Here is a 57671-nt window from a genome sequence, read left to right on the forward strand (position 1 = left end):
CACACCTACAATCACCACCGCGGACACACCGCGCTCGCAGGCAAACCACCCGCCAGCCGCGTCCCCAACCTCACCGGGCAATACAGCTAGGCCGTGTTCCTCGGACCAGGCCGGATCAGCCGCGCCGGATGGTGATGGTGGTCCAGGCGCCCAGGTGGACCCGGTCGCCGTCGGCGAGGGGGACCGGGACGTAGGGCTGGATCGGCTCCTCGCCCATGTTGACGGTGGTGCCGTTGGTCGAGTTCTGGTCCACCACGGCCCAGCTGAGGTCCGGCTGCTGCACGAGCACCGCGTGGCTGTGCGAGACGCCCGGGTCCTCCGGCGGCACCGAGAGGTCGATGTCCGGGGACTCGCCCGTCGAGGCGCGGCGCCGGCCGATGGTGATCTGGCCGCCGGAGAGCGGAAGGTGCAGCTCCGGGGAGTAGGCGGGCAGGTTGAGCCCGGCCGCCTCGGGGCCGCTGCGCCGCATCATCGCCATGAAGTACGAGCGGTCGGGGCCGATCGTCGCCGTCCAGGAGGCGGTGCCCTGCTGCTCGGGAACGGCGTGCGGCGGGTGGTCGGGCCGGGCTGCGGCCTCCGACGGGGCGTACTCGGGCAGGACGGGCGGCGGAGCCGGTGCCGCCACCGGCGGGGCGGGCGGCTCCGGGGCGGCGGGCGGCGGCAGCAGCCAGTCGTCCTCGGCCTGGAGCGGCTCGGCCGGGCGGTTGACCCGGGAGGGCCGGGAGCCCTGGTACTCGAAGTGGTCCTGGGAGTACACCGGCTGCGGGGGGAGCGGCGGCGGGGGCGGCGGGGTTCCGCCGCCGGCCGGGCCCGCGAGGGGCTGCGCACCCGGGCCGGCCGGGCCCGCGTCCGGGACGGGCGGCGGGGTGTACGGGGTCGCCGCCCGCGTCAGGAAGTTGTACCGGCACTCCTCGCAGAACGGGGCCATGGCCTCGCGCGGGGTCCGGCACTGCGGGCACAGCTCCGCCTGGGCGGTCGGCTCACCGGTGGTGGGAGGGAAGCCGTAGCCGTAGGAGGGCGCCGGAGGGGGGCTCGTCGGGGCGGCCATACGGTGGCCGCAGACCTCGCACCAGTCGTCGGAGGCGGACTGGTGCCCGTTCGGGCAGGTCGGCATCGCGGCGCTTCCCCCTTCTCCCTGCGGCATCGCGGCAGGCTTCTTCTCAGGTCTTCTTCACTCGGACGGTCTGTGTCGAACGCGTTTCAAGGGTCATCTCGTCGGCATCGGCGACCTTGGCTTTCAGGCGCACAGTACCCGCCGCCGCGTCCACCACATCCACCACCTTGGCCAGCAGCCTGGCGGTGTCGGCGTTCCCGGAGACGCTCGCCAACTGCACGGCACGCCCGAGTTTGGCCGTGGCGCCGTCGACATCGCCCATTTTGCGGGCTTCCAGGCCCTGTTGGATAGCCTGCGCGAGCTCCGCCTGTCCCGTGTAGTGCGCCACCTGCGGACTGATCGCGGTCGACGCGGCGAGGTCGTTCGTCCACACCGCCCGGACCAGCCCCTGGGCGAGCGGGGGCCGCGGCCCGCCGTCCGGGCCCGGCAGGACGAGCGAGGCGCGGGCGGCCAGCATCTCCTGGCCCACCGAGGCGCCCGGCACCCGTACGCACACGTGGTAGTCGCGGGACTCGTCGCCCCAGGAGCCCGTCGGGTAGTCCCCGGCGCGGGGGCCCGCCTCGGTACGGCGGCCCGTGAGGTCCTGGACGGACGGCGAGACCTGCTTGACGTACCGGATCTCCGCCCCGACCGGGGTCCACACGCGCAGCGCGACGTCCGCGACCTCCTTGCCCATGACCTTCTCCATCATGAGCGTGAAGTCCTCGGCGAGGTGGGCCGGGTCGGCGACGATGTCGGCGGAGCCGAGCAGGGCGCTCGCGATCCCCGTCACCTCCTTGACCTCCCAGTCGGTGCCCACCCCGCGCGCGTCGCAGGTGAAGCGGCCCGCGCAGGCGTCGAGGACGGCGCGCAGCGCGACCGGGTCCTCGTGCTCGTTGCGGCCGTCGGTGAGCAGGATGCCGTGCCGGATGGCGGCCCGGGACCGGCGCAGCAGGCCGTCGGCCAGCCTCAGCCAGGTGCCGATGGCGGTGCCGCCGCCGGCGCTCAGGCCGCGCAGGGCCTCCTTGGCCCCGGCGCGGGTGGCCGGGCCGGCGGTGGCGAGGAGGCCCTGGCCGGGGTAGACCTCGCGGGCCTCGTGGGTCCCGGCGATCACGGCGAAGGCCGTGCCGTCGCGCAGGGTGTCGATCGCGGCGGCGGTGGCCTCGCGGGCCCCGCGCATCTTGTCCGGCGGGTACTCCATCGAGCCGGAGCAGTCGACCATGATCACGACGGCCGCGTCCTGGCCGGGCGTCCGCGCGGAGGTGGCGGTGGCGCCGCCGGTGGAGGTGACCGTCACGATGGCGTGGACGTCCCGCCCGCCCTCGGGGAGGAACTCGTTCTGGTACACCTCCACGCTGAAGCGCGGGGCGCGCGGCTTGGCGAAGTTCGCCATCGGGGTGACTCCTCGGGGGCTGTCGGGGCGGACGGACCGGGCGCCCGTGGCGCGGCTCGGTGGGTGGCGCGGGCTCAGGCCGGCGGCCGCGGCCGCTCGGCCCCGGCCCCCGGCCCCGCTTCCCCAGCGGCTTCCGGTTCCGGTCTGCGTTCGGGTTCCGCTTCGTGCTCCGCCTCCTGTTCCGCCGCGGGGGGCGCGAACGGCACGACGGCGACGGTGACGTTGTCGTGCCCGCCCCCGTCGAGGGCGTGTCCGACCAGCACCTGTGCGCAGTGCAGGGGGCGTTCGGCGGCGTCCGGCGGAAGGATCCGGGCCATGTCGGCCGCGGACTCGGCGTAGTTCCACAGGCCGTCGGTGCAGACGACGACCACACCGGGGTGGTCGGGTCTGAAGCTGGCGGTGTGAGGGTCGAGCTCGTACGCGTCGGCGCCGAGCCAGCCGGTGATGGCGTGGGCCCGGACGTCGGCGTAGGCCTCGGCCTCGCCCATCAGGCCCGCCGCGACCATCTGGGCGGCCCAGGAGTCGTCCTCGGTCAGCCGGCGGGGGAGGGTGGTGCGGTCGTCGGGGATCCAGTAGGCGCGGCTGTCGCCCACCCAGCCGATGGTCAGCAGGCCGCCGCAGACGACGGCGCCGACCAGGGTGCAGGCCGGCGCGTTCTGCGCGCCGGGCGGCTGCGGGGCGAGGGCGCTCACGGCGGCGCCCGCCGTGAGGATCGCCTCGCGCATGGCCTCCGTCGGGTGCGCGCCCCGGGGCAGCGCGTCGAGCAGCGCCTCGCTGGCGGCGCCGGCGGCGGCCGCCGACGCGTCGTCGGGGCGGCTGGCGGAGGAGACGCCGTCGCAGACGATGGCGACGGTGGCGGCCGATCCGTCGGGCAGGGCCGTGGCCGCCACCGCGAAGGAGTCCTCGTTGCGGTGGTGGCGCAGGCCCCGGTCGCTGACGGCGGCGACGCTGCAGAGCTCCTCCTCCAGGTGGTCCCGCTCGCGAGGCTGGGCGTGGCCGCAGTGCTCGCAGTACCCGTCGGTGTCCACGTAGCCCGAGCGGCAGGCCACGCAGGTCCGGCCGCCGCCGCTCCCCTGCGGGGTGCCGGTGCGGGGGCCTTCGTGCGGGGTCTCCTGCGGGGCGCCGCCGTACGGGTCCTCGTACGGGTCCTCGTGCGGGTCTCCCTGCGCGGTGGCGCCGCCGGGGTCCGGTTGCGGGGTGTCGTGGGCGTCCGGATGGGCCTCCGGGCGGGGGGTGCCGCCGTACGGGGTCGCGCGCCGGTCGCCCTGGACGCCGTCGTACGGGCCCTCCTGCGGGGCGGCGCCGTACGGCGCCCCGGGTGCGGTGCCGCCGGCCGGGCCGCGGGCGCCGGCCGGGGCCCGGAACCCGGTTGCCGGGGCGCCCCAGGAGGCGTCGGCGGACGCGGAGGCCGGGGGGACGGCGGATCCCGGGGTCACGGGCGTGCCCTCCCAGCCGGGCGCGGGGACCCCGACGGCCGCGCCGGAGCCCGGTCCGCCCTGCTGTGCGGCGGCGCCGGAGTATCCGACCGCCGGTGCGCCGTGGCCGCCGTGGGCCGGGGTGCCGGGGCGGGCGCCGGCGTTCCCGGCGGCCGCCGCGCCGGGGCCCGGCACACCGTTCGCCGGAGCCGGAGCCGGAGCCGGAGCCGGAGCCGGAGCGGGGACGTGGGCCGCGTACGCGGACCCGGCCGGGCTGCCGAAGCCCGGGGTGGGATCGGGACCGCCCCCGGGACCGGGACCGAAGGGGCCCGTCGGTTTCCCGCCCACCGGGCCGCCGGAGCGGCCGGGCAGGCCGCCGGACGCGCGCCCGGCGGCATGGACGCCTGCCGTCCCGACGGCGGCCCCCGGTGCCCCGCCCGCCGCCCGGCCGGCCGCGAAGCCCTCGCCCGGCGCCCGGTCGGGCAGGGTCGGCGCATGGTCCGGGGGCGGGGGCGGGGCGGAGAGGGCGTAACCGCACACCCCGCAGAAACGGTCACCCTCCTCCAGGGGCTCCGCACAGCTGGGGCAGCCCGACGGCCGATGCATCGACATCACTCACACCCACGTCCGGGGACGGAAACGGTTGGCCCGCTCCACCAGTTCGATCCTCTCCTCGCCCCGCTGTGCCAGCCGGGCGAGGACGCGGTAGGAGCGCTCCAGGCCGAAGCGCAGCCCCCGCTCGTCCAGTTGACTGCCGAGCAACGAGCTCCGGCCGGGGTCGGCACCCCGGCTGCCCGACAGTACCCAGTCCAGGGCCGCGCCCAGAACCTCCGTCGCCAGCCGCTCCTGCCGCTCCGGGTCCAGCCCGAACCGCCGCAACGCCTCGACCTGGTCGGAAGCCGCTCCGAGGTCGGCCAGCAGCTCCTCCTGCGGGGACCGGTCGCGCAGGCGTGCCCGTACGGCCGCCACCCGTGCGGCCGTGTAGTGGATCGAGGACTCCGGCACGGACTCCAGCGTACGGACCGCCGCCGCCCGGTCCCCGCAGGCCAGTTGGACCCGGGCCAGCCCGAACGCCGCGCTCACGAAACCCGGATCGGTGATCCAGACGAGCCGGTAGTACTCGGCCGCGTTGTCCAGCTGGCCCAGGATCTCCGCGCACAGCGCGAGCGCCAGCTTCGGCGCGGGCTCCCCCGGGAAGGCGTCGTAGACGGCGTCGAAGGACAGGGCCGCTATCTCGTCGTCCCCGGTGGCCAGCGAGGCGATGCCGCGCGCCCACACCACCCGCCAGTCGTCGGGGTACTTGGCCTCCAGCTCGGCCAGGGCCCGTGCGGCCGGGACCAGTTCGCCCAGCTCCAGCCGGGCGCGCAGCTCCCGCAGCCGCAGTTCGGCGGAGTCGGCGGGGGCCGAGCCGAGGGCGCCGAGCAGGTCGGCGGGGGCGGAGGCCAGCAGGCCCGCCAGGAACCCGGCGTTCGGGTCGGCCGGGTCCACCAGCGGTACGGGCAGGGCCAGGGCGGTGTCGGCGGCGTCGAGCGGAGCCAGCCCGCCCGCCGCCACCGGTGCCGGTCCCGCAGCCGCCGTGAAGGGAGCGGAGACGGCCGCGGCCGCGGGTGCCGCCGGCGCCTGCCGGGGTCCGGGCACGCCGGCGCCCCCCACGTGCGTGGCGGTGGTCCCGAGCACGGAGACCCCGCCCCCGGCCACGGCCCCGCCGGTCGCCGGCACGCCGCCCCCGGCCCCGCCGGATACCGGCGCGCCGCCGCCCGACACGGGGCCTCCGGTCGCCGGCATGCCGCCTCCGGTCGTCGGCACGTCGCCGCCCGGCACGGCCCCGCCGGATACCGGCACGCCGCCGCCCGGCACGGGGCCCGGTCCGGCGAGCCCGAACGCCACGGGCGCCGCCCCGGCCATGCCCACCGCACCCGTCCCGGAAGCCCGGGAGCCGGGAGCCCCGGTCCCTGCCGGACCACCCGCTCCGGATGCCGGTGCGCCGGGCCCGAAGCCCGCCGCCTCCGGCGTCCCGGACCCGGCCGCTCCGGTCCCGGGGCCCGCGGGGCCCGGGACGCCGGAGGCGGGGCGCTCCGCCCCGGCCGCCCCGGCCGTACCGGCCGCGGAGCCGGGCGGTGCGGCCCCGGCGGCTGCGGGCCCCGGGTTCGCGGCCTCCGCGTCCGGGGCGTCCTCGTACAGCTGGGTGTCCGGGACGCGCAGCTCCGGGCCGAACAGGGTCGACAGCTGCGGCCGCGGCCGGCCCGTCTGGAGCGCGACCACCTCCCGCAGCACGCCCGTCAGCTGGTCCGCCATCTCCTGCGCGGACGCGAACCGCCGTCCCGGATCGGGGTCGGTGGCCCGCACCAGCAGCCGGTAGAAGGACTCGTACCGCTGGAACACCTCGATGTGCTCCGGATTCGGCAGGGAGTCCACGAACACGTTCGTATAGCCCTGGAAGTCGAACGTCAGCACCGCCAGCGTCCGCGCCACCGTGTACAGGTCCGAGGCCACCGACGGCCCCAGCTCCGCGACCTCCGGCGCCTGGTAGCCCACCGTGCCGTAGATGGCCGACTCCTCGTCGTCCATCCGCCGCACCGCGCCCATGTCGATCAGCTTCAGCTGGTCCTGCTGCTGGATCGCGTTGTCCACCTTGAAGTCGCAGTAGAGCAGGTTGCGGCTGTGCAGGTGGCCGAGGGCCTCCAGGGCCTCGATGCCGTACGCGCACGCCTGCTCCACCGGCAGCGGATCGCGCCGCCCGTCCGGCCGGCGCCGCTCGTTCGCGATCTCCTTCAGCGACTTGCCGCCGACGTACTCCATGACGATGTACCCGTCCAGCGAACCCGTCCGCTGGTCGAGGTGCTCCACGAAGTTGTAGATGCGCACGATGTTGGAGTGCTCGATCTCCGCGAGGAAGCGCCGCTCGGAGATCGCCGCCTCCATCGCGTCCTGGTCCCCGGTGTCCAGGAGGCCCTTGAGCACCACCCACCGGTGCGAGACCGCCCGGTCCACCGCCAGGTAGACCCAGCCCAGCCCGCCGTGCGCGAGGCAGCCCGCCACCTCGTACTGGCCGTGCACCACGTCCCCGGCACGCAGCTTGGGGACGAACGAGTACGGGTGCCCGCACTTGGTGCAGAACCCCTCGGTCCGCCCCGGCCGGTCCCCCCGTGCACGGCCGACCGGAGCCCCGCAGTCCGAGCGCGAGCAGAACCGCTTGCGCTCCGGGACCTCCGGGTTCTCCAGCACCGCCGACGAAGGATCCGGCCGCGGCACCTCCGGCACGCTGACCAGGCCCGCGCCCAGCCGGCTGCGCCCCGACGAGCCGGGCGCCGAGCCCGAACTGCGCACCGAGACCGACCTGCTGGACCCCGAGCCCGGCAGGGAGCGCGACAGCCGCCCGGACACCGAGCGGCGCGAGGACGACGACCGGGAGGACGCCGAGCGCGCCGACGCCGAGGACCGGCCCGAGCCGCGCGAGCCCGCCGACCCCCGGGAGTCCCCGTGCCGGGCGGCGCTCGTCATCCCCGTCGGCGGGGACAACAGCTCCTCCGCGCCCGCCGCGACCGCACCCGCCGGGGCCAGCCCGCAGGTGTCGCAGTACACCTCGCCGCCGCCCATGTCCTCGTACGCGCCCGGGCAGCCGGAGCGCAGGCAGGGCGTTCCGATCAGGCTCATGCCTCCTCCTCCCCGGGCCCGTCGGGCCGTCGGTCCTCCGGCGGGGCCAGTGCCTCGGCCGCCGCCTGCTGGTAGCGCAGCACCGCCCCCTCCGCCGCCCGCAGGTCGCACGGCGCGCTCCACAGCATCCGCCGGGCCGTGTCGTAGCGCTCGATCAGCAGCGGATCCTCCGCCAGGCCGTGCCGGGCCACCTTCGCCCGGTAGGCGTCGAGCCGCCCGCGCAGCTCGGCCCGCACCGCCAGGGGCGCCGTCACCGCGGTCAACGATTCGCGGGCCCGCCGCAGTTCCTCGTCGGCCCGGTCCTCCAGGGCGTCCAGCAGCGGCGACAGCCGGTGCCACTGGGACTGCCGCCGGTACTCGGCCGCCGCCGCCAGATGCTCCTGGAGGGCCGTCGGCGGGCCGCTGACCGCCGGGACCTCCGACGCCGCGATCTTCGCCAGCACCTCGCCCCGCGCCGTGCGCGCCTCCGCCAGGGTCCGGTCGGCCCGCGAGAGCACGTCCCGCAGCGCGATCAGCCGGGCCTCCGCGTCCTGCCGTACGGTCAGGACCGCCTCGACCTCACGGCGTACGTCGTCCAGGGCACGGGCCGCCCGGTCGTAGCGGGCGGTGTCGGGACGGCCGCCGCCCGGGGCGGAACTCCCCGCCGCCGGCACCCAGAAGGCCAGCGGGTCCGCGATCACCGCCTCCCGCAGCTGCGCCAGCTCGGCGGTGATCTCCTCCAGGTCGTCCCCCGAGGGGTGCTCGCCCGGCCGGACCCCCACCGAGTGCGCCAGCGAGCGCGTCCGGTGCAGTTCGGCGGCGAGCAGGTCGATCCGCGCGGGCAGCGCCGACCACACGGCGTCGGCGGCGACCACCACGTCCAGCGAGGCGGCGTACAGCTCGTTCATCCGGGCCACCAGCTCGGCGAGCGAGAAGCGCTCCGCCAGCGCGGCGCCCTCCGCCCCGGCCCCGGCGATCGTCACACCCGGCCCGCGCAGCCGCTCCGTCAGCTCGGCCAGGTCCTCGCGGCTCGGCCAGCGCCGCCGCTCACGGATCTCCCGCGCGGCCGCCAGCGCCCCGCTGTAGGCGTCGAAGTACGTCCACAGCCGGGTGACGGCCGCGTCGGCGGCGGCCCAGCGCTCCTTGGTGACCCCGCCGAGCGCCGCGCCCTCCAGCAGCCGGCGCCCGGCGTGGTCCTGGAGCGCGAGCAGCGAGGTCTCGACGGCCTCGTGCTCGGCGCCCAGCCGCGTCAGCGCGCGGTCGACGTCGTCCCGGTCCATCAGCCCCGTCTGGCTCACGTACGGCTCCGATCCTGCCCCGTGAGCGGGCGGTACCCCCACCACCGGCCTCAGCCCTCCCGGTACTTGGGCGCGGGCGGCACCGCGGCCTTCGGCAGCACGTCCTCGAAGTGCTTGCGGTAGGACGTCGCCCACGGACTCCGGTCACCGCCCGCGCGGTAGTTCTCCAGCACCTTGTTGACCCGGCGCACCAGGTCCGAGGCGTCCTTGTTCATCGCCACACCGTAGAACTCGCGGGTGAACGGCGCGCCGACCAGCTGCACCGACGGGTCCTGAGCCGCCTGGCCGGCGGCCAGCGCGTTGTCGGTGATGATCCCGTCGACCTCGCCCAGCTGGAGCCGCACCAGGCAGTCCAGCTGGTTCGGCACCGAGACCGGCACCGCACCGTACCCCTGGGACTTGAGGGCCGCCTCCGCGGTGGAGCCGGCGGCCGTGCAGATCCGCCGGCCCTTCAGCGAGGCGTCGTACCCGGTGATCGGGGAGCCCTTGGGCGCCAGGACCTGCTGGCCCGCCTCGAAGTAGGCCGTGGAGAAGGCCACGTCCTCCAGCCGCTTGCAGTTGATCGTCATCGTCCGTACGACGACGTCGACGCGGCCCTCCTGGAGCGCCGGGATGCGCTGGCTGGTCGGGATGGCCCGGTAGATGACCGCCTCCTCGTTGCCCAGGATGTCCTTGGCTATGGCCTTGACCAGGTCGATGTCGAAGCCGTCGAGGTGCCCGTCCGGATTGCGGTAGCCCCACTTGAAGCTGTTCTGGTCCACGCCCGCGACCAGCTTGCCCGCCTTGCGGATCCGCTCGATCGTCGGCCCGTCCAGCGCGGACGGACGCAGGCTGGCCTCCGGGTCCGGGCAGGTGTCGGCGGGCACGAAGGGGGCCGCCGCCATGGAGGCGGGCTCGTGCACCACGCCCGGGTGGTGCACGGTGCCCGGCGACGACTGCGCCAGCGGCAGCAGCACGGCGGCGGCCGTCATCGCGCAGGCGGCGGCCATCGCGCTCACCCCGCCCCAGCCGCGCAGCCGCCCCGCCGCACGCCGCAGCCGGCCGGCCCGCTCCACCCGTGTCCGCCGTATCCGCACCGCACTCACCTGTACTCCGAAAGCCTGCGACCGATGCCGAGGAGGGCCGCGCCCGCGCCGACCACCGCCAGCGCCGCCGAGCCCGTCACCAGCCCGCCCAGCGCGCCGAGCCCGCCCCGGGCGGCCAGGGTGAACTGCTTCTGCTCATGGGCCACGGCCTGCTCCAGGGAGGCGTCCACCGTGTCGAACGAGGCACCGCTGCTGTCCTTGCGCCCCTTGCCCCCGATCACCTGGGTCAGGGCGAGCTCGTAGTCGCCCCGCATGTCCGCCTCCCGGGCCGCCGCGTGCCGCTGCCTCCACTGCGCCGCACCCGCGAGCGCCTTCGACACCGGGTCCCGGCCGCTCGCGTCGTCGGCCAGTTCCAGCGCCCGCGCCAGCCCCGCGTCGAGCTGCTTCATGTTCTTCTCGTAGTCCACGTCGTACTTGTCGGACTTCTTGTCCGCGGCCAGTACGGCACCCCGCGCGATCAGCGTCAGGTTCTCGTTCGCCCGCGCCTGGAGGGAGGCGATCCGGGCGTCGTTCAGCACCTTCAGCGACTCCTGCCCGCCCGCCCGGGCCTCGCCCAGCCCCGACCGGGCCACCGCCTGCCCCACCGTCAGCCACAGCAGCACCACGGCCGCCGCCGCCGTCGCCGCCAGCAGACCGTGGTTGAAGACCCGGTTGGTGAGCAGGTGGTCCCGCCGCTGCGCCCACACCAGCGCGGCGAGCGCCAGCAGCCCGGCGCCCGTCGCGGCCAGCGGCCAGCCCCGGGCCTCGTCGTAGTCCGTGTACAGCCGCCCGGTCTCCGCCTCGTACAGCCGCTGGGCGGCCGGCAGCAGCACCGTGCTCATCTGCTCGTTGGCGTAGCGCAGGTACGCGCCGCCCAGCGGCAGGCCCTGCCGGTTGTTCGCACGGGCCTGCTCGATCAGGCCCGTGTACCGGGGCAGCTGCTCGCCCAGCAGGGCTATCTCCTTGCGGGACTCCCCGCCCGCCCCGGTGTTCGCCGCGGCGCTCACCAGCAGCCGGGAGGCGTTCGCCATGTCCTTCTCGTAGCGCTGGCGGACCTCGCGGGGCTCCTGCGCGCCCGCGAGGAACCCGCTGGAGGAGGCCGTGTCGGCATCGGCCAGGGAGCGGTAGATGCTCGCCGCGTCCGCGCTCAGCGGCTGGCTGCGGCCGACCACGTCCTGCGCGGCGGTGACCCGGTCGGAGACCTCCCAGACCGCCACCGCGCCGAACAGCAGTACCAGCGCCGCCATGACCGCGCCGATGATCCGCAGCCGGCCCGGCTCGGTCGTCGCCGCCGCCCGCAGCCGCTCCACGCCCTCGGCCCAGGCGGTACCCCGACCGGCCGGCCCGGCGGGTGCCCCGGAGGCATCGCCCCCGGGCGCGGACGGGCGTGTCGTGATGGCCACCCTGCCTCCCCCTCGGTCCCTCTGCTCCGCAGCAGTATGGCCGTAGTGGCGCCGGACCACAGCACCCGGTGCTCGATCTTGGGCGATCCCCTCCCCGGACCGCCCCGGTCACCCTCCCCCCGGCATCCCCACCGCCCCTTCCCCGTGAATACGCCCCGCCCGCCCCCGCGGTTCCGCCCGGACCCCTCCCCGGCGCGGGTTCAGCCGAATTGGGTACGGAGCCTGCCGTGCGCCCCCGCCGCCGCACCCAGGGCGTCCAGGCCGAGCAGCGCCGCGCCCAGCACCGGCGGGGCCGTGACCACCGAGACCCGGGCGCGCGGGGCCCGGCCGGACAGGAGCTCCCCGATCCGGCCGTTGAGCTGCGGATGCCGGGCCGCGAGCACGCTGCCGCCCAGCAGCACCGGCACCTCCTCCTCCAGCAGCCCGAGCCGCTCCAGCGCCACCGACACCAGCGCCACCACCTCCTCGGCCTGCCGCTCCACGATCGCCGAGGCCACCGCGTCGCCCGCCGCGGCCACCGCGAACAGCACCGGCACCAGCTCGTGCAGCCGCCCCCGGGGGATCCCGCCCAGGTGCAGCGCCTCGATCAGCCCGGCCATCGCCGCCAGCCCGAAGTGCCCCGGCAGGGCCCGCGCCAGCGCGGTGGGCCCGCCGCGCCCGTCCTCGGCCCGCGCCGCCCACCACACGGCCTCCTCCGCCAGGCCGCCCCCGCCGCCCCAGTCCCCGGAGAGGCGCCCGAGGGCGGGGAAGCGGGCGGTGCGCCCGTCGGGCAGCATCCCCACGCAGTTGATGCCCGCCCCGCACACCACGGCGACCCCGCGCGGCCGGTCCACCCCGGCCCGCAGGACCGCGAAGGTGTCGTTGCGCACCTCCGTGGCCGCGCCCCAGCCCCGCGCGGCGATCGCCCCGGCCAGCTGCCGCTCCTCCACCGGCAGGTCGGCGTTGGCCAGACAGGCCGAGACCCGTGCGGCGAAGGGCGGCGCGGCCAGGCCGGCGGCCGCGGCGGCCGCCGCCACGGCCTCGCCGAGGACGTCCACGGCCGCCTCCACCCCCACCCGGGGCGGCTGGAAGCCCCCCGAGCGGCCGGTGCCGAGGACCGTGCCGTCGGCGCCGACCAGGACCGCGTCCGTCTTGCTGTTCCCCGCGTCCAGCGCGAGGACCGCGGCGGGGGAGGGGCGGTTCACGCCCATGGCAGGTGCTCCCCGTTGTGCGCGAGCAGCCGGTCCGTCAGCGCCTCGGCCAGGTCGAACTGCCCGACCAGCGGATGCGCGAGGAGCGCCCGGGCGACCCGCTCGCGCCCGCCGCGCAGCGCGGCGTCCAGCGCGAGGTCCTCGTACGCCGTCACGTGCGCGAGGAGTCCCGCGTACAGCGGGTCGGGGCGGGGTACGGCCAGCGGTACCGGGCCGGAGCCGTCGACGGCCGCCTGGACCTCGACGACCGCGTCGTCCGGGAGGAAGGGCAGGGTGCCGCCGTTGCGGGCGTTGACGACCTGCACGGACGGGCCGCCGCCGCCCAGCAGGGCCGCCGCGAGGTCCACGGCCGCCTCCGAGTAGAAGGCCCCGCCCCGCTTGGCCAGCAGCGCGGGCTTCTCGTCGAGCGCGGGGTCCGCGTACAGGGCGAGGAGTTCGCGCTCCATCGCGGCGACCTCGGCCGCCCGCGAGGGCTTCGCGCCGAGCTCGCGCACCACCTCGTCGTGGGCGTAGAAGTAGCGCAGGTAGTACGAGGGGACCACGCCGAGCCGGTCCAGCACCGCGCGCGGCAGCCGCAGGTCGGCGGCGATGGCCCCCCCGTGCTCCGCCAGCAGCCGCGGCAGCACGTCCGTGCCCCCGGGCCCGCCGAGGCGTACGCCGAACTCCCAGGTCAGGTGGTTGAGCCCGACGTGGTCGAGGTGGACCTCGGCGGGCGCGGCGCCCAGCAGCGCGGCGAACTTCCGCTGGAGGCCGATGGCGACGTTGCACAGCCCGACCGCCCGGTGCCCGGCCTGGAGCAGGGCCCGGGTGACGATCCCGACGGGGTTGGTGAAGTCGATGATCCAGGCCCGGGGGGCGGCCCGCCGCACCCGTTCTGCGATGTCCAGCACCACGGGGACGGTGCGCAGGGCCTTCGCCAGCCCGCCCGCGCCGGTGGTCTCCTGGCCGACGCAGCCGCACTCCAGCGGCCAGGTCTCGTCCTGGAGCCGGGCCGCCTGCCCGCCGACCCGCAGCTGGAGCAGCACCGCGTCCGCGTCGGCGACGCCCGCGTCCAGGTCGGAGGTGGTGGTGATCCGGCCGGGGTGCCCCTGCCGGGCGAGGATCCGCCGGGCCAGCCCGCCGACGAGCTCCAGCCGCTCGGCGGCGGGGTCGATCAGGACGAGTTCGGTGACGGGCAGGGTGTCGCGCAGCCGCGCGAACCCGTCGACCAGTTCGGGGGTGTAGGTGGAACCGCCGCCCACCACTGCGAGTTTCATCGGGCTCAGCCTTTCACTCCGGTCAGGGTGACGCCCTCGACGAACGCCTTCTGGGCGAGGAAGAAGAGGAGGATCACCGGTGCCATGACGAGCACCGTCGCCGCCATGGTGAGGTTCCAGTCGGTGTGGTGCGCGCCCTTGAACGACTCCAGCCCGTAGCTGAGGGTCCAGGCGGCGGGGTTGTCGGAGGCGTAGATCTGGGGGCCGAAGTAGTCGTTCCAGGCGGCGAAGAACTGGAACAGGGCGACGGCCGCGATCCCGGGCTTCGCCATGGGCAGGACCACCCGCTGCAGGGTGCGCAGCTCGCCGCAGCCGTCGACGCGGGCCGCGTCGAGGTACTCGTCGGGGATGGTCAGCAGGAACTGGCGCAGCAGGAAGACGGAGAAGGCGTCGCCGAAGGCCATCGGGACGATCAGCGGCCACAGGGTGCCCGACAGGTCGAGCTGTCTCGCCCAGAAGAGGTACATGGGGATGACGACCACCTGCGGCGGCAGCATCATCGCGGCGATCACGAGCAGCAGGACGAGCCGCCGGCCCCGGAAGCGGAACTTGGCGAGGGCGTAGGCGACGGGTACCGAGGAGACCACGGTGAGCAGGGTGCCCAGGCCCGCGTAGAGCAGGGTGTTGCGCCACCAGGTGAGGAATCCGGGGGTGTGCCAGACCTTCGCGTAGTTGCCCCATTCCCAGGTGCGCGGCCACAGGTCCCGGGTGAGGGCCTGCTGGTCGCCCATCAGGGAGGTGAGCAGGAGGAAGGCGAACGGGAGGACGAAGAACAGGGCGGCGGCCACGGCCAGCGCGTGGACGGCGATCCAGTGCAGTACGGCCCGGCGTCCGCTGCGTACGGTCATCCGCCGGCTCCCGTCAGTCCGCCGCGGCGGCGCATCAGCAGCGCGGTGAAGGCCATGGACAGGGCGAACAGGACCAGCGCGAGCACGCTGGCGGCCCCGTAGTCGAACCGCTGGAAGCCGAGGTTGTAGACCAGCTGGGGCAGGGTCAGCGTGGACCCGTCGGGGTACCCCGGCTCGAACTGCTGCCCGGAGCCGCCGATGACGCCGGCGGCGGCCTTCCCGGCGACGAACGGCTGGGTGTAGTACTGCATGGCCTGGATGACCCCGGTGACCACGGCGAACAGGATGATCGGGGAGATGTTCGGCAGGGTGATGTGGCGCAGGCGCGCCCAGGCGCCGGCCCCGTCCAGCGCGGCGGCCTCGTACTGCTCCTTCGGTACGTCGAGCAGCGCGGCCATGAAGATCACCATCAGGTCGCCGACCCCCCACAGCGCGAGCGCGGTCAGCGCGGGTTTGGACCATCCGGGGTCGGTGAACCAGCCGGGCCCGGGCAGTCCCACGCCGTCGAGGAGGGTGTTGACGGGGCCGGTGCCGGGGTTGAGGAGGAAGACGAAGGCGAGGGTCGCGGCCACGGGCGGGGCCAGGTAGGGCAGGTAGAACAGGGTGCGGAAGATCCCGGCCCCGGTCTTGACCTTCGTGACGAGCAGGCCGACGCCGAGGCCGAAGACGACCCGGCAGGTCACCATGACGGCCACCAGCCACAGCGTGTTGCGCAGGGCCGGCCAGAACAGCGGGTAGTCGGTGAAGACGTAGCTCCAGTTGGCCGTGCCGCTGAAGGCGGGCGGCCGGAAGCCGTCGTAGCGGGTGAAGGAGAAGTAGGCGGTGGACAGCAGCGGGTAGGCGAAGAAGACGGCGGAGCCGATCAGCCAGGGCGAGAGGAACGCGAGCGTCCGCAGGGCGGACCGGCGGCGCCTGGCCGCGAGGGCGGTCGGGGCCATGGGCTACTCGGCCTTGGCGATGTCGGTGTCGATCTGCCGGGCGGTGGCGGCGAGGCCGGCCCGGAGGTCGGGCACGTCGCCCTTCTCGGTGCGGTACGCGAAGTTCTGGAAGGTCAGCTGGTAGGTGCCGCCGTCGGCGCGGGCCGGGGTGGTGCTGGACTTCGGGTGGCGGGCGATGTCGAGGAAGGTCCTGAAGCCGGGGGTCACCTCCAGCTGCGGGGAGGCGAGGGCGGCCAGCGTCGAGGGCACGTTGTGGATGGCGTTGGCGAAGGAGACCACCGCTTCGGTGTCGGTGGTCATGTACCGCACCAGTTCCCAGGCGGCGTTCTGCCTGCGGCTCGCCGCGGATATCCCCATGACGGTGCCGGAGAGGTAGCCCTTGCCGTAGTCGGCGGCCTGGTCGTCCGGTACGGGCAGGGGCGCGGTGCCGACCTCGAAGCCGACCCCGGCCTCCTCGGCCATCGAGGGCCGCCACTCCCCGTCGATCTGCATGGCGACCAGCCCCTTGTGGAAGGGGTGTTCGGCGCTCCACTCGTCGCCGAAGCCGGCCCGGAACCGCTCCAGCCTCTCGTACCCGCCCAGCTGGTCGACCAGCTCCTTCTGCGCGGTGAGCATCTTCGCGAAGGCGGGGTCCCCGGCCAGGTCGGAGCGGCCGTCGGGGGTGAAGTAGGAGGGGCTCCACTGGGCGGCCAGGCGCATGGGAGTGGTCTCGTAGCCGTGGAAGACGGGCATCACGCCGAGCTGTTCGTACGAGTCCCCGGCGGGTTTGGTCAGCTTCCGGGCGTCCTCGGTGAACTGGCTCCAGGTCCGCGGCGGTTCGGTGATGCCGGCGGCGGCGAAGGCGGTCTTGTTGTAGACGAGCCCGTAGGCGTCGCTCAGCAGGGGGAGCGTGCACTGGTTCCCCTTGAACTGCGTGTACTCCAGCAGGGGCGCGGGGAAGACCTTCGTCTTGTCGACCCCGGACGTGCGCAGGAAGGGGTTCAGGTCGGCGAAGGCGCCCGAGTTGCAGAACTTCCCGACGCTGTCGGTGCTGAAGGAGGAGACCACGTCGGGGGCCTTGTCGCCGCCCGCCCGCAGCGCCTGGTTGATCTTGTCGTCGGTCATGTTGCCGGTGACCTTGACCTTGATGTTCGGGTGGGCCTTCTCGAAGCGGGCGATGTTCTCCTCGATCGCCCTGACCTCACCGGGCGCGGACCAGCCGTGCCAGAAGGTGAGGGTGGTGTCCGCCTTCGGGTCGTCGGAGGCCGTGGCGGCGCCCTGGCCGGTGCAGGCCGTGGCGAGGAGGACCAGGGCGGACACGGCGGCCAGTGCGGTGGCCGCGGGGGTCGTTCGTCCGGCTGTGGGCATGGCGGGGCTCGCTCTCTGGGGGAGGAACTTCCGAGGGGGGAATGCCGGTCGGGGACGGGGACGGGGACGGGGGCGGGACGGGGGCGGTGCTAGCGGGAGGTGTCGAACACTTCCTCGCGGGTGGCGGCCAGGGCGCTCTCCAGGGCGCCGCGCAGGACGGGCCGTTCGAGGACCTCGCCGGAGACCAGCCGGGGCCGGGAGGGCGCCAGCTCGGCGAGTTCGGCCTCCAGCAGTGCGCGCAGCGGGTCGCCGCCCGCGGCGATCGCCTCGCCGGCCAGGACCACGATCTCCGGGTCGAGCACGGAGACCAGCGAGGCCAGGCCGGTCGCGAGCGCGGTGGCGTACGACCGGAGGAAGTCCAGGTGCGCCCCCTCGGGCTCGGCGGCGGCCCGCCGCAGCAGCGCGACGGCGGCGGGCACCTCGGCGCCGCGCGGGAGGCCCGCGGTGTCGACCCCGGCCCGCGCGGCGAGCGCGGGCAGCGCCTGGACGCCGGCCAGCTCCTGGTAGCCGCCGGTGTTGGCCCGGGTGACCTGCCGGACCAGGGGGTGTCCGGGGACGGGCAGGAAGCCGACCTCGCCGGCGCCGCCGGTCCATCCCCGGTGCAGCCGGCCGCCGAGCACCAGGGCGGCGCCGAGGCCCTCCTCGTTCCACAGCAGGACGAAGTCCCCGTGGCCGCGGGCCGCGCCGAGGCGCTGCTCGGCGACGGCGGCGAGGTTGACGTCGTTCTCGTACTCGACGGGGACGGGCAGGGCGGCCGCCAGCTCGTCGAGGAGGGTGGGGGAGTGCCAGCCGGGGAGGTGGCTGGCGTAGCGCAGCCGGCCCGAGCGGGGGTCGAAGGCGCCGGGGGTGGCGATGACCACGCGGTGCAGGGCGTCCCGCTGGAGTCCGGCGTCCGCGAGGGCTCCGGCGAGGGCGCCGGTGACCTGGCCGACGGCGTCGGCGCCCTCCGCGTAGGGCAGTTCGAAACGGCCGACGACGGTGCCGGTGAGGTCGGCGACGGCGGCGAGCACCCGGTCGGGGGTCACGTCGAGGCCGCCGACGTGGGCGGCGCGGGCGTCGAGCGCGTACAGCTGGGCGTTCGGGCCGGGCCGGCCGCCGTCCGTTCCGGTGGCCACGACCAGCCCGGCGGCCTCCAGCCGGGCCAGCAGCTGGGAGGCGGTGGGCTTGGAGAGGCCGGTGAGCTGTCCGATGCGGGTCCGCGACAGGGGGCCGTGCGTCAGCAGCAGCTCCAGGGCGGCGCGGTCGTTCATGGCGCGCAGCAGGCTGGGCGTTCCGGGCGTGGCGGCGGGCATGACGAGGCTCTCCCTCACCGAAGCGAACTGTTAGGTAAGTTTCCTATCGCTTGCTGAGCGGTGTCAATGAAACCGCCCCGCCGGAAGCCCGGCGGGGCGGTGGTGGCGCGGTGGGGGTGCGGGCTACTTGGGGAGCCGGGGCGTGGCCGGCGCCGGGATCGGGGTCGTGGCCAGGGACTGCGGCGAGGCCGGGTTGGCCAGCGCCGACGGCGGGGCGACCGAGGCCGACGGGTCGGCCGGGGCCTCCTCCTCGTCGGCCGCCTGCAGACCGCCGATGATCCGGATGCCGGCGGCGTCGAAGGCCTCCTTGATCCGCCAGCGCAGCTCGCGCTCCACGGCGAACTGCTGGCCCGGCATCGTCTTCGCCGACACCTTCACGGTCATGGAGGCCAGCAGCACCTCGTCCAGGCCCAGCACCTCCACCGGGCCCCACAGGCGCTCGTCCCACGGGGAGTCCTTGGCGAAGGTGTCCGCCACCTCCTGGAGGGTCGCGCGGAGCCGGGGGAGGTTCTCGGTCGGCTTGACCTGCACGGCCACGCCGGCGGTCGCCCAGCCCTGGCTGAGGTTGCCGATCCGCTTGATCTCGCCGTTGCGGACGTACCAGATCTCGCCGTTGTCGCCGCGCAGCTTGGTCACGCGCAGGCCGACCTCGATCACCTCGCCGGAGGCCACACCCGCGTCGATCTTGTCACCGACGCCGTACTGGTCCTCCATGATCATGAACACGCCGGACAGGAAGTCCGTCACCAGGTTGCGGGCACCGAAACCGATCGCCACACCGGCCACACCGGCACTCGCCAGGAGGGGGGCCAGATCGATCTTCAGGGCGGCCAGCACCATCAGCGCCGCCGTGCCCAGGATCAGGAACGAGGCCACCGAGCGCAGCACCGAGCCGATCGCCTCGGAACGCTGGCGCCGCCGCTCGGCATTGACCAGCAGCCCGCCGAGCGCGGTGCCCTCGACGGCCTCCGCGCTCGTGTTCATCCGGCTTATCAGTTTGGTCAGGGCCTTGCGGACGGCCGAGCGGAGCGCGGCCGCGATCACGATGATCAGCAGGATCCGCAGGCCGATGCTCAGCCAGGTGGCCCAGTTCTCCTCGATGAAGCTCGCGGCGTTGGTCACGCTCTCGGCGGCGTCGTCGGTGGTCGCTGCCAACGGGAGCAGGGTGGCGGGCGAGGGCACGGGGGAACCTCCAGGCATGGCGTCCTGCCCGCGGAAACGGAACGGGGTGTACGGGCAGGCCTTCCACACTAACCGGGCACGGGCCCGACCTCGTTGCCGTGTTCGAGGGAGAGACCGTCCTCACCTGGGGATGAAGGGAGTGTGGTTGAAAACACCTCGGGCCCGTTACCGGCGCGTGGTGGCGTTTCGACCAGCCGTAAGGGGAGACTGGAGAACAGATCGTCCCGGCGCGAGCCACGCGCCGCCGGCGTACAAGGAGGCAGTCCGTGCCGCACGTCCTGGTCCTCAACGCGTCGTACGAGCCCCTCGGCGTCGTACCGCTCCGCCGCGCGCTCGTCCTCGTCCTGGAGAACAAGGCCATCTCCCTCGAGGAATCGGGCGCCTTCCTGCACAGCGCGACCCAAGCCGTCCCCGCTCCCAGCGTGGTCCGGCTCAAGCGCTTCGTGCGGGTCCCCTACAGGGGGCCCGTTCCACTCACCCGCCGCGCGCTGTTCGCCCGCGACGGCGGCCGCTGCATGTACTGCGGGGCCGTCGCGACGAGCGTGGACCACGTCATCCCGCGCAGCCGCGGGGGGCAGCACGTCTGGGACAACGTGGTCGCCGCGTGCCGCCGCTGCAACCACGTCAAAGCGGACCGCCACCTGCTGGAACTCGGCTGGCGGCTGCGGCACCAGCCGGCCCCGCCGTCGGGGCTGGCCTGGCGGATCATCGGGACCGGGCACAGGGATCCGCGCTGGATGCCCTACCTCCAGCCGTACGGGGCGGACGACGCGCTGGAGCGCATCGGAGTGGGGGCGACGGCCGCCGCCTCCTGACGGACCGCCGCCGCGCGGGGACCAGCCCCGCGCGGCGACGGACCTGCGCAGGGCTACAGAGCCACCGCGAAGGCCGTCGCGGACCAGAGGCTGCAGCCGTACGGGGTCGCGCGCCGGTCGCAGGTGATGCGGAGGTAGCGGGTGTCCGCGGACGGGTCCAGGCGCACCGTGTCCGTACCGCCCCGGGAGGAGACGGAGGCGGCCGCCCGCCAGGTGACCCCGTCCGACGAGGTCTGCACGCGGTACGCCGACGGGTACGCGTCCTGCCAGTGCAGGGTCAGCAGCCCCACCCGGGCCGGGGCGGCCAGCTCCGCCTGCCACCACGCCCCGTCCACCGGCTTCGAGGACCAGCGGGTCCCCTCGTCGCCGTCCACCGCCGCCGACGCCGGGAACCGCGCCGACTCGTCGCCCGAGGAGGTGACCCGGGCCGTGCGGAGCAGGTCCGGGCCGCCGGTGCGCGGGACCGCCCGGACCGTGAGCGTGCGCACCTGCCCGTCGAAGGCGACGGGGATCGCGTAGGTGCCGGCCGGGGTGGAGGCCGGGAGGCGGACCTCGACCGGGAGGGAGAGCCGGCCGCCGCGCGGGAGCGTGACCTGGCCCGGGAGGCGGACCTCGATGCCCGCCGGCGGCGGGCCCGAGAGGGTCAGGGCGCCCCGGACCTCGCCCGGGCGGACCGACGACAGCTGCGCCGAAACCGTCCGCGCGGCCCCGCCGATCTCCACGTCCACCCGGCCCCCGTCGGCCAGTTCGAACCCCGCCTGCGGGTCGTCCGCGAACCACGGGACCACCTGGTGGACCACCGGGTCCTCGCCCGCCCACGACAGCCGCACCGCGTCCGCCCGGACCCCGCCCGCGTCGGCCTGGGTCCACCCGGATCCCGCGGCCTCCCCGATCCGGCGCCAGCCCTCGCCCGGCACGTGCACCTCCACCGCCGCGCCCCGCGAGCCCGGCGCCAGCGGGTCGGTCATCACCGTCACCGCCGCCAGCGGACGCGGCTCCTCCAGCGGCACCGTCCAGGAGCCGGGCTCCCGCCGCACCGCCCCCGCCGGCCGGGACGCACCGGTCCAGGCGTCCGACTCCGCCGCGGCCTTCGCCAGGAACGGGTCCAGCACCGAGGAGTCCACCCGGACCCCGTCCTGCTCGGCCAGCGCCCCACGGGCCGCCGCCAGGTCCCGCGAGGCCTGCCAGGCGGCCGCCCCGTCACCCCGGGCCTCGGCCCGCAGCAGGTCCACCGCCAGCTCGCCCGCCGCCCCGTACCGCGAGAGACGCTCCAGCCACGGCCCCGCCTCCCCGGCCAGGGAGGGCAGCCGCGCCGGGGCCTCGCGCAGCACGGTGAACGCCGCACGGAGCCTTTCCCCCGCGGCCTTGTCGCCGGCCGCGCGGGCCCGCCAGAACTCCTCCATCAGAGGCTTCAGGTACGCCGACTCCTCCAGCTTCAGCCCCGAGGACGCCGTGTTCCCCGCCAGCGCGGCCAGCGCGGCCCGGGTCCGCTGGTCGGGGCCCGACAGGTCGCGCACCGCCGCCGCCCAGGACTCCCCGGGCCGGTACCCGCTCGGGTTCCAGGCGTAGTCCGCCGCCGTGAACAGCGGGATCCGCGACAGGGTGCCCTGCGGCATCGCGTTGGCCAGCACCCCCGCCGAACCGCTCGCCACCGCCGGATCGCGCCCGGCGTACGGGCCGAGGAAGATGCGGTCCGGGTCCCAGTCGTTGACCGGGTAGTTGTCCATCGTGACCAGCGGGTGCCCGAGCGCCGACCGTGCCCCGGCCAGCTCCTTTCCGGTGATGGTGCGCGGCACCACCCCCACGCCCGTCCACGCCACCTCCACCCGTGCGTCCAGCGCCCCGGCCAGGGCCGTCCGGTAGGCGGTGGCGCCCTCCTGGAAGTACTCGGTCGGCAGCAGCGACAGCGGGACCGCCCCGGGGTGCCGCTCGGCCAGGTGGGCCGCCAGCTCGCCCGCGACCTCCGCGTGCGCCTTCGCCGCCGCCGCGGGCCCCGTCCCGTACCGCACCCGGTCGGCCCGGCAGCCCCACTCGGCGTAGCTGACGTCCTGGAACTGCAGCTGGAACGCCCGGAAGCCCAGGTCCCACATGGAGTCCACCTTGCGCAGCAGCGCCGCCCGGTTCTCCGCCGACGCCAGGCACATGGACTGCCCCGGCGACACCGCCCAGCCCAGCGTCACGTGGTTGGCGCGGGCCCGCTCGGCCAGCTCCCGGAACTCCTCGCGGGCCGCCGCCGGGTACTCCTCGCGCCAGGCCGTCGTCCGGTACGGGTCGTCACCGGGCGCCAGCAGCAGCCGGTTCTGCTTGGTGCGGCCCAGGAAGTCCAGCTGGGCGAGCCGCTGCTCCTGGGTCCAGGGCTGCCCGTAGAACCCCTCGGTGACCCCGCGCACCGGCGCGACGGGCCAGTCCCGCACCAGCATCCCGGGCACCTTCCCGCCCCCGGCCGCCAGCAGCTGACGCAGTGTCTGCGCGCCGTGGAACAGCCCGTCCGCGCCCACCCCGGCCAGTGCGACCGTGTCCCGGCCGCCGGTCCGGCCCACCGCCAGCCGGTAGCCGCCCTCGGGCAGGTCCCCGGCCGGGGCCGCGCCGAGCGCCCGCAGCGCCACCTCCGCGTCCGGCCCCTGGAGCCTGACGACGAGCGCCCCCTCGGGCAGCACCGCCCCCGGCGGCCGGTCGTGCAGGGTCCGGACGCCGGCCGCGCGCAGGGCGGTGCGCACCACGTCCGCGGCGTACGGGTCCACGTCCTCCGGCACCACCAGCACGGCCTCCGCGGCCACCGGCACCTCGCGGGCCGGATCGGCCGACGCCGACTGCGGCCGCGGCCACACCGCCGGACCCTCGGAGGGGGCTCGCGGAACGTCGTACGCCGGGTCGAGCAGCGGTCCCGAACCGCCGGAGGCGACGGCGGCGGACCCGCTGTCGGGACGCGGCACGGCCGGGGACTTGGGCGTCGCGGCCAGCATGCCCTCCGGGACCGAGCCCACCGCCCCGCCCAGCAGCGAACCTATGACGGCGACCGCCGCGGCGGTGCTCCGCTTCCTGCCCCTGAGCTGCACGGAGCCTCCCCGTCCCGAGTCGTCCCCCGCCCGTACGAATGAGCCCGAGCCCACCACCCGTGCGGCTCAAGTGTCAATCCGGGTGGGGTGATCTGACCAAGATCGGCCAGGAATGCGGTGCCCCGGACTGGGTATGGCTGCGGTGTCCGGCGCGGGTGTTGCATGGGCGCGTCCGCCGGACCGGCCGGGTCCGGAGCACCGGTCCGAAGCACGCACGAGGGAGCCCCCCATGACCACCCGCACCGCGCCCGCCGCCCGCAGCCGCGCCCCGCTCGCCCATCTGCCCGTGCAGTCGGGCCCCGGGGACGTGCCCCCGGCGGGCACATCCCCGTTGTCCGGGTGCGCGGACGCGCCGCTGACCAGTGAGACCCCGCTGCCCGGAGCGGCGTACGCCCCGCTGACCAGTGAGACCCCGCTCGTGCACGAGGCCCCGCTCACGAGCGAGGCGATCTACTAGCCCCTTCCAGCCCCAAGGATGCAGATGGACGACCTCGCCCGGCTCGCGGCCCACCACGGCGTCGCCACCTCCTACCAGCCCGCCGAGGACGTCACCGTCCAGGTGCCGCCGGCCACGGTCCGCACCGTGCTCGGACTGATGGGCGTCCCCGTCGACACCCCCGAGGACGTCCGGCGCACGGCCGGATCCGCCGAACGGGAGGCGGCCGGGCGGCTGCTGCCGCCGACCCTGGTCCAGTGGCGCGGCGAGCCCGCCCCCGCGGCCCTGGCCGGACTGCCGGAGGGGACCCGGCTGCGGGTGACCCTGGAGGACGGGGCCGGGGAGGCCGCGTGGGCCCTCCGCCTGCCCCTCGGGGTGCACCGGGTGACCGCCGAGACCCCCGACGGCCGCACCGCCGGGGCCACCCTGATCGTGGCCCCGGACCGGGCCCCGGCGGCCCCGGAGCGGGCCCACGGGCTGCTCGTCCAGCTGTACTCCCTGCTCTCGGAACGCTCCTGGGGCATGGGCGACCTCGGCGACCTCGCCGAACTGGCCCGCTGGGCCGCCCGCACCCACGGCGCCGGGTTCATCCAGGTCAACCCCCTGCACGCCGCGGTCCCCGGCACCCCCACCGACCCCTCCCCCTACCGGCCCGCCTCCCGCCGCTTCCCCGACCCGGTCCACCTGCGCGTCGAGGACCTCCCCGAGTGGGAGGCCTGCCCGGACCGCGAGGCCCTCGCCGAACTGGCCGCGCGGGGCGGTGAGCTGCGCCGCGAGGTGCTGGAGAAGGGCGCCCTGATCGACCGGGACGCCGTGTGGGCCCTCAAGCGGGCCGCCCTGGAACTGCTGTACGCCGTCCCGCGCACCCCCGCCCGCGAGGCCGCCCACCGGGCGTTCCTCGCCGCCCAGGGCGAGGGGCTCGCCCGGCACGCCGCCTGGTGCGCGGCCGCCGCCGGGGAGGACCCGGGGGAGCGGGCCGGCTTCCACGCCTGGCTGGTCTGGCTGACGGACACCCAGCTGACCGCCGCCCAGCGGGCCGCGCGGGAGGCCGGGATGGAGGTGGGCATCGTCCACGACCTGGCCGTCGGCGTGCACCCCGAGGGCTCGGACGCCGCCTTCGGTCCCTTCCACGCCCGGCACGTCTCCGTCGGCGCCCCGCCGGACGCCTTCAACGCGCGCGGCCAGGACTGGGGGCTGCCGCCCTGGCGGCCCGACGTCCTGGAGGAGTCCGCGTACGCCCCCTTCCGGGCCCTGCTGCGCGGGGTGTTCCGCTACGCGGGCGCGGTGCGCGTGGACCACGTGATGGGCCTGTTCCGGCTCTGGTGGATCCCGGAGGGCACCCCGCCCGCCGGGGGCACGTACGTCTCCTACGACGGCGAGGCGATGCTCGCCGTCCTGGTCCTGGAGGCCCACCGGGCGGGCGCCGTGGTGGTCGGCGAGGACCTCGGGACGGTCGAGCCCCGGGTACGGGAGGCGCTGGCCCGGCGCGGGATCCTCGGCACCTCGGTGCTCTGGTTCGAGCGGGACTGGTCCGGCGACGGGCAGCCGCTGCCCCCGGGCGCCTGGCGGGCCGACTGCCTGGCCACCGCCACCACCCACGACCTGCCGCCCACCGCCGCCAAGCTGGCCGGCGCCCACGTCGAACTCCGCGACCGGCTGGGCCTGCTGACCCGCCCCGTGGAGCTGGAGCGGGCCGAGGACGCCGCCGACACCGCGCAGTGGCTGCGGGTGCTGGACCGGCTGGGGCTGGAGGCCAAGGGCGAGGAGAAGGCCGTACGGGCCCTGTACGCCTTCCTGCTGCGCACGCCGGCCCGGCTGGTCGGCGTATGGCTGCCGGACGCGGTGGGGGACCGGCGGCCGCAGAACCTCCCGGGCACCTGGGACCAGTACCCCAACTGGCGGCTGCCGGTGGCGGACGCGGCGGGCCGGCCCCTGACCCTGGAGGCGCTGACGGCCTCGCCGCGGGCGAACGCCCTGCTGGGCGCGGTGCGGGAGGGCGTGAAGACCCGTACGGCACCCCCGGGCGCGCGCCCGCTTTAGGTGTTCGCTACGTTTGCACCGTGGACAAGAAGAACGCTCTGCGCGCCGGCGCCGTCTCGGCCGGAACTGCGCTGATGATGCTGCTGATGACGTCTCCCGCCCTCGCGCTCACCCGCGACGACGGCGACGACCCGGGCCCGGGGCTGAGCATCGGCGAGACGCTCGGTCTGTACGTGGCCCTGCCGATCGTGATCTTCCTGATCATCACGGGTCTCGTGATGGTCGGCGACAAGTCGCACAAGCAGCAGAACCAGGGCTGACCCGCCCCCGGGCGGTCCCACGACTCCAGCACTTCCGGGCGCCGGAGGTCCGCGGGTCCGGCGTGAGCCGGACCCGTGGCGACCTCCGGCGCCTTGGCGTGCCCGGATGCGGGGCGCCCGGCCCGGGGGCCGGTCCCGGGGCGCCCGGCCCCGGCGGCCTCAGGGCATGTCGGCGAGGAGCTTGCGCAGCAGCCCGCCGAGCACCTCGACCTCCTCGGGGGCGAAGTCGGCGAGGGCGGCCCGGTTCACCTCGATGCCGGCGGTGACCGCCTCGTCCACCAGCGCCAGCCCGCGCTCGGTGAGGGTCACCTGGAGCCCGCGCCGGTCGTGCGGGTCGGGACTGCGGGTCAGCAGCCCGGCCTTCTCCAGCTTGTCCAGCCGCCCGGTCATGCCGCCCGTCGTGAGCATCAGCGTGGCCGACAGCTCGCGGGGCGAGAGCGTGAACGGGCTCCCCGACCGCCGCAGCGTGGCGATGACGTCGAACTCCCCGCGGGACACCCCGTGGCGGTTGTACACGCGCTCCACCGCGTCGCCCATGGCCTTGGAGATCCGGTAGATCCGGCCGAAGACGGCCATCGGCGTGGTGTCCAGGTCGGGGCGCACCGCGTACCACTGGTCGGTGATCGCGTCGACGGCGTCTGGGGCGGTGTCCTTCTTCAGTGCGGTCATACCCGCAAGTATCCGGGTTCCGTTTACTCACCCACAAGAAAGTAGCTTGCTAAAAAGTAGCTTAGTGCTAAGCTACTTACGAGCGACCTACTCGGGGAGGCCGGGACGGGCCCCCGGGTAGGTCGCCTCCCAAGCCACCGCCCGCCCTGCCCGAGGAGTGACCGTGAACCGTGTCACCACGATCGTCCTGACCGCACTCGCCCCCGTCTCCTGGGGCTCGACCTACTTCGTCGCCAGCGAGCTGCTGCCGCCGGACCGGCCGCTCTTCACCGGCGCGATGCGGGCCCTGCCCGCCGGTCTCCTGCTGGTCGCCCTCTCCCGGACCCTGCCCAAGGGCGCCTGGTGGTGGAAGTCGGCGGTCCTCGGCACGCTCAACATCGGCGCCTTCTTCCCGCTCCTCTTCCTCGCCGCCTACCGCCTCCCCGGCGGCGTCGCCGCGGTCCTGGGCTCCGCGGGCCCGCTGTTCGTCGTCGGACTGGCCGCCCTCCTGCTGGGGGAGCGGGCCAGGCTGCGCACCGTGCTCGCCGCGGTCGTCGCCGCGCTCGGCGTGAGCATGGTGGTGCTGACCTCGCAGGCCCGGCTCGACCTCGTCGGCGTCATCGCCGGCATCGTCTCCTCGGCCTCCATGGGTGCGGGCACCGTGATGACCAAGCGCTGGGGACGCCCCGAGGGCGTCGGCCCGCTGGCCGTGACCGGCTGGCAGCTCACCGCGGGCGGCCTGGTCATCATCCCGATCGCCGCCCTGGTCGAGGGTGCCCCGCCGGCGCTCGACGGCAAGGCCTTCCTCGGCTACGGCTACATGATGCTGATCAACACCGGCGCCGCCTACCTCCTCTGGTTCCGCGGCATCGGCAAGCTCTCCGCCACCTCGGTCACCCTGCTCGGCCCGCTCTCCCCGCTCACCGCCGCCGTCATCGGCTGGGCCGCCCTCGGCCAGGCGCTGACCCCCGTCCAGGTGCTGGGCATGGTGATCGCCTTCGGTGCCACGGTCTTCGGACAGCTCCCGGGCCGCACCGCGAAGGCGGACACCGCGAAGGCGGACACCGCGAAGACGGACACCGCGAAGGCGGACACCGCGAAGGCGGACACAGCCGCGAGCGCCGCCGTGAACGCCGTCCGGGCGGAGACCCTCCAGTCCGAGGCCCCCAAGGCCGAAGCCCCCAAGGTCCAAGTTGCCTGAGACCCCACCCGCCACCGCGCGCCCCCCGCACCCGCCCCATCCCCCTCGCCCCGGTCCCCGGGGAGGTCGGCCCCCCGACCTCCCCGGGGACTCTTCATTTCTCCTAAACCAACCCGTCAAAATCTTTCGATGGACCTGGACGGTCGGAGATGCGACGGTAATCCCACCACACCCACCACCACCCGGAAGGGGACACAAGAAGTGGCCGTCACGGACCGCGCCCGGACCACACCTCGAGAGGACCGGCAGCAGACCACGAGCAGCACCGGGAAGAAGGGGGCCGTGGGACTCGGCGTACTCCTCGCCCTGCTGGCCACGGTCGTCTGGTCCGGCAGCTTCGTCGCCACCCGCGGCATGGCCGGCACGGTCCCGCCCGTCCAGGCCGTCTTCTGGCGCTGGATCACCGCCGCCGTCGCGGTCACCCCGTTCGCCGCCCGCCAGGCCTGGCAGCAACGGGCACTGATCCGCAGGCACTTCGGCTACATCAGCCTGGCCACCCTCTTCGGCGTCACCCTCTACAACACCCTCGTCCACCAGGCCGGTCTGACCACCTCCGCCTCCAACATGGGCATGATCATGGCCGCTTCGCCGGTCATCATGGCCCTGTACGCCCGCCTCGGCGGCGAACGGCTCGGCGCCCGCCGCACCTCCGGGATGCTGCTGGCGGCCCTCGGCGTGCTGCTCCTCGTCGGCAAGGGATCCCTGACCCCCGACTTCGGCGCCGGCGACCTGTGGATGTTCGCCGCCGCCTTCTCCTTCGCCACCTACAGCGCGCTCCTCAAGCGCAAGCCGGCAGAGATCGGCGGCCTCGCCTTCCTCCTGACCACCTTCGTCCTCGGCGCCCTGATGCTGGCCCCCGCCTACGCCGTCTCCCTCACCGTCCAGGGCGGCTTCGAAGCGACGCCCGCCACCATCGGACCGCTCCTCTACGTCGGCGTCTTCTCCTCCGCCGTCGCCTTCTTCGCCTGGAACAAGGCCGTCTCCCTGATCGGCGCGGCCCGCGCGGGCGTCGTCTACTACCTCCAGCCGGTGTGCGTCGCCGGCCTCGGCCTGCTCCTCCTGGGCGAGCGGACCGGCCCGGCCCAACTGCTCTGCATGGCCCTGATCCTGGGCGGTGTCGCCCTGGGCAGTGCGGCCCGCCGGTAGTTTCACCCCGTGACCGACTGGGACATCAAGAAGCTGCGGATCCTGCGGACGCTGGCCGACCGGGGCACCGTGACCGCCACGGCCGAGGCGCTGCACATGACGCCCTCGGCCGTTTCGCAGCAACTGACCAACCTGGCCCGCCTGCTGGGCGTGACCCTGCTGGAGGCGCAGGGCCGGGGCGTCCGCCTCACCGACGCGGCCCACCTCGTCCTGCGCCACACCGAGGCCGTCTTCGCCCAGCTCGAACGCGCCGACGCCGAACTGGCCGGCTACCTCGCGGGAGACGTCGGCGAGGTCCGCGTGGGCGCCTTCTCCACCGCCGTCCCGTCCCTGGTCGTCCCGGCCGTGGCCGCCCTGAAGCGGGACCACCCGGGCATCGAGGTCCACATCCGCGAGACCGAGGCGGCGGAATCGTACGACCTGCTCTCCACCGGAGCCGTCGACCTGGCCCTCTCCCTGGCCGCCCACCCCCCGGGCACCGCCGACGCCCGGTTCACCCGGATCACCCTCCTCGAAGACCCCCTGGACGTGGCCCTCCCCCCGGACCACCCCCTGGCGGACGCCCTCCTCGTCCGCCTGGCCGACCTCGCGGGCGAGCGGTGGATCTACGGGGGCAGCGGCCCCTGGTCGGAGATCACCCGCAGCGCCTGCGAGGCGGCGGGCTTCCTCCCGCAGCAGGCGCACTCGGCGTCCGGCTGGACCGCGATCCTGGCGATGGTAGAGGCCGGCATGGGCGTGGCCCTCGTCCCCCGCATGGTCTCGGCCCGCGCGACGGGCGTCTGCCTCCGCGTCCTCACCCACGACCGCCCGACCCGCTACGTGGTGGCGGCCCTCCGCCGCGGCGCGGAAGCGGCCCCGGCCGTCTCCCGCGTCCTGCAGGCCCTCCGGTCCACCGCGGCCGCCCGCCTCTGACGTCCCGGCGGCGCGGGGCCTTCATGAGGGAACGTCTTCGGGCCGGTGTTGACCCTCGACCTGGTGCAGGGACCACAGTGACGGGAGTGGAGAACGCGATGCGCAGTATCGGTGAGACGGCCCGCGACAGCGGCCTGGGCGTGAGCGCCCTGCGGTTCTACGACCGGGCCGGCGTGCTCGTCCCGGCCCGCGTCGACCCGGTCAGCGGCTACCGCTGGTACGGCCCCGAGCAGGTGGACGAGGCCCGCCTGCTCGCCCGGCTGCGCCGGACGGGCCTGCCGCTGGCGGACATCCGGCTGGTCCTGGCCGGCTGGCCCGGCCCCGACACCGGGGTCGTACGGCAGCTGCTGGACGCCCATCTGCGCCGGCTCGAACGCGGGCTGGCCGAGGCGCGCAGCGAGTTCTCCACGGTCCGCTCGCTCTTCGACCGCCAGGAGAACCCCATGACCGCGCTCCGCACCGCCCACGCCCGGGTGTCCGTCCCGGCCGCCGCACTGGCCGCCGCCTTCGACACGGTCCGCTTCGCGGCCGGCACCGACCCGGAGCTGCCCGCCCTCGGCGGCGTCCTCTTCGACCTCGACGGGCCGACCCTGCACCTGGTGGCCACCGACCGCTACCGCATGGCCGTCGCCGAAGTCCACACCTCGGGGCACGAGGGCCCCCGCACACAGGTCGTCGTACCGTCCCCGCTCGCCGACGCGATGCGGGCGCTGCTCGTCGACGGCACCACCGCGCTCCTCACCGTGGACGGCGACCGGGTGGCCCTGGAGGCCGGGGACCGCCAGAGCGCCGGCAGGTGCCCGGACCACGACTTCCCCGACTACCGGCGCCTGGTCCGACTGCCGCAGGGACGCCGCGCCCTCGTCGACGTTCCCGCCTTCCGAGCGGCCCTGGAGGACGGACCGTTCACGGCGGGGGAGGGGCGCGACGGCAGCGCCTGCGACCTCAGCCTGCTCACGGTCGCCGACGGCGAGGCCGTCCTGTGCGAGGACGGAGACGGCAACCCGGACCGGGTCGCCGTCAACCGCGCGTACCTGCTGGAGGCCCTCGCCGCTGCGGCCGCGGACCGCCTGCTCCTCGAACTCGGCGTACCGACGACCCCGGTGGCCCTCCGCCACCCCGACACCGGGACGGCCGTCTCCCTGCTGATGCCGGTCCGCCTGGAGGACTGACGTTCGGCTTGGTCGAGGCTGGCCACCCGTCCGTCGCCACCAGGCCCGTAGGCGCATCCTGCGCATGGGCACATGGCCCGTGCGCAGGATGAACAGGACCGGCCCGCAGGCGGGTGACGCGGACAACCCCATGTCATCCGGCCCGGCAACGGCGTAATTTTGCGGCATGGCCTCTGAGCACCTGGGTGACCGGCTGAGCCGTCTCCGTCGCTTCGCCGACCTGACCCAAAAAGGTCTGGCGGAACGGTCCGGAGTATCCGTGGACGTCGTCCGCAAGCTGGAACAGAGACGCAAGCACAGCGCACGACTGCCCACCCTGCACGCCCTGGCCAAGGGCCTGGGCGTGGAGCTGACGAGCCTGCTCGGCGATCCGCCAGGCGTCCCGTCGACCGGCGAGGCGGATTCCCCGGCGCTCGTCGCCGTCCGTCGCGCGATCATGCCACCACTGTTCGCGCCTCCCGCCGAACCGACCGGCGTAGAGCGACTGTCACTCCCCCTCCTGAGGGCCGAGCTCGCGGACGGCTGGACCCTCTACCACGCGGCGGACTTCGGCCGCCTCATGGAGGTGTTGCCGGGGATCATCGCCGACGCCCGGCTCCTCGCGGCCGTCGGCAACGCCGACCAGCGGGCGGCCGGTCAGGCTGCTCTCGGCAAGGCGTTGCAACTGGGCGGCCACCTGGCCATCCGCCTGGGCAAGACGGACCTCGCCCTCTCGGCCCTGGAACGTGCCTACGCCGCAGCCGGCGAATCCTCCGACCCCTTGCTGGCCCCGATGTTGTCCAACTCCGTGGCGTGGGCCTACCAACGCCAGGCCCGGCTGGACGACGCACGCCACCTGGCCGTGCACGCCGCAGACACGGTGGAGCGGGAACACACCGACACCTCCGAGGGCGTCCGCGTCTGGGGTGGACTCTTGATGTCCGCAGCCACGTCCTACGCACGGAGCGACGACTACGAGACCGCCAACGACATGATGGTGACCGCCGAAAGGGCAGCAGGCCGTCTGTCCACCCTGCCACCCCCGGCGGACGGCAAACTCGTCTCGGTCTTCAGTAGATCGTCCGTACGCATCGAACGCGTCCGCCTGGCCGTCCAACACGAGCGCCCGGAAGAAGCCCTGACGCTGGCCAGTGGCATAAGGCTCAGCAAGGACACGCCCCCTTCATGGCGAACCTGGCTGCTCCTGGACCTGGCCCGCGCCCACACGGACCTGGGAGACGCAGCCGGGGCGGTGAAAACGTTGGAGAAGCTGCGCAAGGTGGCCCCAGGGTGGATGCGCTACCACACCTTGGCGGTGGCGATCGTCTCGGACCTCTGGGCCGGGCCGCACCACCCCCCAGGCCTGCGGCAACTGGCGGACTTTCTGGGGGTAGCCAACTAAGGGCGCCAAAGTGGGATGTTGCGTCCCTGTAGTCATCTGCTCACTGACGGGAGCATCGCATCGTCAGGCAGACGACACGAAGGGTCCGACATGGCCACAACTGCACAGCAACACACGACATCGGCTGATCCGCTCCCACCCGACAACCCGTGGTTGAGGGCAACAGGCATCGAGAAGCCCGGCGCGGAACTCCTCACCCGTGCGCTCGTCGGCTGGGAGCGCTTCCTCGGCTCCTTCGAGGGAGCATCCGATGAGTGAGCAGTACGAGTACGTCCCCCACCGCCTCCTCCGACGCCGTGTCCGCGACATCGCGTCCGGAGCCGAAGGTGAGCTGATGGCCGTGATCAACGAGAACGTCTCGGATTCCGCCGACTACGAGCGCTGGATGGAACTGGCCTACATCCGCAGTGCCTCTGGCCGCGAATTCACCACCGCCGTCGCCAACGTCCAGCCCGCCCATGACCAGCCCCAGACCGCCCGCAGGCGCGAAGGCCTCGGAAGCGCGTAGCGATCTGCTGCGCCTGGATGCTCCGCAGACCGGTCTGTTCGTCATGTGGCGCAGGTACCAGCCCAGGACGGGCGGCGGACGTCGAAAAATGAGGAGCGCGTAGCGGTCTGACGCGGACGGCGGCCCCGTCTACGGCCGGTGGTCGGCCCGGATGCCCGGTCTGCCGCCCCCCGACCTTCCCGCCTGGTCGCTGATCCGGCCGCATGCCCAACCGTGGACCGGCCCGCCCCGGAAGGACAGTGGGACTGACGGGAAAGCCCCAGCCCTTCTCCGAGACCGCTCAGGCGGGATACCGTCCCCCGCACCACCGGCCCGCAGTCAGGGAGGCGGGTGGGCGGCCACCGACCCGCCTCCGGCCCCTCGAGGGGGAAAAAGCGGGCCCGCACCGCGAGCGCCCACAAACCAGCGGGCCCGCCCCCGCAGGGACGGGCCCACCGCAGGTCAGGCCCCCGTCAGCCCGCTGCCGCGTCCGCGGCCTGGGCCTTCAGGGCGCGCTCGACGCCCGACCGGGACTCCGACACCAGGCGGCGCAGGGCCGCGTTCGGCTCGGCCGAGGCCATCCAGGCGTCCGTCGCCGCCAGGGTCTCCGCGGAGACCTGGAGCGCCGGGTACAGGCCCACCGCGATCTGCTGCGCGATCTCGTGGCTGCGGCTCTCCCAGATGCCCTTGACCACCGCGAAGTACTTCTCCGCGTACGGCGCGAGCAGCTCGCGCTGGTCGGTCTGGACGAAGCCGCCGATCACGGCTTCCTGCGCCGCGTTCGGCAGGTCGGCGGAGTCCACCACGGAGGCCCAGGCCTCGGCCTTGGCCTCCGCCGTCGGACGCGCGGCACGCGCCGTCTCCGCGTGGCGCTCGCCGGCCGCCGTCGCGTCCCGCTCCAGCTCCGCCGCGATCTCGGCCTCGTCCGCGCGCCCCGTCGCGGCGAGCCGCTCCAGGAACGCCCAGCGCAGCTCGGTGTCGACGACCAGGCCCTCGACCGTCTCGGCACCGGACAGCAGCGCGCCCAGCAGGTCCAGCTGCTCCTCGGTGCGCGCCGTCGCCGCGAAGGCGCGCGCCCACGCCAGCTGGTGGTCGCTGCCCGGCTCGGCCGCGCGCAGGTGCTCCAGCGTGGCCACGGTCCAGGCGGCCAGGCCCTGCTCCCGCCACGCCGGGTCGGCGTACAGGTCGATGGCCAGCTTCACCTGGCGGTGCAGGGACTGCACCACGCCGATGTCGGACTCCTTGCCGATGCCGGACAGCACCAGCGCCAGGTAGTCGCGCGTGGCCAGTTCGCCGTCACGCGTCATGTCCCACGCCGACGCCCAGCACAGGGCCCGCGGCAGCGACTCGGTGAAGTCGCCCAGGTGCGCGGTGACGTTGGCCAGCGAGACCTCGTCCAGGCGGACCTTGGCGTACGAGAGGTCGTCGTCGTTGAGCAGGACCACCGCCGGACGCGCACGCCCGACCAGCTCCGGCACGGCCGTCAGCTCGCCGTCGATGTCCAGCTCGATCCGGTCCGTGCGGACCAGCTTCCCGCCGTCCAGGTCGTACAGGCCGATCGCGATGCGGTGCGGCCGCAGCACTGGCTCGCCCTTGGCGCCCGCCGGCAGGGCCGGGGCCTCCTGCCGCACGGCGAAGGAGGAGACGACACCGTCGGCGTCCGTCTCGACCTCCGGCCGCAGCACGTTGATGCCGGCCGTCTCCAGCCACGCCTTCGACCAGGCGGTCAGGTCGCGGCCCGAGGTCTCCTCCAGGGCGCCCAGCAGGTCCGACAGGCGCGTGTTGCCGAACGCGTGCGCCTTGAAGTACGCCTGCACGCCCTTGAAGAAGGCGTCCATGCCGACGTACGCGACGAGCTGCTTGAGCACCGAGGCGCCCTTGGCGTACGTGATGCCGTCGAAGTTGACCAGGACGTCGTCCAGGTCGCGGATGTCGGCCATGATCGGGTGCGTGGACGGCAGCTGGTCCTGCCGGTACGCCCAGGTCTTCATGGAGTTCGCGAACGTGGTCCAGGCGTGCGGCCACTTCGAGCCCTCGGCGTAGGCCTGGCAGGCGATCGAGGTGTAGGTGGCGAACGACTCGTTCAGCCACAGGTCGTTCCACCACTCCATGGTGACCAGGTCGCCGAACCACATGTGCGCGAGCTCGTGCAGGATGGTCTCGGCGCGCACCTCGTACGCCGCGTCCGTCACCTTCGAGCGGAAGACGTACTGGTCGCGGATGGTGACCGCGCCCGCGTTCTCCATCGCGCCCGCGTTGAACTCCGGCACGAAGAGCTGGTCGTACTTGGCGAACGGGTAGTCGTACGCGAACTTCTCCTGGAACCAGTCGAAGCCCTGCCGGGTCACGTCGAAGATCGCGTCCGCGTCGAGGAACTCGGCCAGCGAGGGGCGGCAGTAGATGCCGAGCGGGACGACCTGGCCGTCCTTGCCCTCGTAGGAGCTGTGCACCGCGTGGTACGGGCCCACGATCAGGGCGGTGATGTACGAGGAGATGCGCGGGGTCGGCTCGAAGGACCACACCCGGTCCTTGGGCTCCGGCGTCGGGGAGTTCGAGATGACCGTCCAGCCCTCGGGGGCCGTCACGGTGAACTGGAACGTCGCCTTCAGGTCGGGCTGCTCGAAGCTGGCGAAGACCCGCCGCGCGTCCGGCACCTCGAACTGGGTGTACAGGTAAGCCTGCTGGTCGACCGGGTCGACGAAGCGGTGCAGGCCCTCGCCGGTGTTGGTGTAGGCGCAGTCCGCGACGACGCGGAGCTCGTTGGCCCCGGCGGCGAGGCCGTCCAGGGCGATCCGCGAGTCGTTGAAGACGGCGGCGGCGTCCAGGGCCGTGCCGTTCAGCACGACCTCGTGCACGGCCGGCGCGACCAGGTCGATGAAGGTCCCGGCCCCCGCCTCGGCCGACTGGAAGCGCACGGTGGTCGCGGACCGGAAGGTGCCGCCCTCCTGCGCGCCGCTGAGATCGAGCTCGATCTCGTACGAGTCGACGGTGAGCAGCTTCGCCCGCTGCTGAGCCTCTTCACGGGTGAGATTCGTGCCAGGCACGCGTTCATCTCCTTTGATGGTGACGTTGCCCCGCCATCCTTCCATGCGGGCCGCTCCACCGGGCGGGAGTAATCCAGGGGCGAACACGGGCGGACGGAGGTCCTGGGCAAGCCACGCGAAAGGGGCGGTGCCGCGACGGCACCGCCCCTTGCGACCGCAGCGGCGGCGATCAGCCGCGCAGCTCCTCGGCCACGAGCTCCGCGATCTGCACCGCGTTCAGCGCCGCGCCCTTGCGGAGGTTGTCGTTGGAGAGGAACAGCGCGAGGCCGTTGTCGACCGTCTCGTCCACCCGGATGCGGCCCACGTACGAGGCGTCCTTGCCGGCGGCCTGGAGGGGGGTCGGGATCTCGGACAGCTCGACGCCCGGGGCGTCCTTGAGCAGCTCGTAGGCGCGCTCGACGCCGATCGGGCGCTCGAAGCGGGCGTTGACCTGGAGGGAGTGGCCCGAGAAGACGGGGACGCGCACGCAGGTGCCGGAGACCTTGAGGCCGGGGATCTCCAGGATCTTGCGGGACTCGTTGCGGAGCTTCTGCTCCTCGTCGGTCTCGAAGCTGCCGTCGTCGACCAGGTTGCCCGCGAGCGGGACCACGTTGTACGCGATCGGGCGCTTGTAGACGGCCGGCTCGGGGAACTCCACCGCGTCGCCGTCGAAGGTCAGCTGGTCGGCGGCCTCGGAGACCGCGCAGGCCTGGCCCTTGAGCTCGGCCACGCCGGCCAGGCCGGAGCCGGAGACGGCCTGGTACGTGGTGGCGACGAGCGCGGTCAGGCCGGCCTCCTCGTGGAGGGGGCGCAGGACGGGCATCGCGGCCATGGTGGTGCAGTTCGGGTTCGCGATGATGCCCTTGGGGCGGTCCTTGATCGCGTGCGGGTTCACCTCGGAGACCACGAGGGGGACCTCGGGGTGGCTGCGCCAGGCGGAGGAGTTGTCGATCACGACGGCGCCCTGGGAGGCGACCTTCTCGGCGAGGGCCCGGGAGGTCGCGCCGCCCGCGGAGAAGAGCACGATATCCAGGCCGGCGTAGTCGGCCTCGGTGGCGTCCTCGACGGTGATCTCGCGGCCCTGCCACTCCAGGGTCGTGCCGGCGGACCGGGCCGAGGCGAAGAGCCGCAGCTCGTCGACCGGGAACTTCCGCTCGGCGAGGATGCTGCGCATGACTCCGCCGACCTGTCCGGTGGCTCCGACGATTCCGACCCTCACAGTGACTCCTTCGATACGTGGACGCGGGCGCGCGTGAAGCCATCATGCGTTCGACCCCACGAGGCTTGTCCAATCCATTGTCCGAGGTGCGGACAGTGTCGGACCCGTGAACCCCGGTGACGAGTCCGTGACGGCCGTGTTTCACCTCACCCGAACGTCCGTTTTGCCTGTTCGGAGCCGGTTAGCTTCCGTTCAGCCGTGATCGTTGTCCGGACACGGCGCACCAGAGACCGAAACACCGGGAACCCCGGGGGGAAGACCACCATGCGGACCATCCGCCACCGCCGCCGGTCCATACCGGCCCTGGCCGCCCTCGCGGCCGCCACCGTCGCCGCACCCGTCCTGCTGGCCGCCGCTCCGGCGTCCGCCCACCCGCGCGAGGGCCGGCTCGCCAAGGAGCTGGTCGAGGAGGTCACCGCGCGCGGCGCCTACCGCCACCTCGCCAGGTTCCAGCAGATCGCCGACGCCAACGGCGGCAACCGTGCCGCGGGCACGCCGGGCCACGCCGCGTCCGCCGCCTACGTGCACGACACCCTGAAGAAGGCCGGCTACGACGTCTCGTACCAGGACTTCGACATCTACGAGGCGCACACGAAGACGGAGAAGACCACCGTCCTCGGCGAGCAGCCGCGCGAGGTGGCGACGGCCGCCTTCACCTTCACCGCGTCCACCCCGGCCGGCGGCCTGACCGCCCCGCTGGCCCCCGCCCGGGTCGACGAGACCCCCGGCTGCACCGCCGAGGACTACCCGGCCGGCGCCTTCACCGGGAAGATCGCCCTGGTCAAGCGGGGTGCGTGCACCTTCGTGGAGAAGCAGCGGGCCGCCGCCGCGGCCGGCGCGGCCGGTGTGATCGTCTACAACCACAGCGGCACCACCCCCGTCCGCGGCGGGTTCTCCTCCCCGTCCGAGGGCATCATCCCCAGCGCGGGCATCAGCCTGGCCGACGGCGAGGCCCTGGCCGCGGCCGCCGCCAAGGGCGAGGTGAAGGTGCGCCTGGACCTGGACCAGGAGCACGTGAAGAAGACCACCCGCAACGTGATCGCCGAGACCAAGGGGGGCCGCGCCGACCGCGTGGTCACGGTCGGCTCGCACCTGGACTCCGTCCCCGAGGGCCCCGGCATCAACGACAACGGCTCCGGCTCGGCCGGCCTGCTGGAGGTGGCCCTCAAGCTCGCCGACGAGGGCGCCGGCAAGAAGGGCAGGGGTCCCGCCAACAAGGTGCGCTTCGCCTGGTGGTCGGCGGAGGAGCTGGGCCTGCTGGGTTCCGAGCACTACGTGGCGCAGCTGTCCGAGAAGCAGAAGAAGGACATCGCCCTCTACCTGAACTTCGACATGATCGCCTCGCCGAACCCGGTGCAGTTCGTCTACGACGGCGACGACTCCGACAGGACGGGCGCGGGCGCCGGCCCGGCCGGCTCGGCGCAGATCGAGTCGCTGATCAACGGCTTCCTGGACCGCAAGGGCAAGCCGCACGAGGGCAGTGACTTCGACGGCCGCTCCGACTACGGCCCGTTCATCGAGAACGGCATCCCGGCGGGCGGCACCTTCACCGGCGCCGAGGGCGTCAAGACCGCCGAGCAGGCCAAGCGGTACGGCGGCACGGCCGGGGCCCCGTACGACCCGAACTACCACGGGGCGGGGGACACCCTGAAGAACCTGGACCTCAAGGCGTTCGACACCAACCTGGACGTGATCGCGCACGCGGTGGGCACCTACGCCGAGTCGCTGCGCTCGCTCGGCACGTAGCGCCGGGGCCCGAGGGGGAGCGGGCGGGCGGCGGCCGGCCCGAGGGGAAACGCCCGAGGGGGCGGTGCTCGTACGAGCACCGCCCCCTCGGTGTTACCCGGTCAGGCCCTTACGGGGTGACCTTGTCGATCTGCACGCTGCCGGTGCCGGCGGCGGTGCCGCGGCCGTTGAGCAGCTGGACCTGGCCGAAGAACTGACGGCCCTCGGGGGCCGCGCTGGAGACCAGGACGTTCGCCGAGACCTGCGCGGAGGCGCCGTTGGCGAGGTTGACCGCGGCGGCCTCGTCGACCTGGACGGTGCCCAGGGCGGACGAGAAGTAGACGTCGCGGTAGTCGTACGTGGTGGAGCCGGACGGGACCGCGTAGCCGATGACCTTGACGGTGTAGGTGCCGGCGGCGGGCTTGTCGATGCTCACGGACTCGTCGGAGTCGCCGTCGGCCGAAGAGGCGACCTTCACGCCGTCCTTGTAGACCTCGAGGTCGAGGTCGGCGCCGGCGTCGGAGGTGTGGTTGATGGCCACGTCCAGACGGGAGACGCCCTCACCGACGGTGACCTCGGTGGTCTTGGTCTCGCCGGCGGCGATGGTCGGCTTGTCGACCTTCGCGGAGCCGAGCGGGCCGCCCTGGAGCTTGCCGCCGGAGATGGCCGCGCCGGTGTTCTTCACGGTCCACTGGACCGGGGCCGGGGTGCCCTGCTTGACCTCGGGGAGGACCTTGACCGCCGGGTCGAAGCCCGCGCCGAGGACGGAGACGTCCAGCTTGAACGGGTTGTCCAGCAGCGGCGACGTACGGCGCGACTCGACCTCGATCTCCCAGACGCCCGGCTGCGGGTTGTCGTAGGAGCGCAGGTCGGGGCGGCACTTGTTGGCCGGGTTGTCGTAGTTCGGGTAGCACTGGGTGGTGGCGCTGTCCTCGACGCCCGTGCCGTACGGGTGGATCGAGATGAAGCGCGTCTGGCTGCCCGCGGCGAGACCGCCGAGCGCGACCTCGAGGGTCTTGGCGCCCTGCGGGACCGTCACGAAGTACGACTTGTGGCTGTTGCGCTGGACGGAGGAGGTGTCCGAGAGCGCGAAGGACGGCTGCGCCAGCGGGGTGGAGGCGACGACCGTGGTCAGGATCTGCTTGTCGATGCCCTCGGTGGTCGGGTCGTCGAGCTGCAGGATGCCGCTGTGGACGCCGGCCGACTTGACGTTGGCCTCGACCTTGATGGTGACGGGCTTGTTCAGCGGCAGGGTGACGTAGTCGTAGCCGCCACCGCCGACGACCTTGAAGGTGCCGTCGTTGTTGCGCCAGCTCAGGTTGTGGCGGGTGCCGTACTTCGGGCCGGTGGTGCGGGTGACGACGACGTCGTAGACCTTCTTCTGGCCGACCTTCAGGCCGCCCTCGCGGTCGTAGAGGCCGGTGCCGAAGCCCGGGGTCTTCAGGAACTGGTCGAGCGCGGTGTCGACGGGGGCCTTGACCGTGAACTCGTTGGCCTTGGCGCCGCGCTGGATGGACTCCCACGCCTTGTTGATGTCGATGAGGCCCGCGCCCTGGGCGTGCGCCGGGACGTCGTCGATCTTCTTGGCGGTGCTGGTCAGCGCCACGCGCAGGTTGGCCGGGGGCAGGGCGATCTTCGCCTGCTTGGCGGCCGAGATCAGCAGGGCGCTGGCGCCCGCCGCCTGCGGCGAGGACATCGAGGTGCCCTGGAGCATCGAGTAGCCGGCCGGCAGGGAGTAGCCCGCCTCCTTGACCGGGCTGCCGGGCAGCCAGGTCTGGGTGGTGTTGATGGCCGCGCCGGGGGCGGTGATGGTCGGCGTGAACCCGCCGTCCTCACGCGGACCGCGCGAGGAGAAGGGGAACATGTTGTACTTCTTGGTCACGCCGGAGCCGTAGTTGGCGGCCCAGGTCTCCTTGGAGACCGCGGCGCCGACCGAGATGACCTTGTCGGCGAGGCCGGGGTCGCCGATGGTGTTGACACCGGGGCCCTCGTTGCCCGCCGAGATGACGAGCTGGACGCCGTAGGTGTCGATGAGGTTCTTGTACAGCTCGGAACGGGCGTTGTTGCCGTCGTTCAGCGCCGGGAGACCACCGATCGACATGTTGACGATGTCGACACCGCGGTTGACGACGAGGTCGATCATGCCCTCGGTCAGTGCGATGTTGGTGCAGCCGCCGGACCAGGAGCAGGCGCGCGAGGAGACGATCTTCGCGCCGGGCGCCTCGCCGTTCATCTTGCCGCCGAAGAGGCTGTTGGCGGCGGTGATGCCGGCGACGTGCGTGCCGTGCTCGGACTCGATGATGCCGATGTTGACGAAGTCGGCCTTCTTGCCGACCCAGTCCCCGCCGAACGGGTCCATCGGGACGTCCTTGCGGATCTGGATCACGAAGGGGATCCGCTCGGAGACGTCGGTGGCCGGGTTGTCCGTGCCGAAGTAGCCGATCTGGTAGCCGTCCTTGTACGGCTTCATCGGCTCGTTGTTGGTGAAGTCGCCGTCCTGGTCGGTGTCCACGCGGACGGTGCCGGCCACCGGGTCGTACAGCATGCCGAACTTGTCGGTGGTGTCGCCGTCCCGGTTGACGTCGCCCTTCATGTCACCGGTGGCGGTGATCGACTCGCTGAAGCGGCTCCACTGGAAGGTGCCCTCGGGGGCCTTCCAGCTCTGGCCGCCCGCGGCGAAGCTGCCGCCGGTGGAGGTGACCGGGGTGACCTGGGGGCGCCAGGTGGCGTCGTTGTCCAGGATCGGGTCGGTCGCGGTGACCCAGTCGACGATCTTGCGCTCGCCGGTGGTGGTCTTCTGCAGCGCCGGGTGGGCGATGTCGACGCCGGAGTCCAGGATGCCGATGGTGACGCCGCGGCCGTCGGCCTGCGGGTTCTTCTGGACGAAGTCCACCGCACCGGTCTCGAAGGACGGGTTGTACGGGTTCTTCGCCGGGGTGTTCTTGTCCGGACCGGGGTAGGTCTCGGCGGCGGTCTTCTTGCCGGCACCGTCCTTGCCCGAATCGGGGCGCGGGTCCGGAAGCTGGATCTCCTGCTTGAGGTCCATGCCGTGCACCGACTCCAGCTTGGCGGCCGCCTTCAGCGCCGCCTCCGCCTTGTCGGTCGGGAGGGTGGCGCGGACGTAGCCGAGCTTGTCGTACGTCTGGCCCACCGAAGCGCCCTGGACGGCGTGCAGCTGGTCGGAGACCTGCTTGGTCTGGCCCGGCGCGGTCGCGACCATGACGGTGACGGTCGCGTCACCCTTGGCCTTGGCCTCCTGGAGCAGTTCGGCGTCCGCCGAACCGAGCTTCTGGTCGGCCGACTTGGCCGGAGCCGGGGCCGACGGGTTGTCGCCGGTGGCCGCGAAGACGGGTACGGCGCCGGTGGCGCAGAGCGCGGCCACCAGGCCCGCGGCCGCCGCGACGCGCGCCGCGCGCCGGGCGCCGGGTATGGCCCCGGTGGTGCTGGGGGATTCGAGGGTCATCAGCATCCCTGGCTAGAGATCGATACGGTCCGGATTTCGGTGCCGGATGACCGGTCAGCTTTGCGCAAGTGACAGCTGTTTGGGGAGGGTTGTCATTGACCGAGACCTGACGTGGCGGACACTCGCCAGGGCGGGGTTTCCGCCATCGGGAACATGTCGGGGCAAGCCCGGGCGACTCGCGTCGGTCGGGTAGTGGATTTATCGACTTACAGGCCGTGTGGCGGGGGTGTGCCGGGGCCGGTTCTCACCCCGGGTGTGACAGATTCCGGGCGTTCAGCGCTCGCGCGTGCGCGCGTAATGGCGCGAGGCCTTGGCGCGGTTGCCGCAGACGGCCATCGAGCACCAGCGCCGGGTGCCGTTGCGCGAGGTGTCGTGGAAGTGCAGGATGCACGTCTCCGAGGCGCACTTGCGGATCCGGTCGGGCGCCGACCGCAGCAGTTCCAGGTAGTCGCGGGCCGCGGTCCAGGCGGGCCCCCAGGAGGGGTCGTCGAACTCCGCCCGCTCGCCCGGACCTTCGGCCGTGAGGGTGGCCCGGATGCGGCCGTGCTCCAGTACGGCGTCGATCAGCTCGCGGGCGCCGGCATCGGCCGGGTCCGTGACGGCGCGGGCGAGGGCCTCGCGCGCGGTCAGCAGGTGGACCAGGGTCGACTTGTCGGCGCGGAAGCGGCCGTCCAGCCCCGTGCTCCGCAGCCAGAGGGCCAGCCCCTCCAGCCGGCTCAGGCCGAAGGCCCCGGCGAAGAGGTCGGTGGGCACGCCCTCCGGCATCCAGCGCGTGTTCACCAGGTCGAGGGCGAGCGGCTCCCCGGTGAGCGGACGGGGGTCCGTCGTCGGTACTGCCGTCATGTCCGCCTCCTCGCTCTGCTAACCCCTCAAGGGTACGTGACCGGTTGACGTCCGATTCTCTAACCCCTAATCTCGATTTAGAAGGTTAGAACCACTGAAGGGAACCCTCATGACCGCCACCACCGTCGGCACGCTCCGCACGGGCCACGTGGGCCTCAACGTCACCGACCTGGAGCGCTCGCTCGCCTTCTACCGCGACGCCCTGGGCTTCGAGCTCCTCGGCGAGGGCAAGGAGGACGGCCGCCGCTTCGCCTTCCTGGGCCGGGACGGGGAGCTCGTCCTCACCCTCTGGCAGCAGGCGGAGGGCCGGTACGCGCCGCAGGCGGCCGGACTGCACCACCTGGCCTTCTCCGCCGGCACGATCGAGGAGGTCCGGGCGTACGAGGAGCGGCTGCGCGGCCTGGGCGTCGACTTCGCCTACGAGGGCGTCGTCGCCCACCGCGAGGGCGCCACCTCCGGCGGGATCTTCTTCCACGACCCGGACGGCACCCGGCTGGAGATCTCCGTGCCGACCGGCGCCGAGGGCGCTCCCACCCCGACCGCAGGCGCTCCGACCTGCGGGTTCTTCTAGGTCCTCACGGAAGGGGAGCCATCATGGACCGGTACCACCAGGGCTCGCTGGCCGTCCAGGAACGGGTCGGCGTCCGTGAGCTCGCCGAGCACGTCGGCCGCTCCATCGGCCCGGGCATCCGGGACGTGGCGGCCGCCTTCCTCGCCCTCCAGCCCCACCTCGTCGTCGGCGCCGCCGACGGCGCGGGGCGGCTGTGGGCCTCGCTGCTCACCGGCGCGCCCGGGTTCGCACGCGCCACCGGGCCGGACCGGATCGCGGTCAGCGGCGGCCTGCCGGACGGGGACCCGCTCGCGGCGGCGCTGGCCGCAGACGGCACCAAGGTCGGCACGATCGCCCTCGACCCGCGCACCCGGCGCCGGATGCGGCTCAACGGGACCCTGGCCGTGACCCCCGGGGGCTTCGCGGTGGCGGCCGAGGAGGTCTTCTCCAACTGCCCGAAGTACCTGCAGAAGCGGCAGCCTCTGGGGCCGGCGGCCGAGGGGCCCGGGGTCGTACGGCGCTCCCGGGCGCTCACCCCGGACCAGGAGCGGGCCGTGCGCGCCGCCGACACCTTCTTCGTGGCCACCACGGCCGGCGCGGGCGGGGCCGACGCGAGCCACCGGGGCGGGATGCCGGGCTTCGTGGAGGTGCTCTCGCCCACCGTGCTGCGCTGGCCGGACTATCCGGGCAACGCGATGTTCCTGACCCTGGGCAACCTGGCCCTCGACGACCGGGCCGGGCTGCTCTTCCCCGACTGGGAGGGCGGCGGGCTGCTCCAGCTGAGCGGGCGGGCCCGGGCCGAGTTCGGGGCCGATGGGAGCCGTAGCGTCCGGTTCCGGGTGGAGTCGGTGGTGGAGAGCCTGCACCCGGGGCGGCTGCTGTGGAGCACCCCGGAGTACTCCCCGGCGAACCCGGCTCTCCCCGCGTCCCCGGCCGTCCCGGCGAACCCGGGCGTCGCGGCGTTCCCGGGCGTCCCGGCGAACCCGGGCGTCCCGGCGTCCCCGGCCGTCCCGGCGTCCCCGGCGGTTCCGGCGGTTCCCGGTGGGGCGGCCGACCGGCCTCACCGGGGCAGGACGACGAGGTAGGCGGCGGGCTCGCGGTCGCAGGCCGCGGTCAGGGCGGTCCGGACGACCGCGGCCTGCTGCTCGGGCCAGTCGCGCAGCTTGCGCGGGGTCAGGTGGAGGACGGTCACCCCGAGCCGTTCCAGGGCGTCCCGCTTGCGGACGGTCTCGGCCCAGTCCTCGTCCTCGCCCTGGCGCGGGGCCCGGGTGTCGATCTCGACGGCCACGGCCTGCTCGGGCCAGTACGCGTCCACCCCGCCCAGGTGCGGGCCGCCGGGCAGCCGCAGGTCCACGTTCCAGACCGGCTCGGGGAGCTCGTAGCCCCGGACGAGCTGGTACAGCCGCTCCTCCGCGATGGCCCGGCCCTCGGCGAGCAGGGCCTCGACGGCCTCGACCACGTGCGGCCGGTTCAGCAGCCGGGCCACCGTCAGCTCCCGTACGACGGCGGCCGGTTCGCAGTGTCCGCCGCGGACGGCCTCGCTGAGGACGCGGCGCACCGCGTCGGCGTCGTCGAGCTGGGCGACGGCGTCGGCGACGGCCCGCGCCACCGGCGCCACCGGCACGCCGGTGACCTCCAGCGGGCGGGGCGGGGTGTGGGCGCGCACGATGCGCACGTCGCCGGTCGAGCGCAGCCGTCGGGTGTTCGGGACGAGGACGTCGATGTGCGCGAGGGAGAGCAGGGCGGGGGTGGAGGAGAAGCGGTAGAGCGCGAGCGCGGCCAGCCCGGTGATCATGGCCTCGCCGTTGCCGCGCCGGCCCGCGTACAGGAGCGCGGCGTGGAGGCGCTCCTCGCTCGTCGCGGGTCCGGCGTGCAGCAGGAACACCCCGGGCAGCACCTGCTGCCACGGCCGGCCGGCGGCCTCGGCGGCGCTGACTCCGTGCTCGCGCAGCTGCGCGAGGGTCAGCACGCGGGGGCGGCTGGCGGTGAGGTGGGCGAGGGGGAGGGGTGCGTTCTGGTTCATGACGCGGTGATTCCCTCAGGCCATGGCCTTGCTAACGTCTGTTACACGCTCGTCGGCAAATCAGGACAAGACGGGGCTAAAGTACGGACGTTCGACAGCCGATATCCCATCTTCCCGCACAGGGGTCCGCCCCGCCCGGCGGATGCCGGACGGGGCGGAGCGGAGCAGGGGACTGCGGGGACTCAGGCGTCGCGAGACTGGGCGCGCAGCGCGCGGGCCAGGTCGTCGCGGGACTCCAGCACCAGCCGGCGCAGCGCGGGGGCCGCGTCCGGGCGGGCCTCCAGCCAGGCGTCCGTCGCGTCCAGGGTGGCCTGCGAGTCCTGGAGCACCGGGTACAGGCCCTTCACCACGTCGATGCCGATCTGGATCGAGCGCTCGGCCCAGATCCGCTCGATCGCCTCGAAGTACCGCCCGGTGTACGGGGCGAGCAGCTCCCGCTGCGAGGCCTGCTGCATGCCGTTGATGGTCGCCTCCACGAGCGCGTTCGACAGCGCGTCCGACTCGACCACCACCGCCCACGCCTGGTCCTTGACCGCTGCCGACGGCCGCGCGGCCAGGCAGCGCACCTGGTGCCGCTTGCCCGAGGCGGTGTCGTCGCGGACCAGCTCGGCCGCCAGCACGGCCTCGTCGACCACGCCGTGCGCGGCCAGCGGGAGCAGGAAGTCCCAGCGCAGCTCCTGGTCCACCTCCAGCCCGTCGATCCGGGCCGAGCCCTGCAGCAGCCCCAGCAGCAGCTGGAAGTCGCCCTCGCTGGCGGCGCTCGCCGCGAAGAACCGGGCCCAGGTCAGCTGGTGCTCGGAACCCGGCTCGGCCAGCCGCAGCTCGTGCAGCGCGCCGGCCGCCAGCTCCCGGCCGCCCTGCTCGCGCCAGTCGGGCGCCGTGTAGAGGGAGACCGCGGCCAGCGCCTGCGCGTGCAGCTGCTGGAGCACGCCGACGTCGCTCTCGCGGCCCGCGTGGGCCAGCACCAGCGACAGGAAGTCCCGGGCGGGCATCAGCGCGTCCCGCGTCAGGTTCCACAGCGCCGACCAGCACAGGGCGCGGGCCAGCGGGTCCGTGAGGTCGCCCAGGTGGCCGCGGAGGGTGGCCAGCGAGCCCTCGTCGAAGCGGATCTTGCAGTAGGTGAGGTCCTCGTCGTTGACCAGGACCAGGTCGGGCCGCTCCAGGCCGGTCAGCTCCGCGACCACCGTGCGGACGCCCGCCACGTCGGCCTCGGCCCGCGCGTAGCGCACCAGCGACCCGTCGGCCTCCAGCCGGTACAGGCCCACCGCCACCCGGTGGGGGCGCAGCTCGTCGCCCTCCTGGACCACGGCCAGTTCGGTCAGCCGCCCGGCCGCGTCCGTGGTCACCACCGGCGTCAGCGCGTTGACGCCCGCCGTCTGGAGCCAGGCCCGCGACCACTCGGCCATGTCCCGCCCGGAGACCTCGCCGAGCACCGACAGCAGGTCGTCCAGGGTGGTGTTCCCGTACGCGTGCGCCTTGAAGTAGCGCCGCGCGCCCTCCAGGAAGGCCTCCCGGCCCACGTAGGCGACGAGCTGCTTGAGCACGGCCGCGCCCTTGGCGTACGTGATGCCGTCGAAGTTCAGCTTGGCGTCCTCCAGGTCACGGATGTCGGCCGTGATCGGGTGGGTGGACGGCAGCTGGTCGGCCCGGTAGGCCCACGCCTTGCGGTTGTTGGCGAAGGTGACCCAGGCCTGGTCGAAGCGGGTGGCCTCGACCAGCCCGAAGGAGCCCATGAAGTCCGCGAAGGACTCCTTCAGCCACAGGTCGTCCCACCACTTCATGGTGACCAGGTCGCCGAACCACATGTGCGCCATCTCGTGCAGGATGACGTTCGCGCGCCGCTCGTAGGAGGCCTGCGTGACCTTCCCGCGGAAGATGTACTCCTCGCGGAAGGTCACCATGCCCGGGTTCTCCATGGCGCCGAGGTTGTACTCGGGCACGAAGGCCTGGTCGTACTTCCCGAAGGGGTACGGGTAGTCGAAGATCTCGTGGAAGAGGTCGAAGCCCTGCTTGGTGACGAGGAAGACGTCGTCCGCGTCGAAGTGCTTCGCCAGCCCCTTGCGGCACATCGCGCCCAGCGGGATCGTCAGGTCCCCGCGGGTGTAGGTGTCCGTGACGTAGTGGTACGGGCCCGCCACCACGCAGGTGATGTACGTGGAGATGGGCGCGGTCTCGGCGAAGCGCCACACCCCGCCCTCTCGGGACTCCTCCGCCCCGTTGCTCCACACGGTCCAGCCCTCGGGGGCCGTCACCTCGAAGCGGTAGGGAGCCTTCAGGTCGGGCTGCTCGAAGTTCGCGTACACCCGCCGGGCGTCCGCCGGCTCGTACTGGGTGTAGAGGTAGACCTCTCCGTCCTCCGGGTCGACGAAGCGGTGCATGCCCTCGCCGGTCCGGCTGTAGGCGCAGTTCGCGTCGACGACCAGGACGTTCTCGGCGGCCAGCCCGTCCAGGGCGATCCGCGACCCGTCGAACACGGCGGCCGGGTCGAGGGCGTGCCCGTTGAGGGTGACCGAGTTCACCGAGGGCGCGATCAGGTCCGCGAACGAGGAGGCGCCCGGTACCGCCGACCGGAAGCGCACGGTCGTCACCGAGCGGAAGGTCCGGGGACCCTCGGCCGGTTCGGCCTCGTCCACCGCGGACGTCAGGTCGAGGACCACCTCGTACCCGTCGACGGACAGCAGCTCGGCCCGCGCGCGGGCTTCGTCGCGGGACAGATTCTCACCGGGCACGTGGCACTCCTTCGTGCGTGATCGCTTCTTCGGCCGAATCCTCCCACGGGGGAATGCGTGCGGATCCGGCCCGGTTGGCCAGAAGGAACATGACGACAGACGCCCCGTGCGACGTGAGGAGAGACATGACCGACACCCAGGTTGGCGGGAAGACCCCGGTGGACTTCTGGTTCGACCCGCTCTGCCCCTGGGCGTGGATGACCTCCCGCTGGATGCTGGAGGTCGAGAAGGTCCGCGACGTGGAGGTCCGCTGGCACGTGATGAGCCTGGCCGTGCTCAACGAGGACAAGCTGGACGAGCTCCCCGAGCGCTACCGCGAACTCCTCGGCCCCAAGGGCTGGGCCCCGGTGCGCGTGGTGGTCGCCGCCCAGCAGAAGTTCGGCGACGAGGTCACCGGCAAGTTGTACACGGCCCTCGGCACCCGGATCCACAACGAGGACCGCGGCGCGACCCGCGAGGTCATCGCCGACGCCCTGGAGGCGGTCGGCCTGCCGGCCGAGCTGCTCGCCTACGCCGATTCCGACGAGTACGACCAGGTGCTGCGCGACTCCCACAACGACGGCATCGAGCGGGTCGGCCAGGAGGTCGGCACCCCGGTGATCTCCGTACCCGGCGCCGACGGCGAGGAGGTGGCCTTCTTCGGGCCCGTCGTCACCCCGGCACCGCGCGGCGAGGCCGCCGCCCGCCTGTGGGACGGCACCCTGCTGGTCGCCTCCACCCCGGGCTTCTACGAGATCAAGCGCACCCGCACCAAGGGCCCCAGCTTCGAGTAGCCCGTACCTCGGGAGCCCTTCCCGGAACACAGAAGACCCCCGTGAGTCACGTCCTCACGGGGGTCTTCCGCTGGAAACGCCCGCACGCGAAGGCTGAGAAGACGATCACGAGGCGGGCGGTCTGCAGGGTGCCGGTCAGCCCTTGGCGGGGATCAGCAGCGGGGTGTTCGCCTTGGCGTCGGCGTAGCGGCGGGACACGTCCTGCCAGTTGACGACGTTCCACATGGCCTCGATGAAGTCCACCTTCTGGTTCTTGTACTGCAGGTAGAAGGCGTGCTCCCAGGCGTCGAAGACCAGGATCGGCGTGCTGGCCACGCCGACGTTGCCCTGGTGGTCGTAGACCTGCTCGACGACCAGGCGGCCGCTGACGGGCTCGTACGCCAGGACGCCCCAGCCCGAGCCCTGCGTCGCGGAGGACGCGAAGGTCAGCTGCTTCTTGAACTTCTCGAAGGAGCCGAAGGACTCGGTGATCGCGTCGGCGAGGTCGCCCAGGCCGTCGGCCGCGGTCGGCACGCCGCCGCCCTCGCCCGTCTTCGGGCTGGCCATGTTGTGCCAGTAGATGCTGTGCAGGATGTGGCCGGAGAGATGGAACGCGAGGTTCTTCTCCAGCCCGTTGAGCGCGCCCCAGTTCTCCTTGTCGCGCGCCTCCTCCAGCTGCTCCAGCGTGGTGTTGGCGCCCGTGACGTAGGCCGCGTGGTGCTTGTCGTGGTGCAGCTCGATGATCTGCGGGTTGATCACCGGCTCGAGTGCCGCGTAGTCGTAAGGAAGCTCAGGAAGCGTGTAGATGGCCATGCGTGTGTCCGGTCCCCTCGGCGTGCCAATCGCTTATTGCAATCAATGCGCAACTGCACGCTAGCAGTATCTATTCCAGGTCACACATAAGGGTCACCTGCATACGAAGAGAGGCGGATCCCGTGTCGCACACGGGATCCGCCTCCGAGGGGGCCGGGGGGCTGCCGGGCCGTCAGCCCCGGCGCGCCGCCCGGCGCTGCACCACGTACCCGGCCGCCGCCAGGGCCACCGCCAGTCCGCCGGTGAAGAGCACCTGCGTCCGGGTGTCCTCGCCCACGGCCATCAGCACCAGCACCCCGGCCACCCCGGCCAGTGCCAGCCACGTCAGGTACGGGAAGCCCCACATCCGCACGGTCAGCTTCTCGGGCGCCTCCCGCTCCAGCCGCCGGCGCAGCACGAACTGGGAGACCGCGATGAAGCCCCAGACGACGAGGATGACCCCGCCGACCATGTTCAGCAGCCAGGCGAACAGGGTGTCCGGGTACCAGTACGACAGCAGCACCGTGACGAAGCCGAACCCGCAGGAGGCGAGCACCGCCCTGCGCGGCACCCCGCCGGAGACCTTGCCCAGCGCCTTGGGTCCCTGGCCCCGGGAGACCAGCGAGTGGGCCATGCGGGAGGAGCCGTAGATGTTGGCGTTCATCGCGGACAGCAGGGCGATCAGGATGACCGCGTTCATGATCTGGCCGGCCGCCGGGATGCCCAGGTGGTCCAGGGCCGCGGCGTACGGGCCCTGCTCGGTGACGGCCGGGTCGTTCCAGGGCAGCAGGGTGACGATGACCAGCATCGAGCCGACGTAGACGATCGCGATCCGCCACATGGTGGTCTTCACGGCCCTGGCCACGCCCCGCACGGGGTCGTCGGACTCGGCGGCCGCGATGGTCACCGTCTCCAGGCCGCCGTACGCGACGACCGAGGCCAGTACGCCGACGAGCAGGCCGTCGACCCCGTTGGGCAGGAACCCGCCCTCGTGCGCCAGGTTGGCGGTGCCGGGGGCGGAGGTCCCGGGCAGCAGGCCGAGGACGGCCAGCACGCCCAGGCCCAGGAAGAGGGCGATGGCGCCGATCTTCAGGGCGGCGAACCAGAACTCGAACTCGCCGAAGTTGCGCACCGCTCCCAGGTTGCTGCCGCAGAACAGCGCCATGAAGACCAGCACCCACAGCCACGACGGGGTGCCCGGGAACCAGCCCGTCATGATGTGCGCCGCGCCGATGGCCTCGATGGCCACGCCCACGCACAGCAGGATCCAGAACATCCAGCCCGCCGTGAAGCCGGCCCAGGGGCCGATCGCCCGCTCGGCGTGCACCGAGAAGGAGCCCGACGCCGGATTGGCCGCCGACATCTCGCCGAGCATCCGCATCACGAACATCACCAGCAGGCCCGACACGGCGTACGCGAGCACGATCGAGGGCCCGGCGGCCGCGATGCCGGCGCCGGAGCCGACGAAGAGGCCGGCGCCGATGATCCCGCCGAGGGCGATCATCGAGAGGTGGCGCTGCTTGAGGCCGCTGCCGAGGGGGGATCCGGGCGCGGACGGCCGCAGTTCGGGAGGCGTGATGGTGCTCTGACTCATGGACCCCAGTCTGCCGATCGTCCGTTTATCGGACGTTCGCTGTTCACCATCCGGACACTCGGCTCACGCGCCGTGACCGCGCACCCGCGCAGAACGCAAACGGCCCGGGACGGAAGTCCCGGGCCGTTCGGCCTGCGCGCGGCGGTGACGGGCTCTCAGCCCCGGCGCGCCCGCACCTCCCGGTACCAGGCCACCAGCAGCACGACCGCCGCCGCACCCGAGGACCACAGCAGCTGCGGCCGCGCCGAGTCGTCGAACAGCATCAGCACCAGCACCGCCGCCATCCCCGCCAGCGCCGCCCACGTCAGGTACGGGAACGCCCACATCGGCAGCGTCAGCCGCTCCGGCATCTCCCGCTCCAGCCGGGGCCGCAGCCGCAGCTCCGAGACCGCGATCAGCGCCCACACGAACAGCAGCACAGCGCCGACCGCGTTCAGCATGTAGAGGAAGACCGTGTCCGGCCACAGCAGGTTCAGCACCACCGAGGCGAAGCCGAAGACGACCGAGGCGAGCACGGCCCGCCGCGGCACCCCACCGCCCGAGACCTTCAGCAGCGCCTTCGGCGCGTCGCCCCGCTCGGCCAGCGAGAACACCATGCGCGAGGAGCCGTACAGGTTCGCGTTCAGCGCCGACAGCAGCGCCACGAACACCACGATGTTCATGATCTGCCCGGCCCCCGGGATCCCGATCGAGTCGAGGACGGCCACGTACGGGCTCTGGCCCGGCTGGATCGAGTCCCACGGCAGCAGGGTGACGATGACCAGCATCGAGCCGACGTAGAAGAAGAGGATGCGCCACACCGCGCTGCGCACCGCGCGGGACACCGACCGGGCGGGGTCGTCCGACTCGGCGGCCGCGATCGTGACGACCTCCAGGCCGCCGAAGGCGAAGACGACCGCGAGCATGCCGGCGACCACGCCGCCGATGCCCTGGGGGAAGAACCCGCCCTGACCGGTCAGGTTGGCCAGGCCCACCGGGTCCGTGTCGGGCAGCAGGCCGAAGATCGCCAGGGTGCCCAGGACCAGGAACAGCACGATCGCGCCGACCTTCAGCGCGGCGAACCAGAACTCGAACTCGCCGAAGTTCCGCACGGCGGCCAGGTTGGCGAGGGTGAAGACCACCATGAACAGCAGCACCCACACCCACTGGTCGACCGACGGCACCCAGCCGTGGGCGATCTTCGCGGCGCCGGTCGCCTCCACGGCGAGCACCACGACCAGCAGGAACCAGTACAGCCAGCCCGCCGAGAAGCCCGCCCAGCGCCCCAGGGCCTTCTCCGCGTAGACCGAGAAGGAGCCGGAGGCGGGCATCGCCGCCGACATCTCGCCGAGCGCCCGCATGACCAGCATCGCGAGCGCGCCCGCGAGCAGGTACGAGCAGATGATCGCGGGGCCGGCGATGGCGATGCCGGCGCCGGAGCCGACGAAGAGCCCGGCGCCGATCACTCCGCCGAGGCCGAGCATGGTCAGGTGGCGCTGCTTGAGGCTGTGGCTCAGGGGTTCCGGGGGCAGGCCGCCCTCGGTGACGGACGGTTCGGGCAGATGGTCGCGCATGAGGAGGTGCTCGTACTCTCGGTCGGCCAAGCGGCGCTGGGGGCTGCGCAAGGGATTGGCGGGACCCTACAGTCTGGCTGGAGGGCGCCCCTGGGAGCAAAAAGGATGTGTCGCCGGATGTTCCCCGTGATGGGGATCACTTCAACTCGGGTGTAAGGCGTGGGCTTTGTGTGGTCCCCACCAAACCGGACAGTATGCCTTTGTCCCGGCCGGCGGTGGGGCGGCGCGGCGGGGCGCACTAGCGTCACGGTGTCCTGTCGATCACCACCCCGCGGAGCCCCCTCATGAGCACTGCTTCCGTCTCCTTCCGGCCCGGCGCCGTCCTCGCCGACCTGCTGCCCGCGAGCCGCGTCCGCGACATCGCCCTCGTCGTCGGCGGAGCCGCGCTCACCGGTCTGGCCGCCCAGATCTCCGTACCCGTTCCCGGCTCGCCCGTGCCGGTCACCGGCCAGACCTTCGCCGCCCTGCTCGTGGGCACCGCCTTCGGCGCCCGCCGCGGCTTCCTCGCGCTCGGCCTCTACGCCGCCCTGGGCGCGGCCGGCCTGCCGTGGTTCGCGGGCGGCACCTCCGGCGCGGGCGGGGCCTCCTTCGGCTACGTCCTCGGCATGCTGCTGGCCGCCACCGTCGTCGGCGCCCTCGCGCGGCGCGGCGCCGACCGCTCGGTGCTGTTCACGGCGGGCACGATGGTGCTCGGCTCGGCCGTGATCTATGCGGTGGGCGTGCCGTACCTGATGGCCGCCACCGGGATGTCCCTGTCCGCGGCCGTCGCGGCGGGCCTGACCCCGTTCCTGATCGGCGACGCCCTCAAGGCCGCGCTGGCCATGGGCATGCTGCCGGCCGCCTGGAAGCTGGCCGGCCGCCGCGGCTGACCCCCTGCGGATTCCCCCGCCGGAGCCTGCGCAGCAGCCCCGGACCGCGAGCGGGCGGTCCGGGGCTGCTGCCGTGTGCGGGGCCGGTCAGACGGCGTCGGCCGGGGCCTCGACCTCGTTCTTGCGGCGGGCGTTGCGCGCCACGCCGATCGCGATCACGACGGCCGCGACGAGCAGGGAGTACAGCACCGTCTCGCGGTTGTCCTTGTCGTAGACCATGTAGCCCAGGACGAAGGTGATCATCGCGGCGGTCGCCCAGGTGAGGTACGGGAAGAGCCACATCTTGACGGTGACCTTCTCCGGGGCCTCGCGCATCAGGATCCCGCGCATCCGCAGCTGGGTCAGGCAGATGACCAGCCACACGAAGAGGGCGATGGCACCGGAGGAGTTCAGCAGGAAGTTGAACACCGTGTCCGGGGAGGTGTAGTTGAAGTAGACGGCGATGAAGCCGAAGACCACCGAGCCCAGGATGGCGACCGTGGGGACGCCGTTCTTGCTGGTCTTGGCGAAGGCCTTGGGCGCGTCGCCGCGCTCGCCCAGCGAGAACGCCATGCGGGAGGCGGTGTAGAGGCCCGAGTTCAGGCAGGACAGGACGGCCGTCAGGACGATCACGTTCATGATCTGGCCGGCGTGCGCGATGCCGATCGAGTCCAGGGCGGCGACGTAGGAGCCCTTCTTGACGATCGACTCGTCGTTCCACGGCAGCAGCGTCAGGACGATGAAGATCGAGCCCAGGTAGAAGACGCCGATGCGCCAGATCACCGAGTTGGTGGCCTTGGTGACCGCGCGGCGCGGGTCCTCGGACTCGCCGGCCGCCAGGGTGACGATCTCGCTGCCCATGAAGGAGAAGACGACCATCAGCACACCGGTGAGGACGGAGCCCCAGCCGTTCGGCATGAACCCGCCGGCGTCGGTGAGGTGGGCGAAGCCCGCGCCCGGGTTGTCCGAGCCCGGCAGCACGCCGAAGACGGCGAGCATGCCGATGACCACGAAGGCGCCGATGGCGACGACCTTGATGCCCGCGAACCAGAACTCGAACTCGCCGTAGGAGGCGACGGAGCCGAGGTTGGTGGCCGTCAGGACGACCATCACGATCAGGGCCCAGGCCCACTGCGGGACGGCCGGGACCCAGCCTTCGAGGATCTTCGCGCCGGCGGTCGCCTCGACGGCGAGCACGACGACCCAGAAGAACCAGTACAGCCAGCCGATGGAGAAGCCGGCCCAGCGGCCCAGCGCCCGGTCGGCGTAGGCGGAGAAGGAGCCCGAGTTCGGGCTGGCGGCGGCCATCTCGCCGAGCATCCGCATCACGAAGACGACCATGGCGCCGACGAGGAGGTACGAGATCAGGATGGCGGGGCCGGCCTTGGCGATACCGCCGCCGGAGCCGACGAACAGGCCGGCGCCGATGACGCCGCCGATGGCGATCATGGAGAGGTGGCGGTTCTTGAGACCGGCCTTGAGACCGTCGGAGGGCTGTGCGGAGCCGGGTTCGCCGGTCGGGCCGCCTGCCTTCTGCAGGGTCGTCGTCGTGCTCATGGACGAATCCTTAGGTTCTCGGGTGGAGAGTTCCGGCATTCAAACCCGATTTCCGTCCAGTACGGAAGACCTTCTTCCGATGGTTACCCAAGGCCCCCATCCCGGGATCAAGGTCCCGACCCCTCCCGTCTGCGTTCTTTGGGTTTACTTGAGGTTTAGAAGTGATTTATGCGACACCCCTCCGACCTCTCTCGAGGTCGCGCATGCCACACTCGACCCATGCGCGTGTATCTCGGATCCGACCATGCCGGCTTTGAGCTCAAGAACCACCTCGTGGACTGGCTCAAGAACAACGGCCACGAGCCCGTCGACTGCGGGCCCCACATCTACGACGCCGTGGACGACTACCCGCCGTTCTGCCTGCGCGCCGCGGAGAAGACCGCCGCGGACGCCGACAGCCTCGGCATCGTGATCGGCGGCTCCGGCAACGGCGAGCAGATCGCCGCCAACAAGGTCAAGGGCGTCCGCGCCATCCTCGCCTGGAGCGTGGAGACCGCGAAGCTCGGCCGCGAGCACAACAACGCCAACGTCATCTCCGTCGGCGGCCGCATGCACACCCAGGACGAGGCCACCAGCTTCATCGAGGCCTTCCTGGCGACCCCGTACTCCGACGAGGAGCGCCACACCCGCCGCATCGACATGCTCTCGGCCTACGAGCAGACCGGCGAGCTCCCCCCGATCCCGGCCCATCACCCGCAGGACCAGTAAGGCCCCCCGTGCCGCCGGACGCGCGTCGTCCGGCGGCACGCAGTCCGTCGGACCCCGTGACGAAGCGACGTAGGAGCAAGGCGTGCCCGAGGGCCATACGATCCACCGCCTCGCCCAGGACCACGCCGAGCGCTTCGCCGCCCGCCCGGTCCGGGTCAGCAGCCCCCAGGGACGCTTCGCCGACAGTGCCGCCCTCCTCGACGGACGCGAGCTGGAGAGCGCCGAGGCGCACGGCAAGCACCTCTTCCTGGAACTCGGCGACGCCTGGATCCACATCCACCTCGGCCTCTTCGGCAAGCTCGGCTTCGGCCCCGCCCCGGCCCCGCCGGCCACCGACACGGTGCGGCTGCGCCTGCTGAACGACGACCACTACGCGGACCTGCGCGGGCCCACCGCCTGCGCCCTGGTCACCGGGGCCGAGAAGAAGGCGATACACGACCGCCTGGGCCCGGACCCCCTGCGCCCGGCCGACGACCCCGCCCGCGCCTGGTCCCGCATCTCCCGCAGCCGCACCACCATCGCCGCCCTGCTGATGGACCAGAAGATCATCGCGGGCGTCGGCAACGTCTACCGCGCCGAAGTCCTCTTCCGGCACGGCATCGACCCCTACCGCCAGGGCAGGGACCTCACGCGCACCGAGTGGGACGCGATGTGGGCCGACCTGGCCGAGCTGATGCGCGAGGGCGTCCGCAGGAACCGCATCGACACCGTCCGGGACGAACACCTCCCGGAGGCCATGGGCCGCCCGCCGCGCGTCGACGACCACGGCGGAGAGGTGTACGTCTACCGCCGGGCGGCGCTCCCGTGCCACATCTGCGGCACGGAGGTCCGCACGGCCGACCTCGCCGCCCGCAACCTCTTCTGGTGCCCCGTCTGCCAGCAGCGCTGACGGCGCGGGAGAGGGCCGCCGCGTCGGGCGCCCCCTCCCGGCGGAACCGGGTCAGAAGCCGTGCGGGAGCCACGGGGCGACGTCCCCCGCGAAGGCCCGCGAGGCCTCCCGCACCGCCCCCGGCCGGAGCTCCCGGACGCGGCCGGCCGCCGCGAGGGAGGTCAGCGCCACCCCGCCCAGGTACGCCGAGCCCAGCTCCCGCACGGACAGAGCCAGCTCCGCCGCGTCGTCGCTGCGCACGCACCGCGCCCCGGACCCGTCGGCCGTCAGCCGCCACCGCCCCGCGTTCCACGGGCAGAACGCGTCCTCCACCTCCATCACCACGTCCACCGCGGCGCCGTACCCCCGCGCCTCCAGCGCCCCCGGCAGGTCCACCAGACGCAGGTGCAGCGCGTCCCGCTGCCGCGCCCGGATCCGCCGGACGTCGTTGACCAGGTGCAGCAGCGGATCGTCCACCGGCCGCCCGTACACCCGTACGTGCCAGGTCAGGTCGATCT

43 protein-coding genes and 1 pseudogene (1 of these 44 running past the window's edge) are annotated in these 57671 nt (G+C 73.4%); 17 read left to right on the plus strand and 27 right to left on the minus strand.

Features of this window, described 5'->3' with window-relative positions; all coding sequences use genetic code 11:
• Positions 1 to 115 precede the first annotated feature (115 nt).
• The 14 genes from AB0469_RS34825 to AB0469_RS34890 form a co-directional block, all read right to left on the minus strand.
• Complete coding sequence (locus AB0469_RS34825) at positions 116 to 1114, minus strand: FHA domain-containing protein (protein ID WP_366455517.1); 999 nt, start codon at positions 1112 to 1114, stop codon at positions 116 to 118.
• A gap of 46 nt (positions 1115 to 1160) precedes the next feature.
• Positions 1161 to 2486, minus strand: a complete 1326-nt coding sequence (locus AB0469_RS34830; RefSeq protein ID WP_366455518.1) for a VWA domain-containing protein — start codon at positions 2484 to 2486, stop codon at positions 1161 to 1163.
• 74 nt (positions 2487 to 2560) lie between these two features.
• Positions 2561 to 4513 carry a protein phosphatase 2C domain-containing protein gene (locus tag AB0469_RS34835; RefSeq protein WP_366455520.1) on the minus strand — a complete coding sequence of 651 codons (1953 nt, stop codon included), beginning with the start codon at positions 4511 to 4513 and terminating at the stop codon, positions 2561 to 2563.
• Positions 4514 to 4516: 3 nt separating this feature from the next.
• Positions 4517 to 7555, minus strand: a complete 3039-nt coding sequence (locus AB0469_RS34840) for a tetratricopeptide repeat protein (RefSeq protein ID WP_366455521.1) — start codon at positions 7553 to 7555, stop codon at positions 4517 to 4519.
• On the minus strand, positions 7552 to 8814 hold the full coding sequence (locus AB0469_RS34845) for a hypothetical protein (protein ID WP_366455565.1): 1263 nt from the start codon (positions 8812 to 8814) through the stop codon (positions 7552 to 7554). The genes AB0469_RS34840 and AB0469_RS34845 overlap by 4 nt, the downstream gene beginning before the upstream one ends.
• Before the next feature lie 68 nt (positions 8815 to 8882).
• The gene (locus AB0469_RS34850) at positions 8883 to 9908 is read right to left on the minus strand and encodes a glutamate ABC transporter substrate-binding protein (RefSeq protein ID WP_366455522.1); all 1026 of its coding nucleotides are present in this window, start codon (positions 9906 to 9908) and stop codon (positions 8883 to 8885) included.
• A gap of 5 nt (positions 9909 to 9913) precedes the next feature.
• Positions 9914 to 11299 carry a hypothetical protein gene (locus AB0469_RS34855; RefSeq protein ID WP_366455523.1) on the minus strand — a complete coding sequence of 462 codons (1386 nt, stop codon included), beginning with the start codon at positions 11297 to 11299 and terminating at the stop codon, positions 9914 to 9916.
• A 200-nt stretch (positions 11300 to 11499) separates the two neighbouring features.
• On the minus strand, positions 11500 to 12489 hold the full coding sequence (locus tag AB0469_RS34860) for a BadF/BadG/BcrA/BcrD ATPase family protein (RefSeq protein ID WP_366455524.1): 990 nt from the start codon (positions 12487 to 12489) through the stop codon (positions 11500 to 11502).
• The gene (locus AB0469_RS34865) at positions 12480 to 13745 is read right to left on the minus strand and encodes a 6-phospho-beta-glucosidase (RefSeq protein WP_366455525.1); all 1266 of its coding nucleotides are present in this window, start codon (positions 13743 to 13745) and stop codon (positions 12480 to 12482) included. Before AB0469_RS34865 ends, AB0469_RS34860 begins: the two co-directional genes overlap by 10 nt.
• A gap of 5 nt (positions 13746 to 13750) precedes the next feature.
• The gene (locus AB0469_RS34870; protein WP_366455526.1) at positions 13751 to 14593 is read right to left on the minus strand and encodes a carbohydrate ABC transporter permease; all 843 of its coding nucleotides are present in this window, start codon (positions 14591 to 14593) and stop codon (positions 13751 to 13753) included.
• Entirely contained in the window at positions 14590 to 15531 is a 942-nt protein-coding gene (locus tag AB0469_RS34875) for a sugar ABC transporter permease (protein ID WP_366455527.1), read from the minus strand. The genes AB0469_RS34870 and AB0469_RS34875 overlap by 4 nt, the downstream gene beginning before the upstream one ends.
• A 3-nt stretch (positions 15532 to 15534) precedes the next feature.
• Positions 15535 to 16878, minus strand: coding sequence for an ABC transporter substrate-binding protein (locus AB0469_RS34880; RefSeq protein ID WP_366455529.1), 1344 nt, complete (start codon positions 16876 to 16878; stop codon positions 15535 to 15537).
• An 89-nt stretch (positions 16879 to 16967) separates the two neighbouring features.
• Positions 16968 to 18170 carry an ROK family transcriptional regulator gene (locus AB0469_RS34885; RefSeq protein WP_366455530.1) on the minus strand — a complete coding sequence of 401 codons (1203 nt, stop codon included), beginning with the start codon at positions 18168 to 18170 and terminating at the stop codon, positions 16968 to 16970.
• Between the two features lie 123 nt (positions 18171 to 18293).
• Positions 18294 to 19370, minus strand: coding sequence for a mechanosensitive ion channel family protein (locus AB0469_RS34890; RefSeq protein WP_366455531.1), 1077 nt, complete (start codon positions 19368 to 19370; stop codon positions 18294 to 18296).
• 248 nt (positions 19371 to 19618) lie between these two features.
• Between AB0469_RS34890 and AB0469_RS34895 the strand changes: the two genes are divergently transcribed.
• Entirely contained in the window at positions 19619 to 20167 is a 549-nt protein-coding gene (locus tag AB0469_RS34895) for an HNH endonuclease (RefSeq protein ID WP_042810104.1), read from the plus strand.
• A gap of 53 nt (positions 20168 to 20220) precedes the next feature.
• Here the strand turns inward: AB0469_RS34895 and AB0469_RS34900 are convergent, their stop codons facing one another.
• Positions 20221 to 23223, minus strand: a complete 3003-nt coding sequence (locus AB0469_RS34900) for a beta-N-acetylglucosaminidase domain-containing protein (protein WP_366455532.1) — start codon at positions 23221 to 23223, stop codon at positions 20221 to 20223.
• Positions 23224 to 23452: 229 nt separating this feature from the next.
• Between AB0469_RS34900 and AB0469_RS34905 the strand changes: the two genes are divergently transcribed.
• Genes AB0469_RS34905 through AB0469_RS34915 form a run of 3 tightly spaced genes read left to right on the plus strand, consistent with a single transcriptional unit; the run spans position 23453 to position 25959 of the window.
• Entirely contained in the window at positions 23453 to 23680 is a 228-nt protein-coding gene (locus AB0469_RS34905) for a hypothetical protein (protein ID WP_366455533.1), read from the plus strand.
• Between the two features lie 18 nt (positions 23681 to 23698).
• A complete protein-coding gene (locus AB0469_RS34910; RefSeq protein WP_366455534.1) occupies positions 23699 to 25699 on the plus strand; it encodes a 4-alpha-glucanotransferase in 2001 nt (666 codons plus the stop codon).
• A 20-nt stretch (positions 25700 to 25719) separates the two neighbouring features.
• Positions 25720 to 25959: a hypothetical protein gene (locus tag AB0469_RS34915; protein WP_366455536.1), complete on the plus strand. Its 240-nt coding sequence runs from the start codon at positions 25720 to 25722 to the stop codon at positions 25957 to 25959.
• 159 nt (positions 25960 to 26118) lie between these two features.
• Here the strand turns inward: AB0469_RS34915 and AB0469_RS34920 are convergent, their stop codons facing one another.
• On the minus strand, positions 26119 to 26628 hold the full coding sequence (locus AB0469_RS34920) for a MarR family transcriptional regulator (RefSeq protein WP_366455538.1): 510 nt from the start codon (positions 26626 to 26628) through the stop codon (positions 26119 to 26121).
• A gap of 163 nt (positions 26629 to 26791) precedes the next feature.
• Here AB0469_RS34920 and AB0469_RS34925 point away from each other — a divergent pair, with 163 nt between their 5' ends.
• The 6 genes from AB0469_RS34925 to AB0469_RS34950 all read left to right on the plus strand — a co-directional run bounded on the left by AB0469_RS34925 (position 26792) and on the right by AB0469_RS34950 (position 32927).
• Positions 26792 to 27808, plus strand: a complete 1017-nt coding sequence (locus AB0469_RS34925) for an EamA family transporter (protein WP_366455539.1) — start codon at positions 26792 to 26794, stop codon at positions 27806 to 27808.
• Positions 27809 to 28090: 282 nt separating this feature from the next.
• Complete coding sequence (locus AB0469_RS34930; protein ID WP_366455540.1) at positions 28091 to 28954, plus strand: DMT family transporter; 864 nt, start codon at positions 28091 to 28093, stop codon at positions 28952 to 28954.
• A 9-nt stretch (positions 28955 to 28963) separates the two neighbouring features.
• Positions 28964 to 29866, plus strand: coding sequence for a LysR family transcriptional regulator (locus AB0469_RS34935; protein ID WP_366455541.1), 903 nt, complete (start codon positions 28964 to 28966; stop codon positions 29864 to 29866).
• 98 nt (positions 29867 to 29964) lie between these two features.
• Positions 29965 to 31038 (plus strand): MerR family transcriptional regulator, encoded by a 1074-nt coding sequence (locus AB0469_RS34940; protein WP_366455542.1) that lies wholly within the window; start codon positions 29965 to 29967, stop codon positions 31036 to 31038.
• Between the two features lie 166 nt (positions 31039 to 31204).
• Positions 31205 to 32419: a helix-turn-helix transcriptional regulator gene (locus tag AB0469_RS34945; RefSeq protein ID WP_366455543.1), complete on the plus strand. Its 1215-nt coding sequence runs from the start codon at positions 31205 to 31207 to the stop codon at positions 32417 to 32419.
• 250 nt (positions 32420 to 32669) lie between these two features.
• Positions 32670 to 32927, plus strand: coding sequence for a hypothetical protein (locus AB0469_RS34950; RefSeq protein WP_366455544.1), 258 nt, complete (start codon positions 32670 to 32672; stop codon positions 32925 to 32927).
• 452 nt (positions 32928 to 33379) lie between these two features.
• Here AB0469_RS34950 and pepN (AB0469_RS34955) read toward each other — a convergent pair whose 3' ends face one another.
• Positions 33380 to 35950: an aminopeptidase N gene (pepN, locus tag AB0469_RS34955; protein ID WP_366455545.1), complete on the minus strand. Its 2571-nt coding sequence runs from the start codon at positions 35948 to 35950 to the stop codon at positions 33380 to 33382.
• Positions 35951 to 36119: 169 nt separating this feature from the next.
• Positions 36120 to 37148 carry an aspartate-semialdehyde dehydrogenase gene (locus AB0469_RS34960; protein ID WP_366455546.1) on the minus strand — a complete coding sequence of 343 codons (1029 nt, stop codon included), beginning with the start codon at positions 37146 to 37148 and terminating at the stop codon, positions 36120 to 36122.
• Positions 37149 to 37412: 264 nt separating this feature from the next.
• Here AB0469_RS34960 and AB0469_RS34965 point away from each other — a divergent pair, with 264 nt between their 5' ends.
• Positions 37413 to 38894 (plus strand): M28 family metallopeptidase, encoded by a 1482-nt coding sequence (locus AB0469_RS34965; protein WP_366455547.1) that lies wholly within the window; start codon positions 37413 to 37415, stop codon positions 38892 to 38894.
• A 109-nt stretch (positions 38895 to 39003) separates the two neighbouring features.
• Here the strand turns inward: AB0469_RS34965 and AB0469_RS34970 are convergent, their stop codons facing one another.
• Complete coding sequence (locus AB0469_RS34970; RefSeq protein ID WP_366455548.1) at positions 39004 to 42336, minus strand: S8 family serine peptidase; 3333 nt, start codon at positions 42334 to 42336, stop codon at positions 39004 to 39006.
• A gap of 273 nt (positions 42337 to 42609) precedes the next feature.
• Positions 42610 to 43179: a CGNR zinc finger domain-containing protein gene (locus tag AB0469_RS34975; RefSeq protein ID WP_366455549.1), complete on the minus strand. Its 570-nt coding sequence runs from the start codon at positions 43177 to 43179 to the stop codon at positions 42610 to 42612.
• Positions 43180 to 43288: 109 nt separating this feature from the next.
• Between AB0469_RS34975 and AB0469_RS34980 the strand changes: the two genes are divergently transcribed.
• Together AB0469_RS34980 and AB0469_RS34985 are read left to right on the plus strand one after the other, a co-directional pair.
• Positions 43289 to 43750 carry a VOC family protein gene (locus tag AB0469_RS34980; protein WP_366455550.1) on the plus strand — a complete coding sequence of 154 codons (462 nt, stop codon included), beginning with the start codon at positions 43289 to 43291 and terminating at the stop codon, positions 43748 to 43750.
• A gap of 23 nt (positions 43751 to 43773) precedes the next feature.
• Positions 43774 to 44652: pseudogene (locus tag AB0469_RS34985) on the plus strand (pyridoxamine 5'-phosphate oxidase family protein); the annotation flags it as partial.
• Between the two features lie 137 nt (positions 44653 to 44789).
• Here AB0469_RS34985 and AB0469_RS34990 read toward each other — a convergent pair.
• Together AB0469_RS34990 and pepN (AB0469_RS34995) are read right to left on the minus strand one after the other, a co-directional pair.
• Entirely contained in the window at positions 44790 to 45752 is a 963-nt protein-coding gene (locus tag AB0469_RS34990) for a hypothetical protein (protein WP_042815216.1), read from the minus strand.
• A gap of 182 nt (positions 45753 to 45934) precedes the next feature.
• Positions 45935 to 48481, minus strand: coding sequence for an aminopeptidase N (gene pepN / locus AB0469_RS34995; protein ID WP_366455551.1), 2547 nt, complete (start codon positions 48479 to 48481; stop codon positions 45935 to 45937).
• Between the two features lie 125 nt (positions 48482 to 48606).
• Between pepN (AB0469_RS34995) and AB0469_RS35000 the strand changes: the two genes are divergently transcribed.
• Positions 48607 to 49254, plus strand: a complete 648-nt coding sequence (locus AB0469_RS35000; RefSeq protein WP_366455553.1) for a DsbA family protein — start codon at positions 48607 to 48609, stop codon at positions 49252 to 49254.
• A 135-nt stretch (positions 49255 to 49389) separates the two neighbouring features.
• On the opposite strand, the gene AB0469_RS35005 is transcribed toward AB0469_RS35000, so the two are convergent.
• The 3 genes from AB0469_RS35005 to AB0469_RS35015 all read right to left on the minus strand — a co-directional run bounded on the left by AB0469_RS35005 (position 49390) and on the right by AB0469_RS35015 (position 53172).
• Entirely contained in the window at positions 49390 to 50046 is a 657-nt protein-coding gene (locus AB0469_RS35005) for a superoxide dismutase (RefSeq protein ID WP_042815220.1), read from the minus strand.
• A 172-nt stretch (positions 50047 to 50218) separates the two neighbouring features.
• Positions 50219 to 51619, minus strand: a complete 1401-nt coding sequence (locus AB0469_RS35010; RefSeq protein ID WP_366455554.1) for an amino acid permease — start codon at positions 51617 to 51619, stop codon at positions 50219 to 50221.
• A 155-nt stretch (positions 51620 to 51774) separates the two neighbouring features.
• Positions 51775 to 53172, minus strand: coding sequence for an amino acid permease (locus AB0469_RS35015; RefSeq protein ID WP_366455555.1), 1398 nt, complete (start codon positions 53170 to 53172; stop codon positions 51775 to 51777).
• A 284-nt stretch (positions 53173 to 53456) separates the two neighbouring features.
• Between AB0469_RS35015 and AB0469_RS35020 the strand changes: the two genes are divergently transcribed.
• Positions 53457 to 54041, plus strand: coding sequence for a biotin transporter BioY (locus AB0469_RS35020; RefSeq protein WP_366455556.1), 585 nt, complete (start codon positions 53457 to 53459; stop codon positions 54039 to 54041).
• An 87-nt stretch (positions 54042 to 54128) separates the two neighbouring features.
• Here the strand turns inward: AB0469_RS35020 and AB0469_RS35025 are convergent, their stop codons facing one another.
• A complete protein-coding gene (locus AB0469_RS35025; RefSeq protein ID WP_366455557.1) occupies positions 54129 to 55577 on the minus strand; it encodes an amino acid permease in 1449 nt (482 codons plus the stop codon).
• Positions 55578 to 55796: 219 nt separating this feature from the next.
• Here AB0469_RS35025 and AB0469_RS35030 point away from each other — a divergent pair, with 219 nt between their 5' ends.
• Together AB0469_RS35030 and AB0469_RS35035 are read left to right on the plus strand one after the other, a co-directional pair.
• Positions 55797 to 56285 carry a ribose-5-phosphate isomerase gene (locus tag AB0469_RS35030; protein WP_045946306.1) on the plus strand — a complete coding sequence of 163 codons (489 nt, stop codon included), beginning with the start codon at positions 55797 to 55799 and terminating at the stop codon, positions 56283 to 56285.
• A gap of 82 nt (positions 56286 to 56367) precedes the next feature.
• Complete coding sequence (locus AB0469_RS35035) at positions 56368 to 57174, plus strand: DNA-formamidopyrimidine glycosylase family protein (protein WP_366455558.1); 807 nt, start codon at positions 56368 to 56370, stop codon at positions 57172 to 57174.
• 51 nt (positions 57175 to 57225) lie between these two features.
• Here the strand turns inward: AB0469_RS35035 and AB0469_RS35040 are convergent, their stop codons facing one another.
• Positions 57226 to 57671, minus strand: the end of a protein-coding gene (locus AB0469_RS35040; protein ID WP_366455559.1) for a GNAT family N-acetyltransferase. Its footprint extends 787 nt past the window's final position; the window shows 446 of its 1233 coding nt (coding positions 788–1233); its start codon lies beyond the right edge, outside the window — the gene reads right to left on this strand; the stop codon is at positions 57226 to 57228.

The organism is Streptomyces sp. NPDC093801, from assembly GCF_040701585.1.
Lineage (GTDB): Bacteria > Actinomycetota > Actinomycetes > Streptomycetales > Streptomycetaceae > Streptomyces.

What these genes read in the sequence shown, in the direction of transcription:
- AB0469_RS34825 (WP_366455517.1), bottom strand. Translation starts at nt 1,114, where the DNA reads ATGCCGACCTGCCCGAACGGGCACCAGTCCGCCTCCGACGACTGGTGC.
- AB0469_RS34830 (WP_366455518.1), bottom strand. Translation starts at nt 2,486, where the DNA reads ATGGCGAACTTCGCCAAGCCGCGCGCCCCGCGCTTCAGCGTGGAGGTG.
- AB0469_RS34835 (WP_366455520.1), bottom strand. Translation starts at nt 4,513, where the DNA reads ATGTCGATGCATCGGCCGTCGGGCTGCCCCAGCTGTGCGGAGCCCCTG.
- AB0469_RS34840 (WP_366455521.1), bottom strand. Translation starts at nt 7,555, where the DNA reads ATGAGCCTGATCGGAACGCCCTGCCTGCGCTCCGGCTGCCCGGGCGCG.
- AB0469_RS34845 (WP_366455565.1), bottom strand. Translation starts at nt 8,814, where the DNA reads ATGGACCGGGACGACGTCGACCGCGCGCTGACGCGGCTGGGCGCCGAG.
- AB0469_RS34860 (WP_366455524.1), bottom strand. Translation starts at nt 12,489, where the DNA reads ATGGGCGTGAACCGCCCCTCCCCCGCCGCGGTCCTCGCGCTGGACGCG.
- AB0469_RS34865 (WP_366455525.1), bottom strand. Translation starts at nt 13,745, where the DNA reads ATGAAACTCGCAGTGGTGGGCGGCGGTTCCACCTACACCCCCGAACTG.
- AB0469_RS34870 (WP_366455526.1), bottom strand. Translation starts at nt 14,593, where the DNA reads ATGACCGTACGCAGCGGACGCCGGGCCGTACTGCACTGGATCGCCGTC.
- AB0469_RS34875 (WP_366455527.1), bottom strand. Translation starts at nt 15,531, where the DNA reads ATGGCCCCGACCGCCCTCGCGGCCAGGCGCCGCCGGTCCGCCCTGCGG.
- AB0469_RS34880 (WP_366455529.1), bottom strand. Translation starts at nt 16,878, where the DNA reads ATGCCCACAGCCGGACGAACGACCCCCGCGGCCACCGCACTGGCCGCC.
- AB0469_RS34885 (WP_366455530.1), bottom strand. Translation starts at nt 18,170, where the DNA reads ATGCCCGCCGCCACGCCCGGAACGCCCAGCCTGCTGCGCGCCATGAAC.
- AB0469_RS34890 (WP_366455531.1), bottom strand. Translation starts at nt 19,370, where the DNA reads ATGCCTGGAGGTTCCCCCGTGCCCTCGCCCGCCACCCTGCTCCCGTTG.
- AB0469_RS34905 (WP_366455533.1), top strand. Translation starts at nt 23,453, where the DNA reads ATGACCACCCGCACCGCGCCCGCCGCCCGCAGCCGCGCCCCGCTCGCC.
- AB0469_RS34910 (WP_366455534.1), top strand. Translation starts at nt 23,699, where the DNA reads ATGCAGATGGACGACCTCGCCCGGCTCGCGGCCCACCACGGCGTCGCC.
- AB0469_RS34920 (WP_366455538.1), bottom strand. Translation starts at nt 26,628, where the DNA reads ATGACCGCACTGAAGAAGGACACCGCCCCAGACGCCGTCGACGCGATC.
- AB0469_RS34940 (WP_366455542.1), top strand. Translation starts at nt 29,965, where the DNA reads ATGCGCAGTATCGGTGAGACGGCCCGCGACAGCGGCCTGGGCGTGAGC.
- AB0469_RS34945 (WP_366455543.1), top strand. Translation starts at nt 31,205, where the DNA reads ATGGCCTCTGAGCACCTGGGTGACCGGCTGAGCCGTCTCCGTCGCTTC.
- AB0469_RS34950 (WP_366455544.1), top strand. Translation starts at nt 32,670, where the DNA reads ATGAGTGAGCAGTACGAGTACGTCCCCCACCGCCTCCTCCGACGCCGT.
- AB0469_RS34965 (WP_366455547.1), top strand. Translation starts at nt 37,413, where the DNA reads ATGCGGACCATCCGCCACCGCCGCCGGTCCATACCGGCCCTGGCCGCC.
- AB0469_RS34970 (WP_366455548.1), bottom strand. Translation starts at nt 42,336, where the DNA reads ATGACCCTCGAATCCCCCAGCACCACCGGGGCCATACCCGGCGCCCGG.
- AB0469_RS34975 (WP_366455549.1), bottom strand. Translation starts at nt 43,179, where the DNA reads ATGACGGCAGTACCGACGACGGACCCCCGTCCGCTCACCGGGGAGCCG.
- AB0469_RS34980 (WP_366455550.1), top strand. Translation starts at nt 43,289, where the DNA reads ATGACCGCCACCACCGTCGGCACGCTCCGCACGGGCCACGTGGGCCTC.
- AB0469_RS34990 (WP_042815216.1), bottom strand. Translation starts at nt 45,752, where the DNA reads ATGAACCAGAACGCACCCCTCCCCCTCGCCCACCTCACCGCCAGCCGC.
- AB0469_RS35000 (WP_366455553.1), top strand. Translation starts at nt 48,607, where the DNA reads ATGACCGACACCCAGGTTGGCGGGAAGACCCCGGTGGACTTCTGGTTC.
- AB0469_RS35005 (WP_042815220.1), bottom strand. Translation starts at nt 50,046, where the DNA reads ATGGCCATCTACACGCTTCCTGAGCTTCCTTACGACTACGCGGCACTC.
- AB0469_RS35010 (WP_366455554.1), bottom strand. Translation starts at nt 51,619, where the DNA reads ATGAGTCAGAGCACCATCACGCCTCCCGAACTGCGGCCGTCCGCGCCC.
- AB0469_RS35015 (WP_366455555.1), bottom strand. Translation starts at nt 53,172, where the DNA reads ATGCGCGACCATCTGCCCGAACCGTCCGTCACCGAGGGCGGCCTGCCC.
- AB0469_RS35020 (WP_366455556.1), top strand. Translation starts at nt 53,457, where the DNA reads ATGAGCACTGCTTCCGTCTCCTTCCGGCCCGGCGCCGTCCTCGCCGAC.
- AB0469_RS35025 (WP_366455557.1), bottom strand. Translation starts at nt 55,577, where the DNA reads ATGAGCACGACGACGACCCTGCAGAAGGCAGGCGGCCCGACCGGCGAA.
- AB0469_RS35030 (WP_045946306.1), top strand. Translation starts at nt 55,797, where the DNA reads ATGCGCGTGTATCTCGGATCCGACCATGCCGGCTTTGAGCTCAAGAAC.